General features: G+C 65.8%; 50 protein-coding genes and 3 tRNA genes (2 of these 53 running past the window's edge). 24 read left to right on the plus strand and 29 right to left on the minus strand.

The genetic code is table 11. The features are described 5' to 3' along the window. The 10 genes from pdxJ to rpoE form a co-directional block, all read right to left on the minus strand. Positions 1-483, minus strand: the 5' portion of a protein-coding gene (gene pdxJ / locus VUG52_RS21435; protein ID WP_189656959.1) for a pyridoxine 5'-phosphate synthase. It extends 240 nt beyond the left edge of the window; the window shows 483 of its 723 coding nt (coding positions 1-483); the start codon lies at positions 481-483; the stop codon falls past the left edge of the window. A 62-nt stretch (positions 484-545) separates the two neighbouring features. Beyond that, a complete protein-coding gene (gene recO, locus VUG52_RS21440; protein WP_050703988.1) occupies positions 546-1,229 on the minus strand; it encodes a DNA repair protein RecO in 684 nt (227 codons plus the stop codon). 103 nt (positions 1,230-1,332) lie between these two features. After that, complete coding sequence (gene era, locus VUG52_RS21445) at positions 1,333-2,235, minus strand: GTPase Era (RefSeq protein ID WP_028690122.1); 903 nt, start codon at positions 2,233-2,235, stop codon at positions 1,333-1,335. Beyond that, positions 2,228-2,917 carry a ribonuclease III gene (gene rnc / locus VUG52_RS21450; protein ID WP_028690123.1) on the minus strand — a complete coding sequence of 230 codons (690 nt, stop codon included), beginning with the start codon at positions 2,915-2,917 and terminating at the stop codon, positions 2,228-2,230. Before rnc ends, era begins: the two co-directional genes overlap by 8 nt. A 161-nt stretch (positions 2,918-3,078) precedes the next feature. After that, positions 3,079-3,933 (minus strand): signal peptidase I, encoded by an 855-nt coding sequence (lepB, locus tag VUG52_RS21455; RefSeq protein ID WP_028690124.1) that lies wholly within the window; start codon positions 3,931-3,933, stop codon positions 3,079-3,081. 5 nt (positions 3,934-3,938) lie between these two features. Then, the gene (gene lepA / locus VUG52_RS21460; protein ID WP_050703987.1) at positions 3,939-5,738 is read right to left on the minus strand and encodes a translation elongation factor 4; all 1,800 of its coding nucleotides are present in this window, start codon (positions 5,736-5,738) and stop codon (positions 3,939-3,941) included. Between the two features lie 270 nt (positions 5,739-6,008). After that, positions 6,009-7,415 (minus strand): DegQ family serine endoprotease, encoded by a 1,407-nt coding sequence (locus VUG52_RS21465; RefSeq protein WP_371263124.1) that lies wholly within the window; start codon positions 7,413-7,415, stop codon positions 6,009-6,011. A gap of 200 nt (positions 7,416-7,615) precedes the next feature. Continuing rightward, positions 7,616-8,581: a MucB/RseB C-terminal domain-containing protein gene (locus VUG52_RS21470; protein ID WP_050703986.1), complete on the minus strand. Its 966-nt coding sequence runs from the start codon at positions 8,579-8,581 to the stop codon at positions 7,616-7,618. 13 nt (positions 8,582-8,594) lie between these two features. Continuing rightward, a complete protein-coding gene (locus tag VUG52_RS21475; RefSeq protein WP_050703985.1) occupies positions 8,595-9,185 on the minus strand; it encodes a sigma-E factor negative regulatory protein in 591 nt (196 codons plus the stop codon). A gap of 31 nt (positions 9,186-9,216) precedes the next feature. Continuing rightward, positions 9,217-9,798 carry an RNA polymerase sigma factor RpoE gene (rpoE, locus tag VUG52_RS21480; protein WP_010220971.1) on the minus strand — a complete coding sequence of 194 codons (582 nt, stop codon included), beginning with the start codon at positions 9,796-9,798 and terminating at the stop codon, positions 9,217-9,219. Positions 9,799-10,234: 436 nt separating this feature from the next. Here rpoE and nadB point away from each other — a divergent pair, with 436 nt between their 5' ends. Next, positions 10,235-11,836, plus strand: coding sequence for an L-aspartate oxidase (gene nadB, locus VUG52_RS21485; protein WP_050703984.1), 1,602 nt, complete (start codon positions 10,235-10,237; stop codon positions 11,834-11,836). A 149-nt stretch (positions 11,837-11,985) separates the two neighbouring features. Here the strand turns inward: nadB and VUG52_RS21490 are convergent, their stop codons facing one another. Then, entirely contained in the window at positions 11,986-12,948 is a 963-nt protein-coding gene (locus VUG52_RS21490; protein ID WP_050703983.1) for an NAD(P)H-quinone oxidoreductase, read from the minus strand. Between the two features lie 144 nt (positions 12,949-13,092). On the opposite strand from VUG52_RS21490, the gene VUG52_RS21495 reads away from it, so the two are divergent. Together VUG52_RS21495 and VUG52_RS21500 are read left to right on the plus strand one after the other, a co-directional pair. Further along, on the plus strand, positions 13,093-15,174 hold the full coding sequence (locus VUG52_RS21495) for a carboxy terminal-processing peptidase (RefSeq protein ID WP_052896222.1): 2,082 nt from the start codon (positions 13,093-13,095) through the stop codon (positions 15,172-15,174). Positions 15,175-15,282: 108 nt separating this feature from the next. After that, positions 15,283-17,040, plus strand: a complete 1,758-nt coding sequence (locus VUG52_RS21500; RefSeq protein ID WP_050703981.1) for a bifunctional diguanylate cyclase/phosphodiesterase — start codon at positions 15,283-15,285, stop codon at positions 17,038-17,040. A gap of 70 nt (positions 17,041-17,110) precedes the next feature. Here the strand turns inward: VUG52_RS21500 and VUG52_RS21505 are convergent, their stop codons facing one another. The 6 genes from VUG52_RS21505 to VUG52_RS21530 form a co-directional block, all read right to left on the minus strand. After that, positions 17,111-17,479 carry a hypothetical protein gene (locus VUG52_RS21505; RefSeq protein WP_050703980.1) on the minus strand — a complete coding sequence of 123 codons (369 nt, stop codon included), beginning with the start codon at positions 17,477-17,479 and terminating at the stop codon, positions 17,111-17,113. After that, positions 17,476-17,820: a helix-turn-helix domain-containing protein gene (locus VUG52_RS21510; RefSeq protein ID WP_331832059.1), complete on the minus strand. Its 345-nt coding sequence runs from the start codon at positions 17,818-17,820 to the stop codon at positions 17,476-17,478. The genes VUG52_RS21505 and VUG52_RS21510 overlap by 4 nt, the downstream gene beginning before the upstream one ends. A 90-nt stretch (positions 17,821-17,910) precedes the next feature. Continuing rightward, positions 17,911-18,351, minus strand: coding sequence for a YkvA family protein (locus VUG52_RS21515; RefSeq protein WP_050703978.1), 441 nt, complete (start codon positions 18,349-18,351; stop codon positions 17,911-17,913). A 279-nt stretch (positions 18,352-18,630) separates the two neighbouring features. After that, a complete protein-coding gene (locus tag VUG52_RS21520) occupies positions 18,631-19,353 on the minus strand; it encodes an FKBP-type peptidyl-prolyl cis-trans isomerase (protein WP_050703977.1) in 723 nt (240 codons plus the stop codon). Positions 19,354-19,545: 192 nt separating this feature from the next. After that, complete coding sequence (gene map / locus VUG52_RS21525) at positions 19,546-20,325, minus strand: type I methionyl aminopeptidase (protein ID WP_050703976.1); 780 nt, start codon at positions 20,323-20,325, stop codon at positions 19,546-19,548. Continuing rightward, positions 20,322-20,525, minus strand: coding sequence for a ParD-like family protein (locus VUG52_RS21530; protein WP_050703975.1), 204 nt, complete (start codon positions 20,523-20,525; stop codon positions 20,322-20,324). Before VUG52_RS21530 ends, map begins: the two co-directional genes overlap by 4 nt. A gap of 305 nt (positions 20,526-20,830) precedes the next feature. Here VUG52_RS21530 and VUG52_RS21535 point away from each other — a divergent pair, with 305 nt between their 5' ends. The 3 genes from VUG52_RS21535 (at position 20,831) to nirD (ending at position 28,005) form a co-directional block, all read left to right on the plus strand. Then, a complete protein-coding gene (locus VUG52_RS21535) occupies positions 20,831-24,811 on the plus strand; it encodes a bifunctional nitrate reductase/sulfite reductase flavoprotein subunit alpha (protein ID WP_331832060.1) in 3,981 nt (1,326 codons plus the stop codon). Between the two features lie 273 nt (positions 24,812-25,084). Beyond that, positions 25,085-27,637, plus strand: coding sequence for a nitrite reductase large subunit NirB (nirB, locus tag VUG52_RS21540; protein WP_050703973.1), 2,553 nt, complete (start codon positions 25,085-25,087; stop codon positions 27,635-27,637). Continuing rightward, positions 27,637-28,005: a nitrite reductase small subunit NirD gene (gene nirD / locus VUG52_RS21545; protein WP_050703972.1), complete on the plus strand. Its 369-nt coding sequence runs from the start codon at positions 27,637-27,639 to the stop codon at positions 28,003-28,005. The genes nirB and nirD overlap by 1 nt, the downstream gene beginning before the upstream one ends. Here the strand turns inward: nirD and VUG52_RS21550 are convergent. After that, positions 27,998-28,477, minus strand: coding sequence for a hypothetical protein (locus tag VUG52_RS21550; protein WP_050703971.1), 480 nt, complete (start codon positions 28,475-28,477; stop codon positions 27,998-28,000). The genes nirD and VUG52_RS21550 overlap by 8 nt on opposite strands. A 24-nt stretch (positions 28,478-28,501) precedes the next feature. Beyond that, the gene (locus VUG52_RS21555) at positions 28,502-28,927 is read right to left on the minus strand and encodes a DcrB-related protein (RefSeq protein ID WP_050703970.1); all 426 of its coding nucleotides are present in this window, start codon (positions 28,925-28,927) and stop codon (positions 28,502-28,504) included. Positions 28,928-29,058: 131 nt separating this feature from the next. Here VUG52_RS21555 and pcaQ point away from each other — a divergent pair, with 131 nt between their 5' ends. From pcaQ to VUG52_RS21570, 3 genes are all read left to right on the plus strand, one after another. Beyond that, a complete protein-coding gene (pcaQ, locus tag VUG52_RS21560; RefSeq protein ID WP_331832063.1) occupies positions 29,059-29,991 on the plus strand; it encodes a pca operon transcription factor PcaQ in 933 nt (310 codons plus the stop codon). Positions 29,992-30,054: 63 nt separating this feature from the next. Further along, complete coding sequence (locus tag VUG52_RS21565; RefSeq protein ID WP_331832064.1) at positions 30,055-30,747, plus strand: DUF1266 domain-containing protein; 693 nt, start codon at positions 30,055-30,057, stop codon at positions 30,745-30,747. Next, on the plus strand, positions 30,744-33,389 hold the full coding sequence (locus VUG52_RS21570) for a molecular chaperone DnaJ (RefSeq protein WP_331832065.1): 2,646 nt from the start codon (positions 30,744-30,746) through the stop codon (positions 33,387-33,389). The genes VUG52_RS21565 and VUG52_RS21570 overlap by 4 nt, the downstream gene beginning before the upstream one ends. On the opposite strand, the gene VUG52_RS21575 is transcribed toward VUG52_RS21570, so the two are convergent. The 3 genes from VUG52_RS21575 to VUG52_RS21585 all read right to left on the minus strand — a co-directional run bounded on the left by VUG52_RS21575 (position 33,383) and on the right by VUG52_RS21585 (position 35,412). Continuing rightward, positions 33,383-35,089, minus strand: coding sequence for a molecular chaperone HscC (locus VUG52_RS21575; RefSeq protein ID WP_331832066.1), 1,707 nt, complete (start codon positions 35,087-35,089; stop codon positions 33,383-33,385). The genes VUG52_RS21570 and VUG52_RS21575 overlap by 7 nt on opposite strands. Positions 35,090-35,246: 157 nt before the next feature. Further along, positions 35,247-35,323 (minus strand) — tRNA-Asp (locus tag VUG52_RS21580). 13 nt (positions 35,324-35,336) lie between these two features. After that, positions 35,337-35,412 (minus strand) — tRNA-Val (locus VUG52_RS21585). Between the two features lie 216 nt (positions 35,413-35,628). On the opposite strand from VUG52_RS21585, the gene rdgC reads away from it, so the two are divergent. Continuing rightward, positions 35,629-36,549: a recombination-associated protein RdgC gene (gene rdgC, locus VUG52_RS21590; RefSeq protein ID WP_028690157.1), complete on the plus strand. Its 921-nt coding sequence runs from the start codon at positions 35,629-35,631 to the stop codon at positions 36,547-36,549. Positions 36,550-36,552: 3 nt separating this feature from the next. On the opposite strand, the gene VUG52_RS21595 is transcribed toward rdgC, so the two are convergent. Together VUG52_RS21595 and VUG52_RS21600 are read right to left on the minus strand one after the other, a co-directional pair. Further along, a complete protein-coding gene (locus VUG52_RS21595) occupies positions 36,553-37,005 on the minus strand; it encodes a protein YgfX (protein WP_050703965.1) in 453 nt (150 codons plus the stop codon). Beyond that, positions 36,989-37,243 (minus strand): FAD assembly factor SdhE, encoded by a 255-nt coding sequence (locus VUG52_RS21600; RefSeq protein ID WP_028690159.1) that lies wholly within the window; start codon positions 37,241-37,243, stop codon positions 36,989-36,991. Before VUG52_RS21600 ends, VUG52_RS21595 begins: the two co-directional genes overlap by 17 nt. Before the next feature lie 133 nt (positions 37,244-37,376). On the opposite strand from VUG52_RS21600, the gene ygfZ reads away from it, so the two are divergent. Continuing rightward, positions 37,377-38,318: a CAF17-like 4Fe-4S cluster assembly/insertion protein YgfZ gene (ygfZ, locus tag VUG52_RS21605; protein ID WP_050703964.1), complete on the plus strand. Its 942-nt coding sequence runs from the start codon at positions 37,377-37,379 to the stop codon at positions 38,316-38,318. Positions 38,319-38,373: 55 nt separating this feature from the next. After that, entirely contained in the window at positions 38,374-39,180 is an 807-nt protein-coding gene (locus VUG52_RS21610) for an HDOD domain-containing protein (protein ID WP_050703963.1), read from the plus strand. 65 nt (positions 39,181-39,245) lie between these two features. Here VUG52_RS21610 and VUG52_RS21615 read toward each other — a convergent pair whose 3' ends face one another. Next, positions 39,246-40,625, minus strand: a complete 1,380-nt coding sequence (locus tag VUG52_RS21615) for a sensor histidine kinase (RefSeq protein ID WP_050703962.1) — start codon at positions 40,623-40,625, stop codon at positions 39,246-39,248. After that, on the minus strand, positions 40,618-41,289 hold the full coding sequence (locus tag VUG52_RS21620) for a response regulator (RefSeq protein WP_028690163.1): 672 nt from the start codon (positions 41,287-41,289) through the stop codon (positions 40,618-40,620). The genes VUG52_RS21615 and VUG52_RS21620 overlap by 8 nt, the downstream gene beginning before the upstream one ends. Positions 41,290-41,488: 199 nt before the next feature. Here VUG52_RS21620 and VUG52_RS21625 point away from each other — a divergent pair, with 199 nt between their 5' ends. The 5 genes from VUG52_RS21625 to VUG52_RS21645 all read left to right on the plus strand — a co-directional run bounded on the left by VUG52_RS21625 (position 41,489) and on the right by VUG52_RS21645 (position 46,964). Then, positions 41,489-42,778 carry an OprD family porin gene (locus VUG52_RS21625; RefSeq protein WP_050703961.1) on the plus strand — a complete coding sequence of 430 codons (1,290 nt, stop codon included), beginning with the start codon at positions 41,489-41,491 and terminating at the stop codon, positions 42,776-42,778. A 31-nt stretch (positions 42,779-42,809) separates the two neighbouring features. Beyond that, positions 42,810-43,790, plus strand: coding sequence for a Bug family tripartite tricarboxylate transporter substrate binding protein (locus VUG52_RS21630; RefSeq protein ID WP_028690165.1), 981 nt, complete (start codon positions 42,810-42,812; stop codon positions 43,788-43,790). Between the two features lie 176 nt (positions 43,791-43,966). Further along, on the plus strand, positions 43,967-44,425 hold the full coding sequence (locus VUG52_RS21635) for a tripartite tricarboxylate transporter TctB family protein (protein ID WP_050703960.1): 459 nt from the start codon (positions 43,967-43,969) through the stop codon (positions 44,423-44,425). A gap of 3 nt (positions 44,426-44,428) precedes the next feature. Then, positions 44,429-45,943: a tripartite tricarboxylate transporter permease gene (locus VUG52_RS21640; protein ID WP_050703959.1), complete on the plus strand. Its 1,515-nt coding sequence runs from the start codon at positions 44,429-44,431 to the stop codon at positions 45,941-45,943. Continuing rightward, positions 45,936-46,964, plus strand: coding sequence for an AbrB family transcriptional regulator (locus VUG52_RS21645; RefSeq protein WP_050703958.1), 1,029 nt, complete (start codon positions 45,936-45,938; stop codon positions 46,962-46,964). The genes VUG52_RS21640 and VUG52_RS21645 overlap by 8 nt, the downstream gene beginning before the upstream one ends. Before the next feature lie 123 nt (positions 46,965-47,087). Here VUG52_RS21645 and ung read toward each other — a convergent pair whose 3' ends face one another. Beyond that, on the minus strand, positions 47,088-47,780 hold the full coding sequence (gene ung, locus VUG52_RS21650; protein WP_050703957.1) for a uracil-DNA glycosylase: 693 nt from the start codon (positions 47,778-47,780) through the stop codon (positions 47,088-47,090). 128 nt (positions 47,781-47,908) lie between these two features. Between ung and VUG52_RS21655 the strand changes: the two genes are divergently transcribed. Then, positions 47,909-49,015, plus strand: a complete 1,107-nt coding sequence (locus VUG52_RS21655) for an enoyl-CoA hydratase/isomerase family protein (protein WP_050703956.1) — start codon at positions 47,909-47,911, stop codon at positions 49,013-49,015. 13 nt (positions 49,016-49,028) lie between these two features. Here VUG52_RS21655 and VUG52_RS21660 read toward each other — a convergent pair whose 3' ends face one another. After that, positions 49,029-49,466: a hypothetical protein gene (locus tag VUG52_RS21660; RefSeq protein WP_050703955.1), complete on the minus strand. Its 438-nt coding sequence runs from the start codon at positions 49,464-49,466 to the stop codon at positions 49,029-49,031. A gap of 212 nt (positions 49,467-49,678) precedes the next feature. Here VUG52_RS21660 and VUG52_RS21665 point away from each other — a divergent pair, with 212 nt between their 5' ends. The 6 genes from VUG52_RS21665 (at position 49,679) to VUG52_RS21690 (ending at position 55,452) form a co-directional block, all read left to right on the plus strand. Further along, positions 49,679-51,169 carry a sensor domain-containing diguanylate cyclase gene (locus tag VUG52_RS21665; RefSeq protein WP_050703954.1) on the plus strand — a complete coding sequence of 497 codons (1,491 nt, stop codon included), beginning with the start codon at positions 49,679-49,681 and terminating at the stop codon, positions 51,167-51,169. Beyond that, entirely contained in the window at positions 51,162-51,383 is a 222-nt protein-coding gene (locus VUG52_RS21670; protein WP_050703953.1) for a cysteine-rich CWC family protein, read from the plus strand. The genes VUG52_RS21665 and VUG52_RS21670 overlap by 8 nt, the downstream gene beginning before the upstream one ends. Before the next feature lie 34 nt (positions 51,384-51,417). Next, the gene (locus tag VUG52_RS21675; RefSeq protein WP_050703952.1) at positions 51,418-52,110 is read left to right on the plus strand and encodes a pseudouridine synthase; all 693 of its coding nucleotides are present in this window, start codon (positions 51,418-51,420) and stop codon (positions 52,108-52,110) included. Positions 52,111-52,489: 379 nt separating this feature from the next. Further along, the gene (locus tag VUG52_RS21680) at positions 52,490-53,374 is read left to right on the plus strand and encodes an alpha/beta fold hydrolase (protein WP_050703951.1); all 885 of its coding nucleotides are present in this window, start codon (positions 52,490-52,492) and stop codon (positions 53,372-53,374) included. 115 nt (positions 53,375-53,489) lie between these two features. Next, positions 53,490-53,563, plus strand: a tRNA-Gly gene (locus VUG52_RS21685). A 188-nt stretch (positions 53,564-53,751) separates the two neighbouring features. Continuing rightward, positions 53,752-55,452: a SulP family inorganic anion transporter gene (locus tag VUG52_RS21690; RefSeq protein WP_050703950.1), complete on the plus strand. Its 1,701-nt coding sequence runs from the start codon at positions 53,752-53,754 to the stop codon at positions 55,450-55,452. Positions 55,453-55,567: 115 nt separating this feature from the next. Here VUG52_RS21690 and VUG52_RS21695 read toward each other — a convergent pair whose 3' ends face one another. After that, positions 55,568-56,644, minus strand: the 3' portion of a protein-coding gene (locus VUG52_RS21695; RefSeq protein WP_262974226.1) for an alpha/beta hydrolase. 519 nt of this gene lie beyond the right edge of the window; 1,077 of the gene's 1,596 nt are visible here — the last part of the coding sequence; its start codon lies off the right edge, out of view; the stop codon is at positions 55,568-55,570.

Consider the following 56,644-nt stretch of genomic DNA (forward strand, 5'->3'; position numbering starts at 1 on the left):
CGTCTCGGCGTCAGCGTAGCGCCCCGTGTGCAGTTCGATGGCCGGTGCGCCGACGCGACGTGAGGCCTCGATCTGCCGCTCGTCGGCATCGATGAACAGCGATACTTCAGCGCCGGTGCGCGACAGGCGCTCGACCGCCGCCTTGATCCGTGCCTCCTGGCCGGCCACATCGAGGCCGCCTTCGGTGGTCAGTTCCTGGCGGGTTTCCGGTACCAGGCAGATATGCGCCGGGCGGATCTTCTCGGCGAAGGCCATCATCTCTTCGGTGACGCCCATCTCGAAGTTCATGCGGGTCTGCAGCACATCCTTGAGCAGCAGCACGTCGCGCTCCTGGATATGCCGGCGGTCTTCGCGCAGGTGCACGGTGATGCCGTCGGCACCCGCTTCCTCGGCGTCCAGGGCGGCCTTGACCGGATCCGGATAGCGGGTGCCCCGGGCCTGGCGCAGGGTCGCCACGTGGTCGATGTTGACGCCGAGAAGCATGCGGTTGCTGTGAGTCACGAAGGGGCTCTCCTGAAGATTGAGCCCCACAGCATACGTCGTGCTCAGCGCTTGCGAAACAGTTCCCGGCTGACCAGCGGCCTGGGCCCCAGGTGAACCGCCAGGGCCTGGCGCATCAGGCGCTTGGCGGCGAGCAAGGCGCCGGGCGCGTCCCAGTCGGCCTGGGCCAGGGCCAGCAACTCGCTGCCCTTGAACAGCCCAGGCTGGAACAGCTCGACCCGCTCCAGGCCAGCGTCCACCTGCAGGCGATACAGCCCCTCGGCGACAACGACGCTGTCGTTGACGTCATGGTCCAAAGCGAAGGCATAACCCAGTTCGTCCAGCAGGCGCCATTCGAAGGAGCGCAGCAGCGGCTCCAGCGGACGTCCGGCGGCCAGGGCCTGCAAGGTCAGGGTGTAGTGCTCGAACAACGCCGGGTGCGGCGCCTCGGCGGGCAGCAGGCGCATCAACAGCTCGTTGAGGTAGAGCCCGCTGAACAGCGCGTCACCGTGCAGCCAGGCCGCGATGCCAATGCTGTCCAGGCGACCGACGTTCTTCAGTTCGCCGCGCCCGCGCAGTTCGACTTCCAGCGGCACGAACGGCCGCACCAGGCTGCCACCCTTGCCCCGCGCCCGGCGCAGCACCGCCCGCACCCGCCCCTGGGGGGTGAGGAAGTCCACCAGCGCACTGGTTTCCTTGTAGGCGCGACTGTGCAGCACGTAGGCGGGTTGGGGGGTGGGTTGGTCCATTCGGCTCTCTCGATACCAGAAATGCTTGTGGGAGCGGGCTTGCCCCGCGATCGCCATCGCGGGTCAAGCCCGCTCCCACAGGAGCAAAAGCAGGGTTTGAGGCTTACAGGTCGCCGTAACCCAGCGAACGCAAGGCGCGCTCGTCGTCGGACCAGCCACCCTTGACCTTCACCCAGAGGTTGAGCATGACCTTGGAGTCGAACAGCACTTCCATGTCCTTGCGCGCCTCGGAACCGATGCGTTTGATACGCTCGCCCTTGTCGCCAATGATGATCTTCTTCTGCCCGTCACGCTCGACCAGGATCAGCGCATGGATGTGCAGCACATGACCCTGCTGCTTGAATTCCTCGATTTCCACGGTGATCTGGTACGGAAGCTCCGCACCGAGCTGGCGCATGATCTTCTCGCGCACCAGTTCGGCGGCGAGGAAGCGGCTGCTGCGGTCGGTGATCTGGTCTTCCGGGAAGAAGTGCTCGTTTTCCGGCAGGTGCTTGGCGATCTGGGCTTCCAGCGCTTCGAGGTTGTGCCCCTGCTGCGCGGAGATCGGCATCACTTCGGCGTTCGGCAGTTGCTCCTGCAGCCATTGCAGATGCGGGATCAGCTCGGCCTTCTCTTCCATGCGGTCGGTCTTGTTGACCGCAATGATCAGAGGGCCGGTGACGTACTGCACCCTCTCCAGCACAAGCTGGTCCTCGTCGGTCCACTTGGTACGGTCGACCACGAAGATCACCACGTCGACGTCCTTGAGGGCCGCCGAGGCGTTGCGGTTCATGTAGCGGTTCAGCGCCTTGTCGTTGGCCTTGTGCATGCCAGGGGTGTCGACATAGATCGCCTGCACGTCACCCTCGGTCTTGATGCCGAGCATGTTGTGACGGGTGGTCTGCGGCTTGCGCGAGGTGATTGCCAGCTTCTGCCCGAGGATATGGTTGAGCAGCGTGGACTTGCCCACGTTCGGGCGACCGACAATGGCCACGTAGCCGCAGCGGGTCGAAGTGTTCTCAGTCATTGCCATTCTCCACGCCCAGGGCGATCAATGCGGCGGCGGCGGCGACCTGCTCGGCGATACGCCGGCTCACGCCCTGGCCGCGGCTTTTCTTGTTCAGCAGGACCACTTCGCATTCGACGAAGAAGGTCCGGCAGTGCGGTTCGCCCTGGATGTCCACCACTTCGTAACGTGGCAGCTCGCAGGCACGCGACTGCAGGAACTCCTGCAGGCGGGTCTTGGGGTCCTTGTTGGTGTCGACCAGGGTCAGCCCGTCGAATTCATCGGTCAGCCAGGCCAGGATACGCTCGCGGGCGGTCTGCATGTCGGCGTCCTGGTAGATGGCTCCGATCAGGGCCTCGAGGGCGTCGGCGAGGATCGACTCGCGACGAAAGCCCCCGCTCTTGAGTTCGCCCGAGCCCAGGCGCAGGTACTCGCCCAGGTCGAAGCCACGGGCCAGGCGGGCCAGGGTCTCGCCCTTGACCAGGCGGGCACGCAGGCGCGACAGCTGGCCTTCGCGGGCCTGCGGGAAGCGCTCGAACAGCGCCTCGCCGACCACGAAGTTGAGGATGGCATCGCCGAGGAACTCCAGGCGCTCGTTATTGCGCCCGGCGTAGCTGCGATGGGTCAGGGCCAGCAGCATCTGGTCCTGGTTCTTGAAGGTGTAGCCGAGCTTGCGCTCCAGGCGGGCCAGGGAAGCGCTCATGGGGCCACCCGTGCAATGTTCAACGCGTTGTTCAAATCAACATCCTGAAAGACGGTTTGACTGCGGTCTGTCGCCGGAAACGGCGAAAGCTCTCGCTCCCTGAGAACACAGCCTATGTCAGAAATGCAATCGGCGCTGTCCGTGGACAGCGCCGTCGTTACTCAATGGATCAGCCCGACCCGCGACAGGTTCGGGAAGTGGCTGAGCTTTGGCTCGGGCCAGCTCATCCAGACCGCGAACGCCTTGCCGACGATATTGTGGTCCGGAACCATGCCGTGCAGCTCCTTGGGAATGTTCGGGTCATCCCAGAAGCGGCTGTCGTTGGAGTTGTCGCGGTTGTCGCCCATCATGAAGTAATGACCGGCCGGCACGGTCCATTGCTGGTCCGGCGGCATGCGGTAGCGGGTCATTTCCTTGCGGATCAGGTGCTCGGCTTCACCGAGTTTTTCCTTGTACAGCTCGGCGCTGCCCAGGGTACCCGGCTCGCTACCGACCAGTTGCTCGGCGATCGACTGGCCGTTGACGAACAGTCGCTTGTCGCTGGTGTAGCGCACCACGTCGCCCGGCAGGCCGACCACACGCTTGATGTAGTTGACGTTGGGGTCGCTTGGGTAGCGGAACACCATCACATCCCCGCGTTGCGGATCGCCCACCTCGATGACCTTCTTGTCGATCACCGGCAGGCGAATGCCGTAGGAGAACTTGTTCACCAGGATGAAGTCGCCCACTTCCAGCGTCGGCTTCATCGACCCCGACGGGATCTGGAACGGCTCGACCAGGAACGAACGCAGCACCAGCACGATGAACAGCACCGGGAAGAACGACTTGCCGTATTCAACCAGCAAGGGCTCCTTGTTCAGGCGTTCGACCACGGCCATTTCGGGCTGGCTGACGCTGCCCTGGTAGTTGGCGATCGCCGCCCGCCGGCGCGGGGCCAGGAACAGCAGGTCGATCAGACCCAGCAGACCGCAGACGGCGACGGCGATGACGAGCAACAGCGGGAAATTTAGCGACATAGGACCTAGCTATCCAACCTGAGCACGGCAAGGAAGGCTTCCTGTGGAATCTCCACGTTACCCACCTGCTTCATGCGTTTCTTACCGGCCTTCTGCTTCTCCAGCAGCTTTTTCTTACGGCTGACGTCACCGCCGTAGCACTTGGCCAGTACGTTCTTTCTGAGCGCCTTGACGGTTGTCCGCGCGATGATCTGGCCGCCAATGGCTGCCTGGATCGCCACATCGAACATCTGCCGAGGGATCAGTTCCTTCATCTTTTCGGTCAACGCACGGCCTTTGTAGGCGGCGTTGTCGCGGTGCACGATCAGGGCCAGGGCATCGACCTTGTCGCCGTTGATCAGCACGTCCAGCTTGACCAGGTTGGCCGACTGGTAGCGGTCGAAATGGTAGTCCAGCGAGGCGTAGCCGCGGCTGGTGGACTTCAGGCGGTCGAAGAAGTCCAGCACCACTTCGTTCATCGGCAGGTCGTAGCGCACCTGCACCTGGCTGCCGAGGAACTGCATGTCGCGCTGCACGCCACGCTTCTCGATGCACAGGGTGATGACGTTGCCCAGGTGCTCCTGGGGTACCAGGATGGTCGCGGTGACGATTGGCTCGCGGAAGTCGTTGACCGCCGAGACGTCCGGCAGCTTCGACGGGTTGTCGACGGTGATGGTCTCGCCGGTCTTGAGTTCGAGCTCGTAGATCACGCTTGGCGCGGTGGTGATCAGGTCCAGGTCGTATTCGCGCTCCAGGCGCTCCTGGATGATCTCCATGTGCAGCATGCCGAGGAAGCCGCAACGGAAGCCGAAGCCCAGGGCGTCGGAGCTTTCCGGCATGTACTGCAGCGACGAGTCGTTCAGCGTGAGCTTCTGCAGGGCGTCGCGGAAATCCTCGAAGTCGTCGGAGCTGACCGGGAACAGGCCGGCGTAGACCTGCGGCTGGATCTTCTTGAAGCCTGGCAGCACTTCGACTTCAGGGGTGCTGGACAGGGTCAGGGTGTCACCGACCGGCGCGCCGTGAATGTCCTTGATGCTGGCGATGATGAAGCCCACTTCACCGGCTTTCAGGTCGGCGGTCTGGGTGTGCTTGGGCGTGAACACGCCGACGCTGTCGACCAGGTGCACCTTGCCGGTGGACTTGACCAGGATCTTGTCGCCTTTCTTGACGCGGCCCTGGCGCACGCGCACCAGCGAGACCACGCCCAGGTAGTTGTCGAACCAGGAGTCGATGATCAGTGCCTGCAGCGGCGCATCGATCTCGCCTTCCGGCGCGGGGATGGTCTGCACCAGGCGCTCGAGTACCTCGTCGACGCCCATGCCGCTCTTGGCGCTGCAGGCCACGGCGTCGGTGGCGTCGATGCCGATGATCTTCTCGATCTCGTCCTTGACGCGGTCCGGGTCGGCCTGGGGCAGGTCCATCTTGTTCAGCACGGGCATGACTTCCAGGCCCTGCTCGATGGCGGTGTAGCAGTTGGCCACGGACTGGGCCTCGACACCTTGACCGGCATCGACCACCAGCAGCGCACCCTCGCACGCCGCCAGCGAGCGCGAGACTTCATAGGTGAAGTCGACGTGGCCGGGGGTATCGATGAAGTTCAGCTGGTAGGTCTTACCATCCTGAGCCTTGTAGTGCAGCGTGACGCTGTGGGCTTTGATGGTGATACCGCGCTCGCGCTCGAGATCCATGGAGTCGAGAACCTGAGCTTCCATTTCGCGCGCAGTCAGGCCACCGCACATCTGGATGAAACGGTCGGCCAGCGTCGACTTGCCATGGTCGATGTGGGCGATGATGGAGAAATTGCGGATATGACTCAAATCACTCACGGGTCAACACTCGAAAAGGCTGCGAGCCGGACGCCCGCCGAAAAATAGCCGGGAATTGTACCTCAAGCCGGAGGGATATGGGAGAACCCTTGTCACCTGCCTATCGGTTAGCGTGGGAGCGGGCTTGCCCCGCGATGGCGTCCGATCAGCTGAAAATGTTGCCTGATCGAGCCACATCGCGGGGCAAGCCCGCTCCCACGCAGGACCATCAAGCCTGCTGCTCATGAAAAAAGGCAGCCGAAGCTGCCCTTTCCCTACCGTTCAACCCGCTTACTCAGCCAGCTTGAAGGTGATGAAGCTCGCACGCCCTTGACGCAGCACGCGCATGGACACCGAACGGTTCTTCGGCAGCTCCTTGGCGATCTCGGTGAACTGCTTGGCCGAGGCGATGGCCTGGTTGTTCAGGTGGCTGATGACATCACCCGGACGCAGGCCGATCATGGCCGCCGGACCATCCTGGACTTCCTTGATGACCACACCGCCCTTGAGTTCCAGCGACTTCTTCTGCTCGGCGGTCAGGTCGGACACGGACACACCGAGGCGGTTGCTGCTGCGCTCGGCGCTGCCATCGGCACCCGCGCCCAGGCCGATGTCGGCGTCATCCTCGGGCAATGCGCCGATGGTGACATCCAGGTTCTGGCGCTTGCCGTTGCGGATGATCTCCAGCTTGGCCTTCTCGCCGTCCTTGAGGCTACCAACCAGGTGCGGCAGGTCGGCGGACATGACGATCGGCTGGCCATTCATGCTCAGGATCACGTCACCCACCTGCAGGCCGCCCTTGGCTGCCGGGCCGTTTTCCAGGACCTGGGCCACCAGGGCGCCGGCCGGCTTGTCCAGGCCGAAGGATTCGGCCAGGTCCTTGTTGACCTCCTGGATCACCACGCCCAGCCAGCCGCGGCTGACCTTGCCGTCTTTCTTCAGCTGGTTCGACACATCGATCGCCACATCGATCGGGATGGCGAACGACAGGCCCATGAAGCCGCCGGAACGGGTGAAGATCTGCGAGTTGATCCCCACCACCTCACCTTTCATGTTGAACAGCGGGCCACCGGAGTTACCCGGGTTGATGGCCACGTCGGTCTGGATGAACGGCACATAGGTGTCGTTGGGCAGCGTACGGCCCTTGGCGCTGACGATACCTTTGGTCACCGAATGGTCGAAGCCGAACGGCGAGCCGATGGCCAGCACCCACTCACCAACCTTGAGCTTCTCCGAGTCGCCCAGCTTGACGGTCGGCAGGTTCTTGCCTTCGACCTTGAGCAGGGCCACATCGGTGCGCGGGTCGGTGCCTACCAGCTTGGCCTGCAGTTCGCTGCGGTCGGACAGACGGACGATGATCTCGTCGGCGTCGGCCACCACGTGGTTGTTGGTCAGCACATAGCCATCGCTGGAGATGATGAAGCCCGAACCCAGCGACTGCGCCTCGCGCTGGCGGTCGCCACGGGGCGAACGCGGCTGCTGCGGCATATTGCGCTCGAAGAACTCGCGGAACATCGGCGGCAGGCCTTCGAGGTCCGGCATCTGCCCGGCGGCGACGCGGCGATCCGGCAGTTTCTGCTTGGTACTGATGTTGACCACCGCTGGCGAGGCCTGCTCGACCAGGGTGGTGAAGTCCGGCAGGGACTCCTCGGCCTGGGCGCTGAGCACCTGGCCGAGCATGAGCACGGCGGCGAACATCGATAGGTAGGTTTTCAAGCGTGGTATTGACATACGGCTCCCGTCACAACGAGCGTAGTTAGCAGTAAGGTTCCCGCAGACGCAGGAAAGGCCAGACTCCGAGAAGCCTGACCTATAGAAAATTTGCGGCAGGATTGCAAATGACAATGCCTTAATTTCATGTCAGCTCTGTGTAACAAGAGCTGTCAGAGGGCGCGCCGTCATTGACGCGCCTGGGCATCCTGGGCCCGCATCGACAGGGCGACACGCTCGGCGGTGCCCAGCGGGATCTCGCCGACCACGGTGACCATTACCTTGCCCTTGGGTGTGTTCAGGCGCCGCGACACCGCGACGGTGGGGCCGAGCTGGGCACGGGTATCGACACCGGCCTCGTTGCCGATCGGCTCGAGGAACACCGAGAAACGGGCCAGGCCGTCGTCATACATGAGGCTACTGACGTTGCTCTTGCGCTCAGGGTCGCGGCGAACCGAACTATTGACCAGCTCGAACCCCGGCGGCAGCCAGTCCGAACGCCATCCGGCGACGGTTTCGGCTGTGCCGGCCACTGAACGTTCGACTGGCTTGCAGCTGGCACCGGCAGCCAGTTCGGCGTCGGTTGGCACAGCGTCGGTGTCCAGGCGGGTCATCTGGAAGCGCTCGAGCAACTGGCCCTTGTCGTTGAGCATCAACGAACGCAGGGGCAAGCCGGTGCGGCGGTCCAGGTGCAATTCGAAGGCATAGCGATGCTGGTCACGCGGGGTGAGCGCGACAATCACCGCGTCGCGCCCGGCGACGCGTGACTTGCCTGCCACGCTCAGGTCGTACCAGCCCATGAGCTTCAGGGGATCAAGCACCCGCGGAGCGCTGTCCGGCGGTGTGCCCACGCTGCTGACCAGGTTGCCGCTGACGCACTGCACCTTGCCATCGACCCGCACGATTTCCTGGGCCGAGCCGTCGAGCTGCAGCAGCCGCTCGCTGACCTTGCCGTCCTGGACGCGATGCCAGATATCGTGGGATGAGAAGCTGCCGTTGCGTTCGTAGACGAAGGATCCCTGGTAACTCTGCTGCTGCTCGGCCCGTGCCAGCTTGTTCAGCCACTCGCTCGCCTCGGGCGATGAGTTTGCGGCCAGGGCCTGCACCGTCAGGCTGCTGCCAAGCAGCAGCGACAGGAGAGGTAGCGCGCGCATGATCCTCCTTAACTTAGCGGTTTTCCAGGCTGGCGGCGCGGGCGTAAGGCAGCGCGGTCTCGTTGCCCTTCAGCGCGGACTCCTGGGCGTGCTGGCGCAGGTAGCCCGGCAGGCGTTGATCCCAGCCGGCCTGGTTCTGCAGCACACCGTTGGCCATCGGCCCGGTCGGTTGCTCGTTGCCTTCACTATAGCCTGCCAATACGGCTGGGCCTTGCGCCTGTGGCATGCTCAGGCCCTGCTGGGCAGGCTGCTGGGCGGCCAGTTCGGCACCGGTGATCTCGTCCTGGTTGTAGAAACGCACGCCGGCCAGCACGGCAACGGTCACCGAAGCGGCCACGGCCAGGCGGCCGAGGCTGCGCCACGGGCCCTGCTTGACCTTGGCCGGCACGGCCTCGTCAGCCAGCGCTGCGGAAACCGCCGAGGCGATGTCCAGCTTGGGCAGCAGAAGCTCCTTGTGCATGGCTGCGCGGGCGACCTGGTAACGCGACCAGGTGGCACGGGTTTCGGCATCGTCGACGGCATTCAGCACGCGACGCAGTTCCAATTCGTCCGCTTCGTTATCCATCACCGCGGACAGCGATTCCTGCAAAGCTTCACGACTCATGGCGGTTCCTCTCTTGGCTGTCGCCGCTGTCTCAGGTTTCCTGCAACAAGGGTTGCAGGGCTTTGTCTATGGCCTCCCGAGCGCGGAAGATTCGAGAGCGCACGGTACCCACCGGACATTGCATGACGCTGGCAATGTCCTCGTAACTCAGTCCATCGAACTCGCGCAGCGTCAATGCTGTACGCAGGTCTTCCGGCAGTTGCTGGATGGTGCGATGGACAGTGCCTTCGATTTCATCCCGCAACAACGCGCGCTCTGGGGACTCGAGATCCTTGAGACCATGATCGCCGTCGTAAAACTCCGCATCCTCGGAGCTCACATCGCTGTCTGGTGGCCGTCTGCCGCGGGACACCAGATAGTTCTTCGCCGTGTTGATGGCGATGCGGTACAGCCAGGTATAAAAAGCACTGTCACCGCGAAAATTCCCAAGCGCCCGGTATGCCTTGATGAAGGCTTCCTGCGCCACGTCCTGCGCCTCATGGGTGTCGTGTACGAAACGCACGATCAACCCGAGAATCTTGTGCTGATACTTCAGCACCAACAGATCGAAAGCTCGCCTGTCGCCACGCTGCACGCGCTCGACAAGCTGCTGATCCTCTTCCTGGGTTAGCATGAACACTCCTCAGTGATCTCGAAGGAGCGCTGCAACAGCCATCGTTCAGGCTTGCAACCATAGACTCGGGCTTTGCGCAAAAGTTCTCCCCTCCAAGCAAGTTTCCTGCGGCCCTTGGTCGGCTCGCACGAAAGACGCAGCGCGGTCACGGCCGGCTGCGTCGATAATCTGGTTTCGTTACGCAGGTGTCAGCCCAAGATAGAGCTGCCTCCTTGCGTCGCCGCGGCAATCTGTGGCGTACGGGCAGCCTTCATAGGATTTCCAAGAGTATCGGAAAGTTCCTAAAAAGATCGCCACCACCCCATATGCGCCATTGGAAATCAGGCGCCCGGGGCTGCTATAAAGGCATCCCGGCCAGGTTTCACGATAGTTTCACAGTGCCATCTGCGCTCGACTATTGTGCCGTGCCCCTTCCAAAGATTACTAGTGTCCCGACATGAGCCAACAATTCCAACATGATGTCCTGGTGATCGGCAGCGGTGCCGCCGGTCTCAGCCTGGCACTTAACCTTCCGCGCCACCTGCGCATCGCCGTGCTGAGCAAGGGCGACCTGGCCAACGGCTCGACCTTCTGGGCCCAGGGCGGCGTCGCCGCGGTACTCGACGACACCGACACCGTGCAGTCCCATGTCGAGGACACCCTCAACGCCGGTGGCGGGCTGTGCCACGAGGACGCCGTGCGCTTCACCGTCGAGCACAGCCGCGAGGCCATCCAGTGGCTGATCGAGCAAGGCGTGCCATTCACCCGTGATGAACACTACAGCGTCGACGACGGCGGCTTCGAATTCCACCTGACCCGCGAGGGCGGCCACAGCCACCGGCGCATCATCCATGCCGCCGACGCCACCGGCGCCGCGATCTTCACCACCTTGCTGGAACAGGCCCGGCAACGTTCGAACATCGAGCTGCTCGAACAGCGCGTGGCCGTCGACCTGATCACCGAGCGCCGCCTTGGCCTGGACGGCGACCGCTGCCTGGGCGCCTACGTACTGAACCGCAACTCCGGTGAGGTGGACACCTTCGGCGCACGCTTCACCGTGCTGGCCACCGGCGGCGCGGCCAAGGTCTACCTGTATACCAGCAACCCCGACGGCGCCTGCGGCGACGGCATCGCCATGGCCTGGCGCGCCGGCTGCCGGGTGGCGAACCTGGAGTTCAACCAGTTCCATCCGACCTGCCTGTACCACCCGCAGGCCAAGAGCTTCCTGATCACCGAGGCCCTGCGCGGCGAGGGCGCCCTGCTGCGCCTGCCCAACGGCGAGCGCTTCATGCCGCGCTTCGATCCGCGCGAGGAACTGGCGCCACGGGACATCGTCGCCCGCGCCATCGACCACGAGATGAAGCGCCTGGGCGTGGACTGCGTCTACCTGGACATCAGCCACAAACCGGCCGACTTCATCACCAGCCACTTCCCGACGGTCTACGAACGCTGCCTGACCTTCGGCATCGACATCACCCGCCAGCCGATCCCGGTGGTGCCCGCGGCCCACTACACCTGCGGTGGGGTGATGATCGACGAGCACGGCCACACCGACGTGCCCGGCCTGTACGCCATCGGCGAGACCAGTTTCACCGGCCTGCACGGTGCCAACCGCATGGCCAGCAATTCACTGCTCGAATGCTTCGTCTATGGCCGCGCCGCCGCCGCCGACATCGAGGCGCGCCTGGACCAGGTGGCCATGCCCCGCGCCCTGCCCTGCTGGGACGCAAGCCAGGTGACCGACTCGGACGAGGACGTGATCATCGCCCACAACTGGGACGAGCTGCGGCGGTTCATGTGGGACTATGTAGGCATCGTGCGCACCAGCAAGCGCCTGCAACGCGCCGAGCACCGGGTACGCATGCTGCTGGACGAGATCGACGAGTTCTACAGCAACTACAAGGTCAGCCGCGACCTGATCGAGCTGCGCAACCTGGCGCAGGTGGCCGAGCTGATGATCCGCTCGGCGATGCAACGCAAGGAAAGCCGGGGCCTGCACTACACCCTGGACTACCCGGGGATGCTGCCCGAGGCCCGGGACACCATTCTGGTGCCGTAGGCAGTCTGCGCGATCCCTGTAGGAGCAGCCTTGTGCCGCGAAAGGGCTGCGACGCAGCCCCAGGATATCAGCGATAACGCATCAATCGATGGGGGTGCTTCGCACCCCTTTCGCGGCACAAGGCCGCTCCTACAGGGCCATGCGCCAGATCACACGAGTGTCGGATCGATCACCAGCACCAGCTTGCCGGACACCTGGTTGCTCGCCAGTTCCGCATAGGCCGCCTCGGCGAACGCCACCGGGTAGGTGTCGACCAGCTGTGGCGACAGGCGCCCCTCGGCGAACAGGGGCCACACCTGCTGGCGCAGCTCGCGCAACAACTCTGCCTTGAACGCGTCATCGCGATTGCGCAAGGTCGAACCGGTAATTTCCAGGCGCTTGCCCAGCACCAGCGCAAGGTCCAGTTCGACCTTGCGCCCGCCCATCAGACCGATGATCACCCAGCGCCCGTCACGAGCCAACAGCTTGAGGTTGAGCGGGCCATAGCTGGCGCCCACCGGGTCGAGGATCACGTCGAACGGCCCGAGCTGCTCCAGGTCGTCGAGGTTGCCATTGCGCACCACGCCGCCCGCGGCCCCGAGGGCCTGACAATAGGCCAGGCGCTCCGGCGAACCGACACTGACCCACACCGGGTTGCCGAACGCCTTGCACAGCTGGATCGCCGCGGAACCCACGCCACTGGCACCGGCATGCACCAGCACCTTCTCACCGGCTTTCAATGCGCCCAATTGGAAGATGTTCAGCCAGGCCGTGGCATACACCTCGGGCACCGCCGCCGCCTCGTGCAGGCTCAGGCCTTCAGGCACCGGCAACACATGCCGGGCGTCGACCACGACTTCCTCGGCCATGCCGCCACCGGCCAGCAGCGCGCAGACCCGGTCGCCCACGCGCCAGTCGGCGCCGGCTCCGACCTCCTCGATGATCCCTGAGCACTCCAGGCCCATATAGGGGCTGGCGCCGGGCGGCGGCGGGTACAGTCCGGCCCGCTGCAGCAGGTCGGCACGATTCAGCCCGGCGGCGGCCACGCGAATGCGCACCTGCCCGGCATCGCAGGCCGGGCGCTCGGCCTCGACCCACGCCACATGTCCGTCAACGCCTTGCAATGCCTTCACAGTGCCTCCATAGTTGAATCATATGACCGAGCCTGGGAACGCCAAGTCCCAGGCTTTTTGCAGTATGCGTCCGGCTCCGATGGAACCGGCGAACGGATAAGACGGCCTACTATGCGTGATCAATTGCCTCCACGTCGAATCAGCATGAAGCATTTCCTCCCCAGCACCGCCCTCGCCCTCATGATCGGCCTGGGCAGCCTCACGCTCGGTGGCAATGCGGCCGCCGCCAACAAGTGGGACAGCCTGCAGCCGGACCGCGACGAGGTCGTGGCCAGCCTCAACATCGTCGAATTGCTCAAGCGCCACCACTACAGCAAGCCGCCGCTGGACGACGCCCGTTCGGTCATCATCTACGACAGCTACATCAAGCTGCTCGACCCCTCGCGCAGCTACTTCACCGCGGCCGACATCGCCGAATTCGACAAATGGAAGACCCAGTTCGACGACTTCCTCAAGAGCGGCAACCTCGAGCCCGGCTTCACCATCTACAAACGCTACCTGGACCGCGTGAAGCAGCGTCTGGACTATGCCCTGGGCGAACTGAACAAGGGCGTCGACAAGATCGACTTCAGCGTCAAGGAAGACCTGCTGGTCGACCGCAAGGACGCGCCGTGGATGAAGAACCAGGCCGAACTCGACGACCTGTGGCGCAAGCGCGTGAAAGACGAGGTGCTGCGCCAGAAGATCTCCGGCAAGGAACTCAAGCAGGTCCAGGAAACCCTGATCAAGCGCTACAAGAACCAGCTGGCGCGCCTGGACCAGACCCGCGCGGAAGACATCTTCCAGGCCTACATCAACACCTTCGCCCAGTCCTACGACCCGCACACCAACTACCTGTCGCCGGACAACGCCGAGAACTTCGACATCAACATGAGCCTGTCGCTTGAGGGCATCGGCGCGGTGCTGCAGAGCGACAACGACCAGGTCAAGATCGTGCGCCTGGTGCCGGCAGGCCCTGCCGCCAAGACCAAGCAGGTGGCCCCGGCCGACAAGATCATCGGCGTGGCCCAGGGCAACAAGGAAATGGTCGACGTGGTCGGCTGGCGCCTGGACGAAGTGGTCAAGCTGATCCGCGGCCCGAAAGGCTCGGTGGTGCGCCTGGAGGTGATTCCGGCCAGCAACGCGCCGAACGACCAGACCAGCAAGATCGTCTCGATCACCCGCGAAGCGGTCAAGCTCGAAGAGCAGGCGGCGAAGAAGTCGGTGCTCAAGCTCAAGCAGGACGGGCGTGACTACAAGCTGGGCATCATCGAGATCCCGGCCTTCTACCTGGACTTCAAGGCCTATCGCGCTGGCGACCCGGACTACAAGAGCACCACCCGCGACGTCAAGAAGCTGCTCACCGAGCTGCAGAAGGAAAAAGTCGACGGCGTGGTCATCGACCTGCGCAACAACGGTGGCGGCTCGCTGCAGGAAGCCACCGAGCTGACCAGCCTGTTCATCGAGAAGGGCCCGACCGTACTGGTGCGCAACGCCGACGGCCGTGTCGACGTGCTCGAGGACGAGAACCCGGGCGCCTTCTACAAAGGCCCGTTGGCGCTGCTGGTGAACCGCCTGTCGGCCTCGGCCTCGGAGATCTTCGCCGGTGCCATGCAGGACTACCACCGCGCGCTGATCATCGGCGGCCAGACCTTCGGCAAGGGTACCGTGCAGACCATCCAGCCGCTCAACCACGGCGAGCTCAAGCTGACCCTGGCCAAGTTCTACCGGGTTTCCGGGCAGAGCACCCAGCACCAGGGCGTGCTGCCGGACATCGCCTATCCGTCGATCATCGACACCAAGGAAATCGGCGAAAGCGCCCTGCCGGAGGCCATGCCGTGGGACACCATCCGCCCGGTGGTCAAACCGGCTTCCGATCCGTTCAAGCCGTTCCTGGCCCAGCTCAAGGCGCAGCATGAGGCGCGCAGCGACAAGGATGCCGAGTTCGTCTATATCCGCGACCGCCTGGCGCTGACCCAGAAGCTGATGAACGAGAAGACCGTCAGCCTCAACGAGCAGCAACGTCGCGCCCGCCACGATGAGATCGAGGCCAAACAGCTGGCGCTGGAGAACATCCGCCGCAAGGCCAAGGGCGAAGAGCCGCTCAAGGAGCTGAAAAAGGAAGACGAGGACGCCCTGCCCGCCGAGCCGGACGACACCAAGCCCGAGGACGATGCCTACCTGTCCGAGACCGGTCGCATCCTGCTCGACTATCTGGGCCTCAGCACGTCGGTGGCCAAGCACTGAAATGATGGCGAAATAATGTGACCTGTCATCAAACAGTCACCGGACTGTCGTGAAATGGAAGGGCCGGACGTGCAAGCGTCCGGCCTTTTTCACTTCAGGAAGCAGTCCATGACCGTCACCGAACAGCTCAGCGCATTGAGCGCCATCCTGGCTCAACGCAGCGTCCACTGTCTGTTCCAACCCATCGTCTGCCTCTCTGAAAGGCGCATCCTCGGCTACGAGGCCCTGAGCCGCGGCCCGTCCAACAGCCCGCTGCACTCGCCGCTGAACCTGTTCGCCATCGCCCGCCAGGCCGGCCGCCTCGCCGAACTGGAGGTGCTGTGCCGGGAAACCGCCTGCCGCCGTTTCAGCGAGCTTAACCTGCCGGGCCAGTTGTTCCTCAACGTCTCGCCCGAGTCCCTGGTCGAACCCGACTACCCGTCCGGGCGCACCCTGAAAATGCTCGAACAGCTCGGCCTGGCGCCCAGCCGGGTAGTCATCGAACTGACCGAGCAGACGCCCACCGAAGACTTCCAGCTGCTGTACAACGCCCTGCACCACTACCGCGACATGGGCTTTTCCATTGCCCTGGACGACCTGGGCGCCGGCTACTCGAGCCTGCGCCTGTGGTCGGAGCTGCGCCCGGACTATGTGAAGATCGACCGTCATTTCATCGATGGCATCCACCAGGACCCGCTCAAGCGCGAGTTCGTTGGCTCCATCCTGCAGATCGCCCGCGCCTCCCGCGCCCAGGTGATCGCCGAGGGCATCGAACTGGCCGAGGAACTGGCGGTACTGGGCGACATGGGGGTGACCCTGGTCCAGGGCTACCTGCTCGGCCGCCCCCAGGAGTTTCCGGTCGTGGACAGCCTCGGCCTGCCGCCGCCAATGACAGGCTCGGGCGTTGCGCTGTGCGAGGACAGCCGCGACCTCAGCGCCCTGCTTATCCAGCAACCCTCGGTCACCCTCGACACCGCCACGCAGCAGGTGCTCGACGCTTTCCGTCGACAGGCCAACCTCAATTCCCTCGCCGTGCTGGACGCGCAAGGCCGCCCCTGTGGCATCGTCCACCGCCACTTGCTCGCCGACGCCCTGCTCAAGCCCTTCGGCACCGACCTGTTCGCGCGCAAGCCGATCAGCCGCCTGATGAGCCAGGACTTTCTCGCCGTCGAGCGCGGCCAGTCGCTGCAGCAGGTCAGCCGCCTGCTTACCAGCCGTGCGCGCCAGCGTATCGAGGAGGACTTCATCATCACCCAGAATGGGCGTTACCTGGGGCTGGGGCGGGTGATCGACGTGCTCAAGCTGATCACCGAGCAGAAGATCCAGCAGGCACGGCATGCCAATCCGCTCACCTTGCTGCCGGGCAACGTGCCGATCCAGCAGTGCCTGGCGCGCCTGCTGTTGCAGCGGCGCAAGGCAGCTGTGTGCTACGTGGACATCGACAGTTTCAAGCCCTTCAACGATATCTATGGCTACGCCCGAGGCGATGAAGTGCTGTTGTGCCTGGCCCAGTGCCTGAACGACTGCGTCGATCCGAGCCGGGATTTCGTCGGCCATATCGGCGGCGACGACTTCATGCTGGTGCTGGGCTCGACGGACTGGCGCGAGCGCCTGCAATTGCTGCTGGAGGCCTTTGGCCGGCAATGTCGACGCTTCTACCGCAGCGAACACCTGGAGGCCGGGTGCTTCATCGCCCACAACCGCCAGGGACAGCGAGAGACGTTCGCCTTGCTGTCACTGTCGATCGGCGTGGTCTGGCTGGAGCCGGGCAGCAGCGACGGGCTGGATGCCGGTCAACTGGCCGAGCTCGCCTCCCAGGCCAAGCGCCAGGCCAAGGATGGCGGTGGTTCAGGCCTGAGCCTGATCGATACCACCGTGTTGCCATGATCGCCCGTCGACTCGCCGGGAAATGCGTGGGAGCGGCGGTGCGCCGATGCGACTTGCCCCGCGATGCCTGTCAGGCTTCTTCCGGGTAGCGATACTCGAACACCCGCACCACTTCCGAGGCATGCCAGGATGCCGCCTCCATGCCATCCACCGGTCCGGAAAACCGCCCCAGGCGCTCGACACACTCGAAGAACCCGGTGCGCGGCAGGCGGCTGGCCCCCTGGCTGATCACCAGCGAACTGCGCAGCGGCTGCTCGGCGCGGGCGTCGAGGGTCGCCAGGTACTCGAGGGCCGCCGTCAGGGTCTGCATGGCCGGGCTGGGCAATTGCAGACGCTCGAGCAGCGCACGGTACGTGAGCAGGTGGCGTTGACGGCGGGCCAGGTCGAGCTCGGTCAGCAGGCTCTGCCACTGCTGACGGCTGATCCTGACCTGGCTCATGACGGCTCGCTCCAGCCGGCCACGCCCAGGTGCCAGGCCAGGCTGCGCAGGATCGCAGCGTCCGGGCATCGCTCCCCGGACTCGATCATCGCCAGGTAGGCCGGGCTGATGCCGACACTGCGTGCCAGTTGCTCCGGGGCCAGGCCCTTGGCCTTACGCAAGGACGCCAGCTGGTCCAGGGAGGACAGGCTGGCGCTCGGTTGAGTGCTCTCGTTGTGACTGACTGAGTCGGGAGCTACGGCCGGCGCCTGGCCTGCGGCCGCCAGCAACTTCTGATAGTGCTCCCAGGGAACCACTGCGTACTCGGGCTGACCGTCCCGGCTGATGACCTGAATACCCATACAACCCCCTTGACGTTGGATTACGGCATGTAATCCGTAGGCATAACCCTTATGCCAATTATATTACCAACCTCGGGGGTCTGTGCGGAATCAGCTGCCAGGACGCTCAAGGCGCAGGGCCTCGGGAGTATCAGGCAGACGCTCGACCACCCGCAGCCGTTCCGGCGACTGGGCATCGCGCCAGGCCTTGAAACGGCCCAGCTCATCAGCCACGGTCTTGAGCACCCAGCCCAGCACGGCGATGTCATCGAGCAGGCCGACACCCAGCAACCAGTCGGGGATGGCGTCCAGGGGGCTGACGAAATACAGCAGCCCGGCAACGATGGTCACCAGCGCCCTGGGGCTGACGGCGCGGTACTCGCCACGCCACCAGGCCAGGCACAGCGCCTGCATCAGGCGCAGGTCCTCGCGTAATTGGCCCAGCTTCGGCCCCTTGCGGGCCACCGCGAACAGCAGGGCCGGCAGCCGGCCACGACTGAGCAGGCGCTCGGCCAAGGGCAGGAAGCGGGCGAAATTCCAGGGTGCGCTCATGGGACCTCCAGAGGAGCAGGGGTTATCCACATTTATTGTGGATAACCTTGTGAACAGGGCGACATTGGCGCCGCGTGGTGCCCGCCGGGCAAGGGCCAGGTACGAATCGGGCGTTTTTTACACAACCGTTTCAACCGCGCAAACGTTTTGCGACACCGGCACCCGTGTCTGCGCGGCTACAGCTTGCGACAGTGAATGACGCCGACGGTTCGCGTCAAGCCGAGCTGAAAACGACGACGCCCCGTCGAAACGGGGCGTCTTCTTGCAACGGGCCGGGTATTACTTGGCCGGTGCCTGGTCGGCCTTGGCCGGATCCTTGATGGCAATCAGTTCCAGGTCGAAGACCAGGACCGAGTTGGCCGGGATCAGCGGGCTCGGGCTCTGGGCGCCATAGGCCAGCTCAGCCGGGATGTACAGCTTGTACTTCTCGCCGACGTGCATCAGTTGCAGGCCTTCGACCCAGCCCGGGATCACGCCGCTGACCGGCAGGTCGATCGGGCTGCCGCGCTCGACGGAGCTGTCGAAGACCTTGCCGTCGGTCAGCTTGCCTTCGTAGTGGACGGTGACCACGTCGGTCGGCTTGGGTTGCGGGCCGTCGGCCTTCTTGACCACTTCATACTGCAGGCCCGAAGCGGTGGTGATCACGCCAGGCTTCTTGGCGTTTTCCTCGAGGAACTTCTTGCCGGCGGCGGCAGCTTCCTCGCTGGCCTTGGCCAGGCGTTCCTCGGCGCGCTTCTGCAAGGCGGTGAAGGCTTCGACCAGCTCTTCGTCCTTGATGCGCTGCTCTTTCTTGCCTACCGCGTCCTCGATGCCCTGGGCGACGGCTTTCGAGTCCAGGTCGTCCATGCCTTCCTGGGCCAGGCTCTTGCCCATGTTCAGGCCGATACCGTAGGAGGCCTTCTGTGCCGGAGTCTTCAGCTCGACGCTGCTGGTCTGGGCGTCGCAGCCCGCGAGGACCAGGCCTACCAGGGCAACCGCGGCCGCCAAACGATGCTGTTTCATGTAATTTCCTTGTTCATGCGCCATGAGGGCAATCAGGGTAAAGCCGCGAGCTTAGCAGGCGGCCGCGACCAATGGCTACCGGCATAAGAGCGGGTTGCGCGCAGGAAGTTCCTGGGTGAAAGGTTGTTCATCCTCGGCGCTTGAAGCCAATGGCCAGTATTGACGGTTCAAGGGCGTGTTGCCGGAAGAATTTCACACAGGCCGCTGCTCTTCCTCTCGCAGCGTCAGCACCTCGAACCCGCTTTCGGTCACCGCCACCGTGTGCTCCCACTGCGCCGACAGGCTGTGGTCGCGGGTGATCACCGTCCAGCCATCGCGCAACCCGCGCGTGCCACGCCCCCCCTGGTTGATCATCGGCTCGATGGTGAACACCATCCCCGCTTGCAGCGCCATGCCCAGGCCGCGCTGGCCGTAGTGCAGCACCTCCGGTGCCTCGTGCATCTGCCGGCCAATGCCGTGCCCGCAGTACTCACGCACCACGCTGTAGCCGGCGGCCTCGGCATGGGCCTGGATGGCATGGCCGATATCGCCGAGCGTCGCGCCGGGACGCACCTGCTCGATGCCCTTCCACAAGGCGGCATAGGTGGTGTCGACCAGACGCCTGGCCTCGTCGCCGATCTTGCCGATGCAGTACATCTTCGACGAGTCGGCAATGTAGCCGCCCTGCTCCAGGGTGATGTCGACGTTGACGATCGAGCCTTCCTTGAGCACCTCGTCGACCTTGGGCATGCCATGGCAGACCACATGGTCCACCGAGGTGTTCAGCGAATAGGGGAAACCGTACTGGCCCTTGCTCGCCGGGCGGGCCTTGAGGGTTTCGACGATGAAGGCCTCGGCGCGGTCGTTGATCTGCATCGTGGTCACCCCGGGGCGAATGAAACCGTCGAGGTCGGCGAACACCCGGGCCAGCAGCTGACCGGCGTTGCGCATCAGCTCGAGCTCGGCGGCGTCCTTGAGGATGACCTTGCTCATTGCAGCAACTCCTTGAGGTTGGCCTGTTCCTGGCGCAGCAACTGGCGCAGCAGTTCCTGGTAGGTCGCTTGCGGGTGCAGTTCGGCCAGCATGCCGATGCGGATCCAATGCTCGGCCTGGGCGTTGATCGAACGCGACAGCGCGGCGCTGGCCACGCGCAGGTCTTCGTGGAGGTCGTCGGAGATCTTGACGATGCCCATGTGTTGCTACCTATATATGAAACGTATTCGAATCATATATCCGTCCGTTTGCATGTGTCATCCGTTGGTGCGTGGCTCCCCGTATCGGTGCACACCCGTCACAGATCAAGCCCATGCCACCTCGCTGAGCGTGGGCGCGGGCTTGCCCCGCGATGACATGGCCCGGGATTTGCTCCCCATACGCCATCGAGACCATCAACGCCGATGGTCCCCTCCCATCACGACGAAGGCGCCGTGTTGCCCCGCTTGCCGTTTGCAGGCCGGGCAGCCGGCGCCTTTGTCGTTTCATCAGCAGGAGATTGCCGATGAGCGACAGCCAAGTGCGCAGTGTGTGCCCGTATTGCGGGGTCGGCTGCGGCATCGTCATGCACGTGAGCGATGGCAAGGTGGTCAAGGTCAGTGGCGACAAGCAGCACCCGAGCAACTTCGGCCGCCTGTGCACCAAGGGCCAGAGCGCCCATGTGCCGCTGCAGGCCGGGCGCATGGCCCACGCCTTCGTGCGCGACCAGCGCAACCAGCAGCCGGCGCGCCGCAGCCTGGACACGGCCATCAGCGAAACCGCCGCGCGGTTGCGCGCGATCATCGACACCCATGGCGCGGATGCCGTGGCCTTGTACGTGTCCGGGCAGATGTCGCTGGAAGCCCAGTACCTGGCCAACAAACTGGCCAAGGGCTTCATCCGTACCCGCCATATCGAGTCCAACTCGCGGCTGTGCATGGCCAGTGCCGGCAGCGGCTACAAGCAGTCGCTGGGGGCGGACGGACCGCCGGGCAGCTATCAGGACTTCGAGCGCGCCGAGGTGTTCCTGGTGATCGGCGCGAACATGGCCGACTGCCACCCGATCCTGTTCCTGCGTCTGCTCGACCGGCTCAAGGCCGGGGCCAGGCTGATCGTCGTCGATCCCCGGCGCAGCGCCACCGCCGACAAGGCCGACCTGTTCCTGCAACTGCGCCCGGGCACTGATCTGGCGCTGCTCAATGGTCTTTTATACCTGCTGCATGCCAACGGCCACACCGACGCGGACTTCATCGCTCGCCACACCGAGGGCTGGGAGGACCTGCCGGCTTTTCTCGAGGACTACAGCCCGCAACGGGTCGCGGCCATCACCGGGTTGGACGAGGCCGACATCCGCGAAGCCGCCCGCCTGATCGGCGAGGCCGGTGAATGGATGAGCTGCTGGACCATGGGCCTGAACCAGAGCATCCACGGCACCTGGCACACAAATGCCCTGTGCAACCTGCACCTGGCCACCGGCGCCATCTGCCGCCCCGGCAGCGGGCCGTTCTCGCTGACCGGCCAGCCCAACGCCATGGGCGGTCGCGAGATGGGCTACATGGGGCCGGGTCTGCCGGGCCAGCGTTCGGCGCAGGTGGCGGCGGACCGCGCCTTCGTCGAGCGGCAATGGCAGCTCACGCCCGGCACGTTGCGCAGCGAGGGCGGCGAAGGCACCGTGGCGCTGTTCGAACAGCTCAAGAGCGGCGAGGTGAAGGCCTGCTGGATCATCTGCAGCAACCCGGTGGCCAGCGTCGCCAATCGCCAGCAAGTGATCGACGGCCTGAACCAGGCGCAACTGGTGATCAGCCAGGACGCCTTCCTCGACGCCGAGACCAACCGCTACGCCGACATTCTCCTGCCGGCGGCGCTGTGGGCCGAGGGTGAAGGTGTGATGATCAACAGCGAGCGCAACCTGACCCTGATGCCCCGCGCCGTCGAGCCGCCCGGCGAGAGCCTTGAGGACTGGCGCCTGATCGCGCGCATCGCCTGTGCCCTGGGCTACGCGCATGCCTTCGACTACCCCGATGCCGAGGCGGTGTTCGATGAGATCCGCCGCTTCCATAACCCGGACACCGGCTACGACCTGCGCGGCATCGACTATGCCGGGCTGCGCGCCAGCCCCCGGCAGTGGCCCTGCGCGCCGGGGCGCGAAGATGACCGCAGCCCGCTGCGTTATCGCAACGACGAACACGGCCAGCCAGCGGCGCTGGCCTTTCCGACCGCCAGCGGCAAGGCGCGTTTTCATGCGCGGCCCTGGCTGGCGCCCGCCGAGCTGCCGGACGACGCCTACCCCTTCGTCCTCAACACCGGCCGCGTGCAACACCACTGGCATACCCTGACCAAGACCGGCAAGGTCCCGAGTCTGAACCGCCTCGAACCCGGCCCCTTCGTCGAGATCCATTCCGACGATGCCCGCCGCCTGGGCATCCGCGACAAGGACCAGGTAGCGATCCGCTCACGCCGAGGCCAGGCGCTGCTGCCGGCCCGCCTCAGCGACCGGGTGTTGCCCGGCGGCTGCTTCGCGCCGTTCCACTGGAATGACCTGTACGGCGAGCAGTTGGCGATCAACGCGGTGACCTGCGACGCCGTCGACCCCACCTCGCTGCAACCGGCCTTCAAGTACTGCGCCGTGACCCTCGAACGGGTCGCGGGCGAACGCATCGAGGTCCTCGACCTGGACGTCACCATTCCTGCGGAGCCCGTCCCCATGCCGACCGCCACCCTCGCCCGACTGCTGGGCCTGGAGACACAACCTGCTCCGGTGCTCGCCGAAGAGGAGCGCCATTACCTGCAAGGTTTCCTGCTTGGCCTGCAGCAGACTCGCGCCGAGGGTGTGCCAAGCCTCCCGGCCACCGCACCCTTGGCGCCGGCCCGGCGCCTGTTCGTCGATGGCCTGCTGGCGGGGTTGTTTGCCCAGCCCCAAGCGCAGGCAGCAGTACCTTGCCATCGCGTGTTGTGGGCCTCGCAGACCGGCAACGGCGAGGCGCTGGCCGAACGCTGCGCCCAACGCCTGCGCGAGGCGGGGCTTAAGGTGGAGCTCAGCAGCATGGAAAGCGTCAGTCCGACACAACTGCGCGGCTGCGCCAGCGTACTGCTGATTGCCAGCACCTTCGGCGACGGCGACGCCCCGGACAGTGGCGCCGCGTTCTGGCAGGCCCTGCAGGGCGCGAGCGACGCCGACTGCGCCAAGCTGCCCTATGCGGTGCTGGCCCTGGGCGACTCCAGCTACGATCAGTTCTGCGGCTTCGGCCGCAAGCTCGACCAGCGCCTGGCGGAACTGGGCGGCCAGCGCCTGCTGGAGCGGGTCGACTGCGAGCCGGATTTCGATGCCGCATTCAGTGCGTGGCTCGAGGCCCTGCTGGCGGCCCTTGGCACAAACACCCCCGCGACATCGGCACCAGCAACCGCCGAATCTCAGGGCAGACACCAGCCATGGCCTGCGCGCCTGGTGCAGAACCGCCTGCTCAATGGCCCCGGCTCGACCAAGGAGACCCGCCAACTGGTATTCGATCTCGCGGGTAGCGGCCTGGACTACCAGCCCGGTGATGCGCTGGGCGTGTGGCCGCGCAACTGCCCGGCGCTGGTCGAGGAACTGCTTGGCCTGATGCAGCTCGATGGCCAGGCCGTGGTCGAGCTTGAAGGCCAGAAACCGATGCCCCTGAGCCTGGCGCTGGAGCGGCAGCTGGACATTACCCGTGTCACGCCACGACAGCTCGAAGCGTTCAGCGAAAACACGCCATTTCTGCAACAGCTGTTGCAGCCAGAATGCAAGACCGCGCTCAAGGACTGGCTGTGGGGCCGGCAACTGGTCGATGTGCTGCGCGAGTTTCCCCGGCAATGGCCACTGGCCCGCTGGCTGGAACTGCTCAAGCCCCTTCAGCCACGGCTGTACTCGATCAGCTCAAGCCCCAAGACGCATCCGGGGCAGGTGCACCTGACGGTGTCCACGGTGCGCTACGGCGAACGCAAGGGGGTCTGCTCGGCCTTTCTCGCTGATCGTGCGGCGGACGTCGAAGTGGCCATCTTTGCCCAACCATCCAAACACTTCCGCCTGCCCGACGACGACGGCACGCCCATCGTCATGATCGGCCCCGGCACCGGCATCGCGCCCTTCCGGGCGTTCCTCGAAGAGCGCCAGGCACGCGCTGCAAGTGGCCGTAACTGGCTGTTCTTTGGCGAGCAGCACGAGGCACACGACTTCTACTATCGCGAGCAGTTGCTGGCCTGGGAAGCGCAGGGCCATGTACGCCTGAGCACCGCGTTCTCCCGCGACCAGCCGGAGAAGATCTATGTGCAGCAACGCCTGCTGGAACAGGGCGCCGAACTGTGGCGCTGGCTGCAGGACGGCGCGCATGTGTATGTCTGTGGCGATGCCCAGCGCATGGCCCGGGATGTGGATGCGGCCTTGCACCAGGTGGTGGCGCAGCACGGCGGCCTGGACGAGAGCGCGGCAGCGGCCTATGTCGAAGGCTTGGGACGGGACAAGCGCTACCGGCGGGATGTGTATTGATGCACCACGGTGGTGAGGGCTGCACCCTGCTTGTGCGACCGCACCACCTGGGCAGCTCATACCTAAAGGCAGCCTGACACGCTGCAACCCTCATGGGAGCTGGTTTGACCAGCGATGCGCGGGAGCCTGGCACACTCCCTGCTTCACATAATGCACAACAGCCCCAACGACCAACGGCGGTCGACAGGGGCCTCACACTGATGAGTACAGGCAAAGGCGCCTGGAGCTTCGACTCCAGGCGCCTTTTTCGTTTTCCGTGATCGAGGATCGGCTATGCAGGCAACAGCGAACGGGGCACAACGAGCACGACTGGTGATCGTCGGCAATGGCATGGTCGGCCATCACTGCGTCGAGCAACTGATCGAACGCGGCGCCACGGCACACTTCGAGCTGCATGTGTTCGGCGAGGAGCGCCAGCGTGCCTACGACCGGGTACACCTGTCGGAGTATTTCACCGGTAGCTGCGCCGAGACCCTGGCCCTGTGCGCCCCGGATTACTACAGCCGCCACGGCGTGCACCTGCACCTGGGCGAGACGGTGCTGGACATCGATCGCGAGCGCCGGGAGCTGGTCACCGCCGAGGGCCGCCTGGGCTACGACCAGTTGATCCTGGCTACCGGTTCCTATCCGTTCGTGCCGCCAATCGAAGGTTCCAGCGGCAATGCGCGCCTGGTCTACCGCACCCTCGAGGACCTCGACGCGATCCGCGCCGCCGCCGCAGATGCCCGCCGTGGCGTGGTGGTCGGCGGCGGCCTGCTCGGCCTCGAGGCAGCCAACGCCCTGAAGTCCCTGGGCCTGGAGGCGCATGTGGTGGAGTTCGCCCCACGCCTGATGCCGGTACAGCTGGACAGCGAAGGCGGCGCGGCGCTCAAGGCGCGGATCGAGGCCCTCGGCGTGGGCGTGCACCTTTCCCGCTCGACCCAGTCGATCAGCGCTGGCGAACAGTATCGCTACCGGATGAACTTCGACGGTGGCGAACACCTGGAGACCGACCTGATCGTGTTTTCCGCCGGCATCCGCCCACAGGACGCCCTGGGCCGGACCTGTGGCCTGGAGATCGCCGCGCGCGGAGGCGTGATGATCGACAGCCAGTGCAGGACCAGCGATCCGCAGATCTTCGCCATCGGCGAGTGCGCGTCGTGGAACGGCAGCGTGTTCGGCCTGGTCGCCCCCGGCTACGCCATGGCGCGCAACCTGGCCGCGCGGCTGCTGGGCGAGGCGGCGGACGACTTCACCGGCGCCGACATGTCGACCAAGCTCAAGCTGCTGGGCGTGGATGTCGGCTCGATTGGCGACGCCCACGGCGCCACGCCCGGCTCACGCAGCTACCGCTTCATCGACGAAGCCAACAGCGCCTACCGCCGGCTGGTGGTGGATGCCAGCGGCAAGCACGTGCTCGGCGCGGTGCTGGTGGGCGACAACAGCTACTACGACACCTTGCTGCAGTATGCCCAGAACGGCATCGCCCTGCCGGCCGACCCGGCCGCGCTGATCCTGCCCCAAGGTGGTGGCGCGCCGGCCCTGGGCGCCGATGCGCTGCCCGACAGCGCGACCATCTGCTCCTGCCATAACGTCAGCAAGGGCGCGGTGTGTGCCGCCATCGACAGTGGCTGCGGCGACCTCGCCGCCGTCAAGGGCTGCACCAAGGCCGCCAGCGGCTGTGGTGGTTGCGCGGCGCTGCTCAAGCAGGTCTTCGAGCACGAACTGACCGCCCGTGGCGTGACGGTCGACAAGAGCCTGTGCGAGCACTTTGCCTACACCCGCCAGGAACTCTACGGGCTGGTGCGGGTGGAAGGCATCCGCACCTTCGGCGAGCTGCTCGAACGCCATGGCAAAGGCCACGTGGGCTGCGACATCTGCAAGCCGGCGGTAGGCAACATCCTCGCCTCGTGCTGGAACCAGCCGATCATGGACCCGGCGCTGGTGCCGCTGCAGGACACCAACGACACCTTCATGGCCAACATGCAGAAGAACGGCACCTACTCGGTGGTGCCGCGCATTCCCGGTGGCGAAATCACCCCGCAGAAACTGATCGTCATCGGGCAGGTGGCGCAGAAATACGACCTCTACACCAAGATCACCGGCGGCCAGCGCATCGACCTGTTCGGCGCCCAGCTGCATGAACTGCCACTGATCTGGGGTGAACTGATCGCCGCCGGCTTCGAGACCGGACACGCCTACGGCAAATCGACGCGCACGGTGAAATCCTGCGTCGGCAGCACCTGGTGCCGCTATGGCGTGCAGGACAGCGTGGCCATGGCGCTGCGCCTGGAGGAGCGCTACAAGGGCCTGCGCTCACCGCACAAGCTCAAGTTCGCGGTGTCCGGCTGCACCCGCGAATGCGCCGAAGCGCAAAGCAAGGACATCGGCGTGATCGCCACCGACAAGGGTTGGAACCTGTACGTGTGCGGCAATGGCGGCATGCGCCCGCGCCACGCCGAACTGTTCGCCACCGACCTCGACGACGAAACCCTGGTACGGCTGATCGACCGCGTGCTGATGTTCTACATCCGTACCGCCGACAAGCTGCAGCGCACCTCAGTGTGGCGCGAGGGCCTCGAAGGCGGGCTCGACTACCTCAAGCAGGTGGTGATCGACGACAGCCTGGGCCTGGCCGCCGAACTCGAGGCACAGATGCAGCAGGTAGTCGACCGCTACGAATGCGAATGGGCCAACGCCCTGGGCGATCCGGAAAAGCTCAAGCGCTTCCGCACCTTCGTCAACGACCAGCGCGCCGATCCGGATGTGCACTTCGTGCGCGAGCGTGGCCAGCGCCGGCCGGCGGCGCCACTGCAGCTGATTCCCACCCATGAGGAGGCGATGTGATGAGCCCGTCCAACACGGCAGTAGCAAGTGAAACCCGCTGGCAGGCGGTGTGCCAGGCCAGCGACCTGGTCGCCGACTCCGGGGTGGTGGTGTGGCACGAGGGCGAGCAGGTGGCGTTGTTCTACCTGCCGGGACAAGGGCAGGAGCTGTACGCCGTCGGTAACCGTGACCCGCGTTCGGGCGCGAACATCATCGGGCGTGGGCTGGTGGCCAGCCTGGGAGCAACCGTGGTGGTAGCGGCGCCGCTGTACAAGCAGCATTTCTGCCTGCAAAACGGCAACTGCCTGGAAGATCCGACACAGCGCCTACCGGTGTGGCCGGTGCGTATCCATGGTGTGACGGTCGAACTGGGACAAGGGCTCAGATGACAATCAGCTTGCCGGGGGCATGCCCCACCGGCCAGTGCCCGGCCAGGTACAGGTCGACCACCCGACGCCAGTGATCGCCCAGACCGAAGAACTGCTCGGTGGCGTACTGACGGAACGCATAGGCCGCGCCGCCGCGAGCGGCCTCGCTGAAGTCGTGCGGGCGGCAGGTGAACGGCGCCTTGTCGAGCGTGCGGGTGGCGGCCATCACTGCCCTGTTCAGCGCCATGCGCTGCTCGCTCAGCGCTTTGGGCGTCTCTTGCCGCGGGTAGTACGGGTCGTCTTCGCCCGGCGAGGTGGGGAGCCACTGAGTGGCATCGTACAAGCCCTGAAACGCCTGGTCCGAGGGGGTCACGAACACCGCCTCGACCGAGGCGATGAGAATCACCTGCGGATCGTGGATGTCGGGCTTGCCCAGATTATCGAAGAATCGAGTCTGCCCGATCCGCTCGAGCGTTTGTTCCAGGTCGATCATGTTACAGCCTCAAATCAGCCCGGGTCAGTTCAGCCGCAAGCCTGCCTTGATGGCTTCCCAATGGGCGAGGTCGACCGCCGCCAGCGGTGTTTCCTTGCTATAGCTGATTGCCACGAAACGGGCGTGTCCGCTTGGCGCATAAGCCAACTGACGCTGGTACGAGACCACTTCGCCGCGCTTGAATTGCAGGCTGACTTCCAAGCCGTGGATGCCATTATCGAGGCCTGCGCTGACCGGCTGCGGTTCGCTGACGACCGCCCCCAGGCGCTCACGCAACTGCGCCAGTTGCTGCTGGTAAAGCGCCTCCAGCGTCTGCCCGGCCGCCAGCGGACTGCGAGCGATCACCAGGGTGGTGCCACGCTGACGGAAGGTCAGCATGTTCATGGTGGTGTCTTCGGGTGTTTCATCGCCCAGTTCGAGGACCAGATCCTGGGTCAGGTAGGCGGTCATAACGCAGCTCCATGCATCGAAGTGGCACACGCTAAAGCTTCAGGGCTTCGCCTGCAAGGGAGGAACCGCCGCCCGGTGACGAACATCACCCAGACGTTGCAGGTCTGGCCCGCACGGATACACTGCCGGGCATGAACCTCGATACCCGCATCAAGTTCCGCCACCTGCTGTGCTTCCTGGAGATTGCCCGGCAGGGCAGCCTGGCCAGGGCCGCCGACGTGCTTGCGATCAGCCAGCCGGCGATCTCCAAGACCCTCAAGGAGCTGGAGGACCTGCTCGAGGCACGCCTGTTCGAACGTGGCCACAACGGCGTGACCCTGACCCCGGCCGGCACGCGCTTCATGCGCTACGCCGGCCCCAGCGTGCAGGCGTTACGCGACGGGGTCGGCAGTGTGCGCGGCGAGGCGCGGGCGCCGTCGCAGGTGCGCATCGGCGTGCTGTCGACCGTTGAAGGGCTGCTGATGCCCGAGGTGCTGTGCCGCCTGCACCAGCGTCACGAAGCGTTGCTGATCAGCGTGGTGACCGGGGCCAGTGCCCAGTTGCTCGGCCAGTTGCACCTGGGGGAACTGGAGCTGGTGGTTGGGCGGATGACCGACAGCCCGCAGATCCAGGGGCTGTCGTTCGAGCACCTGTACAGCGAGTCGATGACCCTGGTGGTGCGGCCCGGGCATCCATTGCTGGCGCAGCGGCCCGTCGAGCGCAGGCAGGTCGGTGATTATCCGCTGGTACTGCCGCCACCGGGGACGACCATTCGCCAGCATGCCGACAGCCTGTTCGTGCAATGCGCCATTGCACTGCCGGCGCAGCGCCTGGAAACCCTGTCGCTGGCCCTGAGCAGGCGCTATGTGCTGGGCAGCGAGGCGGTCTGGGTAGCGCCACGGGACGCCGTGCTGATCGACCTCGGGCGTGGCGAGCTGGCCGAGCTCGACCTGGGCGTGCTTGAGCCGGGCGGATCGGTGGGCATCTGCCGCAACGCGGCCTTGCCCCAGAGCCTGCCGGCGCAATGGGTGTGCGAAGTGCTCCGCGAGGTGGCCGAGGCCTATCGACTCGGCACCTACCCCTGATAGCCCAGCCGAGTTCTTCCTATACAATCCCGGCCAGTTCCCAGCGCCTCCAGGACCCTTTTCATGGACGAAACCGCGCAGCACTGGCTGCATGCCCTCTCCGCCCCCATGGCCGCCCTCAACGGCGCCAGCTACACCGCCCCCGACTATTTCGAGGACGAGGACCAGACCGACCTCGAGCGCTGGTGGGGCATCAGCAACCGCGCCCAGTTGCTGGACATGCTGAGCATGGCCGACAACGGCCACGCCACCGAGATGAGCGAGGCCTACTGGCAGTACCAGCGCTGCCTGCCCAGCCAGTGGCAGGCCCTGCTCGACACCCTGCCCCCGCGCGAGCGCATCCGCCACGAATACGCCGCCCGCACCTTCCCCGACTGCGGCCCGGGCGGCACCCGTGCCTGGGACCTGGGGCGCATGGGTTTCCTGCTGCGTGCCGGGGTCAAGAAGGGCCTGATCGATCGCGACGAGAGCCTCTACCTGCATTACCGCCTGGCCCTGCGCGCCCGCCATTACTACAACCGCTGGGACGGCTACCTGGCCGGCTACCTGTTCGGCAAGGCACTGTGGAATGCCAGCGACAGCAGCGACGAAACCCTGGCCGCCAACCTCGAGCGCCAGGGCAGCGAGCACTGGAACCGCTGCATCGTGCTCAACCTGCGCCTCGGCGCCCATGACCTGCTGGCCGGACTGCCCTGGGACATGCCCCTGCCCGACCCCGCACGGCCCACCACGCTGGAAGAGGACTGCTGGTCATGAGTTGCTGGATTCGCCTGGGAATCGAACCGACCCAGGACCTGGACGCCATCCGCCTGGCCTATCGCGGCCGCCTGCCCTCGCACCACCCGGAAACCGACCCCGAAGGGTTCCAGGCATTGCGGGCAGCCTACGAGGAAGCGTTGCGCCTGGCCCGCGATCAGGCGCCCCGGGAGGCCGAGCCCGTCGCCGGGGAAGACGCCCCCCATCCGGCACTCAAGCAGTTCCACACCCTGCTCGAGGAGCCGTCCCTGCGCTTCGACCCGCAAGCCTGGCAGCGCTATATCGCCGAACTGGACGAGTTGCCGCTGGACGAACTGGACGATCTCGGCTGGCAACTGCTGCACACCCTGCGCGACTGCGGACCGCTGTCCCACCACTGCGCGAGCCTGCTGGCCCGGCGCCTGGGCTGGGCCCAACAGCTGCTGCGCCTGGACGACCGCCACGAAGTGGAGGCTTTCCTCGACCGCCTGGAAGAGCCCGACCCCTTCGACACCGCCTGCATGCGCGACTGGCCGGCCAGCGCACAGATGGAAAGCCTGTGGTATTTCCGCAGCCTCGAGTACTGCTACCAGCAGCGCCCACTGTTCGAATACGAGCAGTTCGCCGGCGTGCATACCTGCCTGGCCATGCCGGATGACCCCGCCCTGGTACAACGCCTGCTGGTGCAGTTCAGCCAGGCCGGCATCCCCAGCCGGACCTTCCACGACCTGCTCCAGGCGCGCCAGCAACAGGCCCCGGACGATGCCGACCTGCTCTACCTGCTGGCTCGCCAGGCCGATGCCCTGGGCGCCGAGCAACAGGCCCTGGACTGCTGGCTGCGGCTGTATCGCGAACACCAGCACCCACAGGCCGAACGCTGGCTGATCGACCTCTGCGCCCGTCACCAGCCCCAGCGCCTGCCGTTGCTGATCCAGGCCTTCGACCGCCTGCACACCCCGGCCGGCTGGCCCGCCGAGCTGGACGACCCCGCGCAGAACTGGGGCAGCCCCGGGCAGTCCCCGCAGACCCTGGCGCGCTGGTCCGAAGCCTCGCGCCTGGAACTGCAAGGCATCGCCGCGACCTTCGTCGACTGGCGGCTGGACGGCGACGACGAACTGCCGCTGCTCGCCTGGCTGCTGCAGGACCCGCAGGACCACGACCTGCACCGCCTGTACTGGCAGGCCTGGGCGCTGCAACGCGGGGAAGCCGGCCTGCTGCGCCAGGTGCTCGCCCAACCGCTCGCCGAAGATGCCCTCGACGCGCTGATCCTCGAAGGCTTCCAGCGCCAGGCCAGCCAACAGTTGCACTGGCTTGAACAGGCCCCGGTGGTCAAGGTGCTGGTGGACTTCTGCGCCAGCGACGACCCGGTGGCGGTGCTGCCCGAGGCCTTGACCGAGGACGCCATTCGCCCGGTCTGCCGCGAATGGCTGCGGCGCATGCGGGTCTACCCGGCCCACGCCCTGCACGCCCTGAATGCGCAATTCGACATGCGCCGCCTGTTCACCACGCCGTTCGCCCTGCAACTGCAGGACACGCTCGCCGAGACCGGCGTACTGCTGCCGGCCATGCCCGAGGGTGACGCGCTGTGGAACTGGCACCGCCAGCACTTGTTCATGCTTGCCCTGCTGGAACAGCCCTCGCGCTGGCTGACACTGATCGATCCCGTGCTGCCCGGGCAATTGCACTACCCGGTCGAACACCCGTTCGCCGCGGCACACGCCCTGCTCTGCCAGCAATTGGCCAGCCCTGACGGTAGTATTGGGCTGCTCGGCAGCCTGGACATCCACGACCCTGTGCAGGCGATGATCTCGGCTCGCCTGCTGACCCTGCAGCAGGCGCTCAACAGCACCCGCCTGCCAAGCGCCCAGCAACTGCTGGCCTGCCTGGAGAACGACGACGGCACCCTGCGCAGCGACTATCTGTTGGGCTACCTGCTGTTCTGCGCGGTGCTGTACCACGACCGATCACTGGACGAACAACAACGCACACGGTTGCGCCAACGCATTGAAGCCGCACAGTTTGAGGATGCCTGGTTCGACGCATGGCGCCAGGCGTTGCTGGACGGCCGACCCCGGCGACCGCCGATCGGCGTGCTTGGTACTCAAGGCATCGACAGCCGTGCGTTCACCGACGTGCAGGATGCGCTGCGCAGCCTGCTCGACGAGTGCACGCCACCCAGGACCCGGTTGCTGCGCGCCCTGCAGAAGGTCAAGGATGATCCCGAGCAGGATCCCGGCCTGCGCTGCGCGATCATGGCCGTACTGTCCTGGAGCGAACGCATGCTGCTCAATGAGATCAAGGAGCCAGCGGCGCCGATATGGGCCTTCTGGAAGCTCAAGAGTCGCCTGAACCGCACCGGCCTGGCGGCGCATGTCGCGCTCATCGCCTTGTTCGCCAGCCTGATGCTCCATGTACCTGGCGTGATGGTGGCGATCAGCGTATTGGCAATCAGCGGCTTCCTGCGTCGCCTGCGCGACCTCGGCCACGGTGTGCCGACCCTGATGGTGGTGATGCTGCTGACCCGGGTGCTGCCCTTCTCGTCACTGGTGCTGCTGGGCCTGCCCGGGGACAAGCTGCCGAACCGCTACGGCCCGGTACCCGGCAAGGGCCCGGCACTGGAAGGTGGCCTGCAGGCCACCTTGCGCCGGCTCAACGGTCAGTAGCGCAGTTCGTCCAGCGCCTGGCTCAACGCCTGGCGCTCACGGCTGATCTCACCGGCCTGCTGCCCGGCGAGCACGGCGTTGAAGGCGTCCAGCCAGTTGCCGATCAGCTCGCGCTCGTCGCCCAGGCTCTGCATCCAGGCCCGTTCCAGACGGGCAAGCAAGGTCCGGTTGGGCAACGTGTCACGCGGGTGGATCTTCAGCCGCGCCAGGCGCTCCTCGCTGGCCTGGCGCGCCTCGGCATCCAGCCCGGTGGGGCTGCGGTCGATGCTGTGGCTGTGCCTCTGGCCGCTTTCGAGGAAGGTCACGTCCACTTCCAGCAGACCGTTGATGTCGTAGCTGAAACGCACGTCCAGTGACTGGATCTCGCCGGTCGACTGCAAGGGGATCTCGAAACTGTCCACCAGGATGTTGTCACGCACCCACGGCCGCTCGCCCTGGTATACGGCGATGCGCACGAACTTCTGCTCCGGGTGACTGCTGTAGAAGCGCTGCACCTTCGAGGTGGGGATCACCGTGTTGCGCTCGATGATCGGCGAGAACGCCCCGGTGACGTCCTCGCCCCGGGACGAGGCCACACCGAGGGTGTAGGGGCAGACATCGGTCAGGATCAATTCGTCGATGGCCGCGTCGCGGGCCTTGCAGGCGGCCTGGCTGGCGGCGCCGAGGGCGACGATGGTGTCCGGGTCCAGGTGCCGGTACGGCAGGCGGCCGAACAGCTTGGCCACCAGTTGCTGCACCTGCGGCATGCGCGTGGCGCCGCCGACCAGCACCAGGCTGTCCAGCTCGCGCGGGCTCAACCGGGCATCGCGCAGAGCCTGTTCGATGGGCGCTCGCACCCGGGTCAGCAAGGGCGCCCAGATCGCCTGCAGCTTGAGGTCGTCGAGCCGCCACTCGCGGGACTGCACGCCATCGTGCCAGTCCAGCACGCGGCTGCCCTCGCCCGCCTCGCGCTTGAGCTGTTCGATGGCATCATGCAGGCTGGCCAGGGCCTGGGGTGCAAGTTCCTCGGCCTTGAGGTTCCAGTCGCGCAGGCAGGCCTGCAACAACGCGTCGGTAAAATCCTCGCCGCCCAGATAATTGTCGCCGGTGGAAGCATGCACCTCGATCAGCGGCAAGGCGTACTCCAGCACGGTGACATCGAAGGTGCCGCCGCCCAGGTCGAATACCAGGGTGCGCTCGAACTTCTGCTCATGCAGGCCATAGGCCATGGCCGCGGCGGTCGGCTCGTTGATCAGCCGCTGGACCTTCAGCCCGGCCAATTCAGCCGCGAACACCGTGCGCTTGCGCTGCTCGTCGCTGAAATAGGCCGGCACCGATATCACCGCCTCGCTGACCGGGCAGCCCAGGTACGCCTCGGCATCCTGCTTCAATGCGCCCAGCACCAGTGCCGACAATTCCTCAGGCGTGAATCGATGCTCCCCCAGCGCATAGCGCTTGTCGCTACCCATGAAGCGCTTGAACGCCGCCGCGGTGCGCTCGGGGTGCGTGGTCAATCGCGCCCGGGCGGCCTGTCCGACCAGGATCGAGCCGTCGTCATCGACACTGACCACCGAAGGGGTGAGCACTTCACCCACGGCATTGGGGATCAGCCGAGCTTCACCGTCCTGCCAGACGGCAATCAGGCTGTTGGTGGTGCCGAGGTCGATACCGAGCAGTGGCGTGGAATAGGTGGGGGCGTTGGAGAGGCTGGCATCCTGCATGATCGGTCTCTGGCTTGCGATAGGAACCGACGCGGGGCCTGCTGGCCACATGCGGCGGACAGGGGCATTCTGGCGCAATGCCAGAAACAAAAAAAGCGACCCTAAGGTCGCTTTCTCTGTTGCTTCCGGGTGTTCAGTGGGCCCTGGAAGCTAAATATGGCGCGGCGGACGGGACTCGAACCCGCGACCCCCGGCGTGACAGGCCGGTATTCTAACCGACTGAACTACCGCCGCGCTATACATCGAGTGGTGGGTGATGACGGGATCGAACCGCCGACCCTCTGCTTGTAAGGCAGATGCTCTCCCGGCTGAGCTAATCACCCTTCGTCTCGGTGTGGCGCGCATTCTACGGAGGACCTCCTACCCTGGCAAGCACTTTCTTCAAAATTTTTGAAAAAAATTTCCAGGCCTTTCAAAGACCTAGCCGCGCCGCGATTTTCTTCCTCTATATAAGACTGCTGGCCCTATGACAGGGTTGGCCTGGAACCGCACCTCGGAGAATAATGCCCGCCTTATGTATTAAGGAGAGATTCCCCCTCATGTGGTTCAAGAACCTGCTGTCCTATCGCCTGACCCAGGAAGTACCGTTCGAGGCCGAGGCCCTGGAGGCCGCCCTGGCCAGCAAGCCGGCCCGCCCCTGTGCCAGCCAGGAACTGACCACCTACGGTTTCGTCGCGCCGTTCGGCAAGGGCGAGGACGCGCCCCTGGTCCACGTCAGTGGCGAGTTCATGCTGATTGCTGCCCGTAAGGAAGAACGCATCCTGCCCAGCAGCGTGGTCAACGACGCGGTCAAGGAGAAGGTCGAGGAGATCGAGACCGAGCAGATGCGCAAGGTCTATAAAAAGGAACGCGACCAGATCAAGGACGAGATCATCCAGGCCTTCCTGCCGCGCGCCTTCATCCGTCGCTCGATGATCTTCGCCGCCATCGCCCCACGCCTGGGTATGATCCTGGTCAACTCGGCCAGCGCCAAGCGCGCCGAAGACCTGCTGTCGACCCTGCGTGAAGTGATCGGCTCGCTGCCGGTGCGCCCAGCTACCGTGAAGATCGCGCCGAGCGCGACCATGACCGACTGGGTCAAGTCGCAGCAGGCCGCCGAGGGCTTCTTCGTCCTCGACGAGTGCGAACTGCGCGACACCGCGGAGGACGGCGGCATCGTGCGCTGCAAACGCCAGGACCTGACCAGCGAGGAAATCCAGCTGCACCTGAGCACCGGCAAGCTGGTCACCCAGTTGGCCCTGGCCTGGCAGGACAAGCTGTCGTTCGTGCTCGACGACAAGATGGTGATCAAGCGCCTGAAATTCGAGGAGCTGCTGCAGGAGCAGGCCGAACAGGATGGCGGCGACGAGGCCCAGCAACAGTTCGACGCCAGCTTCCAGCTGATGATGATGACCTTCACCGAGTTCCTGCCGGTGCTGTTCGAAGCCCTGGGCGGCGAAGAGATCCCGCAGGGGGTCTGAGGGTCAGGCCGGCGCGGCCCAGCGGCGCCGGCTGAACTTCAGGCGCACCCGCAATCGCCGGTGCGCCTCACGATCCAGTGCGTCCCTGGGGATGCACTGGCTCTGGCTGAACCTGCGCTCCTTGGGCACGAACCGCAGAACCACCAGGGTCGGCAGGGCGACGCTATCCCGGCACAGACGCGCCGGCTGCCAGCCCCGGGCGCGGCTATATATACGCCAACCACGCAGGTCACGGCGCAGGCCGGTGATGGCCTCGGGATGTATCAGCAGGATTCGCCGGGGAATGGCCCAGCAGGCATGGGCAAGACAGGCGACGGCCAGCAGGCCGCACAGCCATCCGGGCAGCGCTATCAGCGCGAGGGTAAGCAGTGCCAGCGCCAGGCTGGCGAGGTAGGCCGTCAGCAGCAGGCGCGAGCCTTGCCAACGGCACTCGAAGCATTCACTTGGGCTGGACACGATCCAGGATGATGCGGACCATGCGCTGCAGCTCCGGGTCCTCAGACTCGCTGCGCTCCATGAACCAGCCGAACATGTCCTGATCCTCGCAGGTCAGCAGGCGACGATACAGCTCGCGGTCCGCTTCGCTCAGGCTCGGGTAGACCTCCTGGGTGAAAGGTACCAGCAGCACGTCCAGTTCCAGCATGCCGCGGCGGCTGTGCCAGAAAAGCCGGTTGAGTTCAGTTTGTTCGACCATGGGGCCCTCCTCGAGTGGTCGCGCAGTATACCGCGCAGCGAACGAAGCGGCACGAGGCGTTGGTCTAGTCACCTACCTATTTTGTTACCGGCGTTCTATGATGGCCGCCAGTCTTTAGCTACCGCGATGACCCATGGCCGATTCCGCTTTCTTCTGTACCCTCTCCCATGAGGGCATCCTCGCCGTCCGCGGCTCCGACGCCGGCAAGTTCCTGCAAGGTCAGCTGACCTGCAACATCGGTTACCTCAGTGACCAGCACGCGAGCCTTGGTGCCCGTTGCATGGTCAAGGGCCGCATGCAGTCGAGCTTCCGTATCCTGCCCGAGGGCAATGGCTACCTGCTGGCCATGGCCAGCGAGCTGCTCGAGGCGCAACTGGCCGACCTGAAGAAGTACGCGGTGTTCTCCAAGGCCACGCTGAGCGACGACAGCGCCGCCTGGACGCGCTTCGGCCTGCAGCAGGGCGACGCCACCCTGCAGGCGCTGAGCCTGTCCGTGGCGGACGAGGCCGGCGCGACCGCCCGTCATGATGGCCTGATCGCCGTCCGCGCCTCGGCCGGCCGGGTCGAACTGTGGGTACCCGCCGATCAGGCTGGCGCCGTTCGTGAAAAACTCGCCGCCACACTGCCCGAGGGCACGCTCAACGACTGGCTGCTGGGCCAGGTCCGCGCCGGCATCGGCCAGGTCATGGGCCCGACCCGCGAGCTGTTCATCCCGCAGATGATCAACCTGCAGGCCGTCGATGGCGTGAGCTTCAAGAAAGGCTGCTACACCGGCCAGGAAATCGTCGCCCGCATGCAGTACCTGGGCAAGCTCAAGCGCCGCCAATATCGCCTGGCGCTGGCCGAGACAGCGGTACCCCAGCCGGGCGCCGAGATCTTCTCGCCGACCCACGGCTCGTCGGTCGGCGAAGTGGTGATCGGGGCCAGCACCGGCAGCGCCGTCGAACTGCTGGCCGTGCTCAGCGCCGAGGCGGTGGCGGACGACAACCTGCACCTGGGCAGCCTGGAAGGCCCGCGCCTGACGCTGCTCGACCTGCCTTACGAACTGGACCGCGACCGGGAAATCCAGCGCTGACCAGCCCGCCCCGGCGGCATGCCGGGGCTGCACCACCTTTGCCGTAGAGAAGTCCATGAACAAGCTGGCCGAGAAGGTCCAAGCGCAACTGCTCGCCGCCATCGACCGGGACGACCTGGTCCTGCCGACGCTGCCGGAAGTCGCCCTGAGCATCCGCGAAGCCGCCGAAGACAGCGAGATCAGCGTTTCCGCCCTGAGCAAGGTGATCGGCCGCGACGCCGCGCTGTCGGCCCGCCTGATCAAGGTGGTCAACAGCCCGCTGATGCGCGCCGCCGTCGAAGTCACCGACCTGCACACCGCCATCACCCGCCTGGGCATCAACTACAGCTGCAACCTGGCCATCGGCCTGGTGATCGAGCAGATCTTCCATGCCCGCGCACCGGCGGTGGAACACAAGCTGCGGGATATCTGGGCCAACAGCCTGGAAGTCGCGGGCATCAGCTATGAACTGTGCCGACGCTACACCCAGCTCAAGCCCGACCAGGCCACCCTCGGCGGCCTGGTGCACCAGATCGGCGCCTTGCCGGTACTGATCTATGCCGAGGAGCACAATGAGCTGCTGTCCGATCCGATCTGCCTGCATTTCGTGATCGAGCAGATCCAGCCGGTGCTGGGCGACAAGATCCTCAGCGCCTGGGAATTCCCCGAGCAGTTGGTCAACGTACCCAGCCAGGTGCAGGACCTGGACCGGCGCACCGACCAGATCGACTACATCGACATCGTGCAGATCGCCCGCTGCATCAGCCAGCGCGAGCGCAGCCGGCCCCTGGCCGCCCTGCCCGCCTACCGCCACCTGGGGCTGCCCTATGGCACCGAGTTGGATATCGCCGAGCTGCTGGATGCGCGGAGCATGCTGCGCTGATCGAGCCCCGTCTGCGCCGCCCCCTTCGCGGGTAAGCCCGCGAATAGGGCTGTAGGGACAACCCATCAATCCGCGATAAAACTCACCCGCACCTTCAGCCCGCCCCGCTCGCCGTCGTGCAGACTGATCTGCGCCAGGTGCGCCCGGCAGATCTCGCCGACGATGGCCAGCCCCAGCCCGCTGCCCTGGGCGCTGCGCCGGTAGAAGCGCTCGAACACCCGCTCACGCTCCTCCTCGGGAATCCCCGGCCCGTCGTCCTCGACTTCGAGCACGGCCGGCGCCAGTACCCTCAGGACCACATCGCCACCGGGCGGGGTGTGGGCCAGAGCGTTGTCCACCAGGTTGCTGAGCAGCTCGTTGAGCAGGGTCGGCTCGCCCTTGAGCCACACCGGCGCCTCGGCCTCCAGCGCCAGGGCAACGCCGCGGGCATGGGCCAGGGGCGCCATGGCCATGCCCAGTTCACGGGCCAGCTGGCTCAGGTCCAGGCGCTGGGCGCCGCCCTCGGCGATGGCGCGGGCGCCGTTTTCCACCCGCGCCAACGACAGCAGCTGGTTGGCCAGGTGAGTCAGCCGGTCGGTGCCCTGGGCCGCTGCCTCCAGGGTCTTGCGCCATTCATCCGGCTCCCGTGAGCGCAACCCCAGCTCCACCCGCGCCTTGAGCGCCGCCAGCGGTGTGCGCAGCTCGTGGGCGGCGTCGGCGATGAACTGCGCCTGGCGTTCGAACTGGCCCCGCAAGCGCTCGGTGAAGTGATTGAGGCCGCGCACCAGCGGCCCCAGCTCGCGTTGCACCTGGACCACCGGCAGGGCGCGCAGATCGTCCGGCTGGCGCTCCTCCACCGCCGTGCGCAAGCGCTCCAGCGGGCGCAGCGCGGCACTCACCGCGAACCACACCATCACCAGCGCGCCGAAGGCCAGCATGCCCAGGCGCAGCAGGGTATCGGTCATCAGCCCGCGGGCCATGCGCACCCGCGCCTCCTCGGTCTCGGCCACGCGGATCTCGGCCATGCCGTTCATGTTCGGTTCGCTCACCGCCTTGAGCAGGCTGACCACGCGCACGTCCTGGCCCAGGTAGGTGGCGTTGTAGAAACGCGCCAGCGCCGGATAGTCGTCGGTGCGCGGGGTGCCCGCAGGCGGAGGCGGCAGGTTCTCGTAGCCGGAAATCAGCTTCTGGTGGATGTCCAGCACCTGGTAGTAGATGCGCCCGGCGCTGTCGTAGGCGAAGGTGTCCAGTGCCACGTAGGGCACGTCGGCGCTGAGGGTGCCATCGCGCTGCGACAGGCCGGCGGCGATGGTCCGTGCCGAGGCCAGCAGGGTCCGGTCATAGGCGGTGTCGGCGGCTTCGCGACCGTTCCAGTAGGCGCTCAGGCCGCTGGCCAGCATCAGCACCACCAGCAGCAGCGCCAGGTTGCCCAGCAAGCGCCCGCGCAGGCTGCCGTTGTCACGCATCGCGGTGCTCGAGCAGATAGCCCAGGCCACGGAAGGTGACGATGGCCACCGGGTGGCCGTCGAGCTTCTTGCGCAGGCGGTGGATGTAGATCTCGATGGCGTCGGGGCTGGCCTCCTCGTCGAGGCCGAACACCTGGGCCGCCAGTTGCTCCTTGCTCATCACCCGGCCGGGACGGGCGATCAGTGCCTCGAGCACGCTCTGCTCACGCTGGGTCAGGGTCAGCGGTTCGCTGCCCAGGCTGAAGCGCCGGGTATCCAGGTCGTAGACCAGCGGGCCGCAGCGCTGCTGGCGCTCGCCGCCGAGCACGCTGCGACGCAGCAGGGCCTTGACCCGCGCCTCCAGCTCGGTCAGCTCGAAGGGCTTGGCCAGGTAGTCGTCGGCCCCCAGGTTCAGGCCATGCACGCGGTCCTTCACATCGCTGCGGGCGGTGAGCATCAGCACCGGCAGGGTCTTGCCGCGCCCGCGCAGGCGCGCCAGCACCTCGAAGCCGTCCAGGCGCGGCAGGCCGACATCCAGCACCGCCACGGCGTAGTCCTCGCTGGCCAGGGCCAGGTCGGCGGCCACGCCGTCATGCAGCACGTCCACGGTCAGGCCCTGGCTCTTGAGGGCCTGGGCCACGCTTTCGGCCAGTTGCAGATGGTCTTCGACCAGCAGCACACGCATTGGATTCTCCCTGTTCGGCTGGGCTTTTTGCGCGGAGTGTAACGCCGTGGCGGGTGCTGTGAAGCCCTCGCCGGAAACCTTTCACGCTGAAAGGTTAGCGAAAGGTTGGTTGCCTAGCATCGCACCACGGTCGCCCCGCGCGCCGCAAAAAGCACCAGCAAGGTGCAACACATAAGAACAATAATTGGAGTCACCGACGATGCTGTCCATGCAGCCGCAGGCGTTCGCGCCTACCCGTTCGTTCGCCGCCCGACCTTCCGCCCTCGCCAGCGCCTTCGCCCTTGCCGGTGTCGCGCCCATGAGCCAGGCCGCCTTCTTCGAAGACAGCACGGCCACCTTCGAAACCCGCAACATGTACTTCAACCGCGACTTCCGCGACGGCACCAGCGCGCAGCAATCCAAGCGCGACGAATGGGCCCAGGGGTTCATGCTCAATTTCGAGTCCGGCTACACCGAGGGCACCGTGGGCTTCGGCCTGGACGCGCTGGGCATGGTCGGGGTCAAGCTCGACTCCAGCAAGGACCGCACGGGCACCGGCCTGCTGCCTACCCACGACGACGGCAAGGCCGCCGACGAGTACTCCAAGCTGGGCCTCACCGGCAAGGTCAAGGTCTCGCAGACCGAGCTGAAGATCGGCACGCTGATCCCCGAATTGCCCACCTTGCAGCCCAACGACGGGCGCATCCTGCCGCAGACCTTCGAAGGCGGCCTGGTCACCTCGAAGGAGATCAAGGGCCTGACCTTCACCGGCGGGCGCCTGGAAAAGGCCAAGGACCGCGACGACAGCAACTGGGAAGACCTGGCCCTGAACAACAAGAACGGCCGCTTCGGCGGCACCTTCAGCGCCGACAACTTCGACATGGGCGGCCTGGACTACCAGTTCACCGACCGCATCACCGGCAGCTACCACTTCGCCCAGCTCGACGACATCTACCGCCAGCACTTCATCGGCCTGCTCGCCACCCAGCCCTGGGGCCCGGGCACCTTCGGCGCCGACCTGCGCCTGGCGGTCAGCGACGACGCCGGCGCGGCCAAGGCCGGCAAGATCGACAACACCACCGTCAACGGCATGCTCAGCTACACCCTGGGCGGGCACAAGGTCAGCGGCGCCTGGCAGCAGTTGTCCGGCGACAGCGCCTTCCCCTACGTCGATGGCGCCGACCCGTACCTGGTCAACTTCGTCCAGATCAACGACTTCGCAGGCGCCGACGAACGCTCCTGGCAGGCGCGCTACGACTACAACTTCGCCGCCCTCGGTATCCCCGGCCTGACCTTCATGACCCGCTACATCAGCGGCGACAACGTCAGCCGCGCCGCCGGTGGCGAGGGCAAGGAGTGGGAACGCAACACCGAACTGAAGTACGTGGTACAAAGCGGCCCGTTGAAGAACGTCGCCGTGCGCCTGCGCAACGCCACCTTCCGCTCCAACTTCAGCCGCGACGCGGACGAGGTGCGGCTGCTGGTGAGCTACAGCGTGGCTCTGTGGTAACCCATAACAACAACGCTCACGGAGATAGACGATGACCTTTTCACTGCGCCGCCTCGTCCTGGCCACCGGTTGCCTGCTGCTGGCCGGCAACGCCCTGGCCGCCGAACCGAAACGCCCCGAATGCATCGCCCCGGCCTCGCCCGGCGGCGGTTTCGACCTGACCTGCAAGCTGGTGCAGAGCGCCCTGGTCAACGAGAAGATCCTCAGCAAGCCCATGCGCGTGACCTACATGCCCGGCGGTGTCGGCGCGGTGGCCTACAACGCCGTGGTCGCCCAGCGCCCGGCCGACGCCGGCACGCTGGTGGCCTGGTCCAGCGGCTCGCTGCTGAACCTGGCCCAGGGCAAGTTCGGCCGCTTCGACGAGAACGCGGTGAAGTGGCTCGCGGCGGTCGGCACCAGCTATGGCGCCATCGCGGTGAAGAGCGATTCGCCCTACAAGACCCTCGACGACCTGGTCGCGGCGCTGAAAAAGGACCCGAGCAAGGTGGTGATCGGCTCCGGCGGCACCGTCGGCAGCCAGGACTGGATGCAGACCGCGCTGATCGCCAAGGCCGCCGGGATCAACCCGCGCGACCTGCGCTACGTGGCCCTCGAGGGCGGCGGCGAGATCGCCACCGCGCTGCTGGGCGGGCACATCCAGGTCGGTTCCACCGATATTTCCGACTCCATGCCGCACATCCAGAGCGGCAACATGCGCATCCTCGCGGTGTTCTCCGACAAGCGCCTGGACGAGCCGGAAATGAAGGACATCCCCACCGCCAAGGAACAGGGCTACGACATCGTCTGGCCGGTGGTGCGCGGCTTCTACCTGGGGCCGAAGGTCAGCGACGAGGACTATGCCTGGTGGAAGGCTTCGTTCGACAAGCTGCTGGCCTCCGAGGACTTCGCCAAGCTGCGTGACCAGCGCGAGCTGTTCCCGTTCGCCATGACCGGCGAGGAGCTGGACGGCTATGTGAAGAAGCAGGTGGCGGACTACAAGGCGCTGGCCCGTGAGTTCGGGCTGATCCAGTAAGCCACTCACACAGCTCCCTCTGTAGGAGCGGCCTTGTGCCGCGAAAGGGCCGCGAAGCGGCCCCGGATTCTGAGCGTCAAGGCATGAATCGCTGGGGCTGCTGCGCAGCCCTTTCGCGGCACAAGGCCGCTCCTACAAGGGGTCGCGCCGTGTCGAACATTACCGAGGATTCTTCCATGATCCTGCAACGCCTCTTCGCCCTGGCCCTGCTGGCGCTGTGCGCCGTGCTGGCCGTGATGGCCTGGCCCTACCAGGCCGCCTTCTCCTATGAACCGGTGGGCCCGCGCGCCTACCCGCTGCTGATGCTCGGCCTGATGAGCCTGGGCCTCTTGTACCTGGCGATCCGCCCCACGCCCATCGTGCGCAAGGACGACGAACCGGAACTGGACCGCGAAAGCCTGATCAAGATCGTCGCCTGCGTCGGCCTGCTGATCGTCTTCGCCAGCACCTTCGAAGCCCTGGGCTTCATCCTCAGCGCCATCCTGGTCGGCGTACCCATGGCCCGCCTGTACGGTGGCCGCTGGCTGCACAGCGCCCTGGTGGTGGTGGGCATGAGCCTGTTCCTCTACTGGCTGTTCGACCGCGTGATGGACGTGCCCCTGCCCCTCGGCCTGCTCGACGTACTGGAGAACTGACACATGGATACCTTGAGCTACCTGGGCCAGGGCTTCGGCGTCGCCCTGAGCCCATACAACCTGGTCACCGCCCTGACCGGCACCCTGATCGGCACCGTGGTCGGCCTGCTGCCGGGCCTGGGCCCGATCAACGGCGTGGCCCTGCTGATCCCCATCGCCTTCGCCCTCGGCCTGCCGCCGGAGTCGGCGCTGATCCTGCTGGCCGCGGTGTACCTGGGCTGCGAATACGGCGGGCGGATCAGTTCGATCCTGCTGAACATCCCCGGCGAAGCCTCCACCGTGATGACCACCCTCGACGGCTACCCCATGGCTCGCCAGGGCCTGGCCGGCGTGGCCCTGTCGCTGTCGGCCTGGAGTTCGTTCATCGGCGCCTTCATCGCCACCTGCGGCATGGTGCTGTTCGCCCCGCTGCTGGCGAAATGGGCGATTGCCTTCGGGCCGGCGGAGTACTTCGTGCTGATGGTGTTCGCCATCGTCGCCCTCGGTGGCATGGCCGGCGACAAGCCACTGAAGACCTTCATCGCGGCGCTGATCGGCCTGTTCCTTTCGGCGGTGGGCATCGACGCCAACAGCGGCGTGTACCGCTTCACCGGTGACAGCGTGCACCTGGCCGACGGCATCCAGTTCGTGGTGCTGGTGCTGGGCCTGTTCTCCATCAGCGAGATCCTCCTGCTGCTGGAAAAAACCCACCATGGTCACGTGGCGGTCAAGGCCACCGGGCGCATGCTGTTCAACCTCAAGGAAGCGGCGTCGGTGTTCTTCGTCAACATCCGTTGCGGCCTGCTGGGCTTCTTCATGGGCGTGTTGCCGGGTGCCGGCGCGACCCTGGCCAGTGCCGTGGCCTACATGACCGAAAAACGCATCGCCGGCGACAAAGGCAAGTTCGGCAAGGGCGACGCTCGTGGCCTGGCCGCGCCGGAAACCGCCATCGGCGCCTCCTGCTGCGGCGCCCTGGTGCCGATGCTGACCCTCGGCGTGCCAGGCTCCGGCACCACTGCGGTGATGATCGGCGCGCTGACCCTGTACAACATCACCCCCGGCCCGCTGCTGTTCGAACAACAGCCGGACATCGTCTGGGGCCTGATCGCCTCGCTGTTCATCGCCAACCTGATGCTGATCATCCTCAACGTGCCGATGATCCGTGTCTTCACCCGCATCCTCGCCGTGCCGAACTGGGCGCTGGTGCCGGTGATCGCGATCATCACCGCGATCGGCGTGTACGCGGTGCATGCCACCACCTTCGACCTGTTCCTGATGGTCGGCATCGGCATCATGGGCTACATCCTGCGCAAGCTGGACTTCCCGCTGTCGCCGATCCTGCTGGGTTTCATCCTCGGCGGGCTGATGGAGCAGAACCTGCGCCGCGCGCTGTCGATCTCCAACGGTGAACTGGGCATCCTCTGGTCGAGCCCGATCAGCATGGGCGTGTGGGTGCTGGTGGTGTGCATGCTGAGCCTGCCGCTGCTGCGCATCTGGCGCAAACGTGCCCTGCAGCGCCGGGCCATGGCCGATGCCTGATCGGTCGTTGCCTCTGTTCTGGGCCACCGGGCTGGTCGGTCTTGCGGGCGGTTTCGCCGCCAGCAAGGTCGGCTGGCCCTTGCCGTGGATGGTCGGCTCGTTGCTGGCGATCATCCTGGTGCGCTGCCTGACCCCCTGGCAGCTCAGCGAAATCCCCAACGGCCGCAAATGCGGGCAATGGATCATCGGCATCGGCATCGGCCTGCACTTCACCCCGGCGGTGATCGAGCAGGTGGCCAGCCACTTCGCGCTGATCTTCTTCGGCGCGTTGTTCACCACCCTCTCCAGTGTGATCAGCGTGTGGCTGCTGCGGCGCACCGGTGAAGACCGCGCCACGGCGTTCTTCGCCAGCATGCCGGGCGGTTCGGGCGAGATGGTCAATCTTGGTGCGCGCAACGGCGCGGTGCTCAGCCAGGTGGCCGCGGCGCAGAGCCTGCGGGTGCTGGCGGTGGTGCTGTGCGTGCCGGCGCTGTTCAAGTTCCTGCTCGGCGATGGCGTGCCGCTGAACCATGCCGGCAGCATGAGCTGGGGCTGGCTGGCGTTGATCGCGCCGCTGGGAGTGCTGGTGGCGCTGCTCTGGCAGCGCCTGCGCCAGCCCAATCCCTGGTTGTTCGGGCCGTTGCTGGTGGCAGCCAGCGTGAGCCTGGCGGGCAACCTGCAGATCGGCCTGCCCAACGGCGCCAGCCAGATCGGCCAGTGGCTGATCGGTAGCGGCCTGGCCTGTCACTTCAACCGCGCGTTCTTCCGCCGGGCGCCGTCGTTCCTTGGCCGGACCTTGCTCGCCACGGCGCTGTGCATGCTGATCGCCGCAGGCGCGGCCTGGGCGTTGAGCCTGCTGACGCACCTGGACCTGCGCTCGCTGACGCTGGGGATGATGCCCGGGGGCATCGCCGAGATGAGCCTGACGGCGGAGACCCTGCAACTGTCCGTGCCGCTGGTGACGGCGCTGCAGGTGATGCGCTTGTTGTTCGTGCTGTTCCTGGCCGAGCCGTTGTTCCGGCGCTGGAACGCCAGCCCATAGAGATGTGCTGGCTTCTTCGCGGGTAAACCCGCTCCCACAGAGAATGCGCTGCCTTTCAGGGCCTGCGCTGTACCTGTGGGAGCGGGTTTACCCGCGAAAAGGCCCGCGCAATCCTTCAGCCAATCACAACGGCGGCAACGCCCAATCGATCGGCGCCATCCCGCGTTGCTCCAGGAAGCTGTTGGTGCGGCTGAAATGCCCACAACCAAAGAACCCACGGTAAGCCGACAGCGGTGACGGATGCACAGACTTGAGCACCAGGTGCTTGCTGGCATCGATCAGCTTCTGCTTGCTCTGTGCATGGGCACCCCAGAGCAGGAACACCACGTTCGGGCACTGTTCGCTGACCACCTGGATGATCCGGTCGGTGAAGAACTCCCAGCCTTTCTTCGCGTGGGACGCGGCATTGGCGCGCTCCACGGTCATGGTGGTGTTGAGCAGCAGCACGCCCTGCTCGGCCCAGCTCTGCAGGTAGCCATGGGCGGGGATCGGCAGGTTGAGGTCGCGCTGCAGCTCCTTGTAGATATTGACCAGCGACGGCGGCGTGGGGATACCCGGCTGCACCGAGAAGCACAGGCCATGGGCCTGGCCCGGACCGTGGTACGGGTCCTGGCCGAGGATGACCACCTTGACCTGCTCCAGCGGCGTGGAATTCAGGGCGTTGAAGATCAGCGGCCCAGGTGGGTAGATCTCCTTGCCGGCGGCGTACTCCGCACGCAGGAACTCGCGCAGCTGCTGCATGTAGGGCTGGTCGAACTCGGCGCGCAGCGCGGCCTTCCAGCTGGGTTCGAGTTTGATGCGATCGTCGTCGGTCATGGGGGCATCCAAAAGCAAAGTGCCGCGACACTAGGAAAGCCGGGCCGGCTTGTCAATCGATCCGACCGACGACCGGCAGCTTCGCCGCGGCAGGCCATACTGAGGGGATGACCTGCGCGAGGTAGTCCATGTCCATTCAATGCGAGGTACTGACCGGCGCCGACGGCGCCCGTATCGGCATCGCCACCCTGGACGCGCCCAAGGCGCTCAACGCCCTGACGCTGCCCATGATCGAAGTGCTCGACGAACGGCTGCACGCTTGGGCCAGCGACCCCGGGATCGTCTGCGTGCTGCTGCGCGGCAATGGGCCGAAGGCCTTCTGTGCCGGCGGCGATGTCCGCGCCCTGGTCGAGGCCTGCCGCGAACATCCCGGCAGTGTGCCGCCGCTGGCCGCTACCTTCTTCGCCAGCGAGTACCGCCTCGACCATCGCCTGCACACCTACCCCAAACCCCTGCTGTGCTGGGGCCACGGCCATGTACTGGGCGGCGGCATGGGCCTGCTGCAGGGCGCTGCGGTACGCATAGTCACCCCCAGCAGCCGCCTGGCGATGCCGGAAATCAGCATCGGCCTGTATCCGGATGTCGGCGCCAGCTGGTTCCTCGCCCGCCTGCCGGGCAAGCTCGGCCTGTTCCTGGGGCTGACCGGGGCCCCGCTCAACGCCCGCGACGCGCTGGACCTGGACCTGGCCGATCGCTTCCTGGGCGAACACCAGCAGGAGGCGCTGATCGAAGAACTGCTGCAATTGAACTGGCAGGAGCAGACCGCCCTGCAGCTCAACAGCCTGCTCAAGGCCGAGCAGCACCGCGCCTGCGCCGAACTGCCGCAAGGCCAGTGGCTGGCGCGCCGTGCGGTGATCGACGAAGCGCTCGACGTGGCCGACCCGGTGGCGGCCTGGCGGGCCCTGGCCGGCCTGGCCACGCACGCCGATCCCTTGCTGGCGGCGGCCGGCCAGCGCCTGCACGAGGGTTGCCCGCTGACGGCGCACCTGGTGTGGGAGCAGATCCGTCGGGCGCGGCACCTGTCGCTGGCGCAGGTATTCCAGATGGAATACACCCTGAGCCTGAACTGCTGCCGTCACCCGGAGTTCAGCGAAGGGGTGCGCGCCCGTCTGCTGGACAAGGACAACACTCCCCGCTGGCACTGGCCGGATGTGGCGCAGGTGCCAGCGGCGGTGGTGGAGGCGCACTTCAGCAAGGTCTGGGAGGGGCGGCATCCGTTGGCGGAACTGGGATGACGTCAGTGCCCTGTCAACGCGACCAGCTCCGCTCGCCACCCCGGCCCCCATCGGGTCGACGGTCGCGGTTGCCCTGCCCGTTGGAATGCCAGCGATCGCCCCGGCGATCGTCATTGCGGTAGTCGTGGCGGTCGCGGTCCCGACCGTAGTCGTAGCGCTGGCGGTTGCCATAGTCGTAACGCGGATTCCCGTGCCAGCGCGGTTGCATGCCGGGCGCTGGATAAGGTCGGTACTGCGGCACCGGCGCCGGCCTGTAGTAACGCGGCGCTGGCTGGTAGTAGTAGCGGGTCTGCGGTACCACGTAATAGCGGTCCTGACGGTAGTAGCCTGGGTAAACGTAGCGATCGCTGGTGTAGTAGTCGCTGCGGTAGTAGCCGCCGCTCTCGTAGTATGGGGCGCAGGCGGAGGTCAGCAGTCCGAGCAGGACGACGAGCAGGATTCGTGGGTACATGGCGGCCTCCTGGACCGCAGGGGTGCCCGGCACAGCGGCGCTGGCGGGCGTCGACGACAAGCTGTTGGTCGACACAGGATAAGACCGTCGCAACAAGGTTCAGTGCCATTTGCGCAACAAATTGAAACAGGTCCTATACCCCTGAAAAACATGCAGTCATTTTTCAGTCATCTCACTAGAATGTGGCCACCGGCACACCTCACGGGACGATCATGCCCTCGCCTTCCGCCCTGTTCTCGCAACGCTCGCTGATCTTCGCCCTGCTGCTGTTGCTGGCCGGCGGCTTCCTCGCCACCTCGCTGCTCGGCTACTACGCCTCGCGCGGGGCGATCCGCGACGGCATCATCAATACCGAGCTGCCGCTGACCTCCGACAGCGTCTACTCGGAGATCCAGAAAGACCTGATCCGCCCGGTGCTGATCGCCTCGATGATGGCCCAGGACACCTTCCTGCGCGACTGGGTGCTGGCCGGCGAGCAGGACACCGGGCGCATCACCCGCTACCTGGGCGCGGTGATGGGCAGCCAGGCCACCTGCACCAGCTTCTTCGTCTCCGACCGCAGCCTCACCTACTACCAGGCCAAGGGCGTGCTCAAGCAGGTGCGGGCCGACGCCTGGCGCGACGCCTGGTACTTTCGCCTGCGCCAGTCGAGCAAGCCCTACGAGATCAACGTCGACCTGGACATGGCCAACCAGGACAAGCTCACCGTGTTCATCAACCACCGGGTGCTCGATTACCAGCAGCGTTTCATCGGCGCCGCCGGCGTGGGTTTGAGCGTGGAGTCGGTGGTCCGCCTGATCGACGACTACCAACGGCGCTACCAGCGCTCGGTGCTGTTCGCCGACGCCCGGGGCAAGGTCCTGCTGACCGGCTCCGACGGCGGCCCTCATGGCCTGCGCGCCGGACAGCAACTGGCCGATAGCAGCCAGTGGCAGGACCTGCTGGCACGCATGCCGACACCGGCCAGCGGCAGCCACGAGTACACCGACAACGACGGCCACAGCCACTTCCTCAACGTGCGCCTGCTGCCGGAACTGGAGTGGTACCTGCTGGTGGACAAGCGCGAAACCGGCGCCCTGGACCGCATCCGCCAGTCGCTGTACCTGAACCTGGCGATCTGCGCCATGATCACCCTGGTGGTCCTGTCGCTGCTCAACGCCATGATCAAGCGGCACCAGGACAACGCCGAAGCGCTGGCCACCCTCGACAGCCTCACCGGTCTGCCCAATCGCCGCAGCTTCGACCTGCTGGCCGGCCAGGCACTCATCGAAGCCCAGCGCGACAGCGCGCCGCTGGTCGCCCTGCTGATCGACCTCGACCACTTCAAGACCCTCAACGACACCCATGGCCACCTGGCCGGCGACGAAGTGCTACGCCAGTTCGCCAATGTGCTGCAGAGCAGCCTGCGCCAGTCCGATATACTGTGCCGCTGGGGTGGCGAGGAGTTCGTCGTGCTGCTGCGCGAAGCCGAAGGCCGCCAGGCCATCGAGGTGGCGGAAAAGATCCGCCGACGCACCGAGCAACTGACCTTCAGCCATGCCGACCAGCCACTGCGCCTGACCGTGAGCATCGGCCTGTCCGCCCTGCAGCGCGACGACAGCCTGCATAACCTGCTGACCCGCGCCGACCACGCGCTCTATCGTGCCAAACAAGGCGGACGCAACCGCGTCTGCAGCGAAATGCCCGGACCCGACCATGCCTGATCCTCAATGCTGCCCCGCCTGTGGCGCCCTCAACCAGTGCGGCCTGGCCGACCCGCGCAATGCCGCGCAAGGTTGCTGGTGCTTCGACGTGGCCATCGACCCGGCGCTGATCGAGGCCCTGCCTGCCGAACTGCGCGACAAGGCCTGCCTGTGCCCGCGCTGCGCGCAGGTGGACGAGCAGCTCAAGGCAGCACCAGCGCGCACGATCCGCTAGACTGCGCGCCGATTTCCCGCAAGCGACCCGTCCCATGCGCCTCGACCGATTCCTCGGCAACCTGCCCTGCTACAACCGCCAGCAAGTGCGCCTGCTGCTGGCGCAGCGGCGCGTGAGCGTGGACGGCCTGCCGACCGGCGACCCGCTGCTGGAGGTGCGCGAGTTCAACCGCGTCGAGGTCGACGGGCAGGTGCTCCAGGCCGGGCGTCCAGCGCGCTACCTGATGCTGCACAAGCCCGCCGGGTGCGTCAGCGCCACCCAGGACCCGCAGCACCGCACCGTGCTCGACCTTCTGCCGGCAGCGCTGCGCGATGACCTGCACATCGCCGGGCGCCTGGACTACAACACCACCGGGCTGATGATCCTGACCAACGATGGCCAGTGGTCTCGGCGCCTGACCCAGCCACGGACCAAGCAGCCCAAGACCTATCTGGTGCACACCGAGGACGAAATCGGTGCACATTACATCGATCGGTTCCGCGAAGGGTTCTACTTCGCCTTCGAAGACCTCACCACCCTGCCCGCGCAGCTGGACATCCTCGGCCCGCGCAGCGCGCGCCTGGCCATCGTCGAGGGCCGCTATCACCAGGTGAAGCGGATGTTCGGGCACTTCCAGAACAAGGTGGTGGGGCTGCACCGGGAAAGCATGGGGTCAATCACACTGGACCCGATATTGCATCCGGGAGAGTTCAGGGCGCTGACCGCCGAGGAAATCGCCTCGGTCTGAGCGGACCCGCCATTCGGCGGTTTCCCACGAAAGATTGCCCCAACGGCACTTGCGCGATCCCGCCCTCCCTGCTTGACTGCTAACTCGTCGGTCTGCATGTGACTCATCGGTCACAACCGCAGTCCAAGACGCCCTTTACCGGCCACCCGGGGTCTCGATGCCCTGGGGCACGGTAATCGCCCGCACAACAATACCGTCGTCTACAAGCGTCAAGGATCGACACAAGGGCCCACCGGTTTCAGTTCCAGGCGAATGCCTACCTGTCATAAAGCACGTGCACCCTAATGGCCTGTCCGGTCGATTCGGCGCCTAGCCCGCCTGCCGATCGCACACGCCACCAGGTGACGCGAATACCCTTTTTGCGCCAGGAGTCGATGACATGAGGCCAGAAATCGCTGTACTTGATATCCAAGGGCAGTACCGGGTTTACACGGAGTTCCATCGCGCGGAAGGCGCCGAGAAGACGATCATCCTGATCAATGGCTCATTGGCCACCACGGCGTCCTTTGCACAGACAGTGCGCAACCTGCACCCACAGTTCAACGTGGTGCTGTACGACCAGCCGTACGCCGGCAAGTCCAAACCCCACAACCGCCATGAACGGCTGCTGACCAAGGAAGCCGAGGCACACATCCTGCTCGAGCTGATCGAACACTTCCGTGCCGACCACGTGATGTCGTTCTCCTGGGGCGGCGCCTGCACCCTGCTGGCGCTGGCGCACCAGCCGCGGCTGGTGAAGAAGGCCATCGTCAGCTCGTTCTCGCCGGTGATCAACGAACCGATGCGCGACTACCTGGAGCGCGGTTGCCGGTACCTGGCCGCCTGCGACCGCTACCAGGTGGGCAACCTGGTCAACGACACCATCGGCAAGCACCTGCCGTCGCTGTTCAAGCGCTTCAACTACCGGCACGTCAGCAGCCTGGACAGCCACGAGTACGCGCAGATGCACTTCCACATCAACCAGGTGCTCGAACATGACCTGGAGCGGGCGCTGAAGGCCGCGCGCAACATCGACATCCCGGTGCTGTTCATCAACGGCGAACGCGACGAGTACACCACCGTCGAGGATGCCCGCCAGTTCAGCCGTCATGTCGGGCGCAGCCACTTCAGCGTGATCCAGGGCGCCGGCCACTTCCTGGACATGGAGCACAAGGCCGCCTGCGAGGACACCCGCAGCGCAATGCTCGGTTTCCTCAAGCCGGCGCTGCGCGAAACCCGCAACCGCTACACACAGGAAGCGGGGCAGCATGCACTGGCCATCTGAGCGCATCGGCGTCCTGTAGCCCTCGACCACCGCAGGCTACGGGCCGCCGACAGGCTTTTTTACAGCCTTGGGCTTCTCATTCGGGGAGGGTTCTGGTAAAAAGTCGTGCTTCGAAGCGGGTATAGTTTATTGGTAAAACTATAGCTTCCCAAGCTATTGAGGAGGGTTCGATTCCCTCTACCCGCTCCAACTCGCATTCCCTGCACGACGTTCCAACAACGTCGTCACTGTCTAAAGGAGCCTCGGCTCCTTTTTTCGTTTCCAGCGTTCCTTTCTTGATCTGGCCCATGGCCAGCGCCGCGCCGATTGGCTTGAATGCCCAGTGATTCGCGGCGCATAACCGCTACGCTTTCTGAAACATTTCCAAAGGACTGCGCATGTTTCTCTCCCGCTGGCTACCGGGCCTGGCCAACCTGCTGCACTACCGCCGCGAGTGGTTCCACGCTGACCTGCAGGCCGGCCTGTCGGTGGCCGCGATCCAGATCCCCATCGCCATCGCCTATGCGCAGATCGTCGGCCTGCCACCGCAGTACGGTCTGTACGCCTGCGTGCTGCCGATGATGGTCTATGCCCTGATCGGCAGCTCACGCCAGTTGATGGTCGGCCCGGACGCCGCCACCTGCGCCATGATCGGCGGAGCCGTGGCGCCACTGGCCATGGGCGACCCGCACCGCATCGCCGAACTGTCGGTGATCGTCACCGTGCTGGTGGGCGTGATGCTGATCGCCGCCGGGGTGGCCCGGGCCGGCTTCATCGCCAGCTTCTTCTCGCGGCCGATCCTCATCGGCTACCTCAACGGCATTGGCCTGAGCCTGCTCGCCGGGCAGTTGTCGAAGGTAGTGGGCTTCAAGATCGAAGGCGACGGGTTCATCCTCAGTCTGATCAACTTCCTCCAGCGCCTGGGCGAAATCCACTGGCTGACCCTGGCCATCGGCCTGGCCGGGTTGGGCCTGCTGATCTGGCTGCCGCGACGCTACCCGCGACTGCCGGCGGCACTGGTGACCGTGGTGGTGTTCACCGCCCTGGCCGGGCTGTTCGGTCTTGACCATTACGGGGTAGCGATCCTCGGCCCGGTGCCGGCGGGCATCCCGGAGCTGGCCTGGCCGCAGAGCAGCCTGGCGGAAACCAAGAGCCTGCTGCGCGATGCCCTGGGTATCGCCACCATCAGCTTCTGCAGCGCCATGCTCACCGCCCGCAGCTTCGCCGCCCGCCACGGCTACGCGATCAACGCCAACCACGAGTTCCTCGCCCTGGGCGTGAGCAACCTGGCCGCCGGCATATCCCAGGGCTTTGCCATCAGCGGCGCCGACTCGCGCACCGCGGTCAACGACATGGTCGGCGGCAAGAGCCAGCTGGTGGGCATCATCGCCGCCCTGGTGATCGCCCTGATCCTGCTGTTCTTCACCGCGCCCATGGCCTGGATTCCCCAGGCCGCGCTGGGCGCGGTGCTGCTGATGGCCGGCTGGGGGCTGATCGACGTGAAGTCGCTCAAGACCATCCGCAAGCTCAGCCGCTTCGAGTTCTGGCTGTGCCTGCTGACCACGGTCGGCGTGCTCGGCCTGGGCGTGTTGCCGGGCATCGTGTTCGCCGTGACCCTGGCCATCCTGCGCCTGCTCTACAGCATCTACCAGCCCACCGACGCCGTGCTGGGCTGGGTGCCAGGCATCGAGGGCCAGGTGGACGTGCGCCAGCACAAGGACGCCCGCACCGTGCCAGGCCTTGTGGTGTACCGCTTCGACGACGCGATCCTGTTCTTCAATGCCGACTACTTCAAGATGCGCCTGCTCGAAGCCGTGCAGGGCGTGGAGAAACCACAGGTGGTGCTGTTTGACGCCGAAGCCGTGACCAGCATCGACGTCAGTGGCGTGGCGGCCCTGCGCGAAGTGCGCGACACCCTCGCCGCCCAGGGCATCCACTTCGCCATCGCCCGCGCCCGTGGCACCTTCCTGCGCATGCTGGTGCGTTCCGGGATGGCGCGGGAGATGGAGGACAAGCTGCTGTTCGGCTCGGTACGGGCGGGGATTCGGGCGTATCGGGTGTGGCGTAACAGGGTTCGGCGGGAGGGAGAGGCGGATTGAGGGAAACCCATTTGGGCGAGTAGGTGCCTGGCGATAGCCTTGCACCGCCTACAAGATCGAGCGCCGCGCGGGCGGCGCTCGATCTTGTAGGCGCAGAGGATCCATCGCCAAACGCTTACGGCACACAAGCCCGCGCAACAGCCTGTGTCCCCTGCCCAAGCAAGCTGATCAACCCACAGGGCAGGCTCCCCCGCCACTGCAGGTAGTCATGGCCGGCAGGAAACTCCACCTGTTCCACCCGGTACCCCTTGGCCAGCAGCACATCGCGCAGATGGCGGTTGGTGTCGAGGATCCTCGGTCCCTCGAACAGTCCCGCCTGCAGGTAGAACCGCAACGGCTGACGCGGTGCCTTGACGTACTCGCGGGTCAACCAGCCAGGTTCGTCGCCGGCCATCGGCCACCAGTAGGAACCGGACATGCTCAGCACATTGCCGAACAGCTCCGGATGCCTGAGGCCCATGTAGGCCGACGCCAGGCCGCCGTAACTGGACCCCGCGACCACGGTGCGCGCAGCCGGCGCCGCCAATCCCTGGCGGCTGGCCCAGGGCATCAGTTCTTCGGCCATGAACCGTGCGAACAATGGGTTGGGCGGCAACTCCCGCTCGCGACTTTCGCTGCTGGGGTTGGCGATGATCAGTGCCGCGGTGGGTGGGATCAGGCCGTCGGCCATCAGGTTGTCGAGTATCGTCGGGGTCGGCACCTGGCGGGTGTAGGCATGGGCATCGAACAGCACCAGCAAGGCCTGGTCGGCCTTGCCCAGGCGCCAGCCCGCCGGGCGGTAGAGGTAGATATCGCGCTCGTTGCCCAGCACCTCGCTGGCCAGGCGCTTGCGCTCCAGGCTGCCACGGGCCACCCCGGCACGCTCGGCCACCCATGGCTGGGGCGCCGCATCCGCAAGCTCCAGCCGTGAGCGCGACAACCAGGCATCGCCGCTGGCGTCGGCGAAGGTATTCGGGTTGAGCGGGTCGCGCCGGGTGCTGGCGAGGATCACCCGACGGTCATCGGACACCGGCACATCCGGTGCCATCTGGTAACTCAGGCGGGTGGCCGCGGGCACCTCGAAGCTGTGGAACCAGACATCACTCGCGCCCAGCCGGGACAGCGGTTCGTGATTGCCTGTGGGGGCGCCGAACATCCGCACGTTGTCCCGCGCCCCACGCCAGAGGAAGGTGACCAGGCGCTTGCCGGGTTG

It is taken from the genome of Pseudomonas sp. LH21 (assembly GCF_036549575.1).
Classification (GTDB): domain Bacteria; phylum Pseudomonadota; class Gammaproteobacteria; order Pseudomonadales; family Pseudomonadaceae; genus Aquipseudomonas; species Aquipseudomonas peradeniyensis.

Coding starts and splice junctions, on each gene's coding strand:
- recO (WP_050703988.1), bottom strand. CDS start 1,229: ATGGACCAACCCACCCCCCAACCCGCCTACGTGCTGCACAGTCGCGCC.
- era (WP_028690122.1), bottom strand. CDS start 2,235: ATGACTGAGAACACTTCGACCCGCTGCGGCTACGTGGCCATTGTCGGT.
- rnc (WP_028690123.1), bottom strand. CDS start 2,917: ATGAGCGCTTCCCTGGCCCGCCTGGAGCGCAAGCTCGGCTACACCTTC.
- lepB (WP_028690124.1), bottom strand. CDS start 3,933: ATGTCGCTAAATTTCCCGCTGTTGCTCGTCATCGCCGTCGCCGTCTGC.
- VUG52_RS21465 (WP_371263124.1), bottom strand. CDS start 7,415: ATGTTCGCCGCCGTGCTCATGCTCGGCCAGGTGCTCAGCGCCCAGGCC.
- VUG52_RS21470 (WP_050703986.1), bottom strand. CDS start 8,581: ATGCGCGCGCTACCTCTCCTGTCGCTGCTGCTTGGCAGCAGCCTGACG.
- VUG52_RS21475 (WP_050703985.1), bottom strand. CDS start 9,185: ATGAGTCGTGAAGCTTTGCAGGAATCGCTGTCCGCGGTGATGGATAAC.
- rpoE (WP_010220971.1), bottom strand. CDS start 9,798: ATGCTAACCCAGGAAGAGGATCAGCAGCTTGTCGAGCGCGTGCAGCGT.
- nadB (WP_050703984.1), top strand. CDS start 10,235: ATGAGCCAACAATTCCAACATGATGTCCTGGTGATCGGCAGCGGTGCC.
- VUG52_RS21495 (WP_052896222.1), top strand. CDS start 13,093: ATGAAGCATTTCCTCCCCAGCACCGCCCTCGCCCTCATGATCGGCCTG.
- VUG52_RS21500 (WP_050703981.1), top strand. CDS start 15,283: ATGACCGTCACCGAACAGCTCAGCGCATTGAGCGCCATCCTGGCTCAA.
- VUG52_RS21505 (WP_050703980.1), bottom strand. CDS start 17,479: ATGAGCCAGGTCAGGATCAGCCGTCAGCAGTGGCAGAGCCTGCTGACC.
- VUG52_RS21510 (WP_331832059.1), bottom strand. CDS start 17,820: ATGGGTATTCAGGTCATCAGCCGGGACGGTCAGCCCGAGTACGCAGTG.
- VUG52_RS21515 (WP_050703978.1), bottom strand. CDS start 18,351: ATGAGCGCACCCTGGAATTTCGCCCGCTTCCTGCCCTTGGCCGAGCGC.
- VUG52_RS21520 (WP_050703977.1), bottom strand. CDS start 19,353: ATGAAACAGCATCGTTTGGCGGCCGCGGTTGCCCTGGTAGGCCTGGTC.
- map (WP_050703976.1), bottom strand. CDS start 20,325: ATGAGCAAGGTCATCCTCAAGGACGCCGCCGAGCTCGAGCTGATGCGC.
- VUG52_RS21530 (WP_050703975.1), bottom strand. CDS start 20,525: ATGGGCATCGTCAAGATCTCCGACGACCTCCACGAAGACCTGCGCGTG.
- VUG52_RS21535 (WP_331832060.1), top strand. CDS start 20,831: ATGAGCGACAGCCAAGTGCGCAGTGTGTGCCCGTATTGCGGGGTCGGC.
- nirB (WP_050703973.1), top strand. CDS start 25,085: ATGCAGGCAACAGCGAACGGGGCACAACGAGCACGACTGGTGATCGTC.
- nirD (WP_050703972.1), top strand. CDS start 27,637: ATGAGCCCGTCCAACACGGCAGTAGCAAGTGAAACCCGCTGGCAGGCG.
- VUG52_RS21550 (WP_050703971.1), bottom strand. CDS start 28,477: ATGATCGACCTGGAACAAACGCTCGAGCGGATCGGGCAGACTCGATTC.
- VUG52_RS21555 (WP_050703970.1), bottom strand. CDS start 28,927: ATGACCGCCTACCTGACCCAGGATCTGGTCCTCGAACTGGGCGATGAA.
- pcaQ (WP_331832063.1), top strand. CDS start 29,059: ATGAACCTCGATACCCGCATCAAGTTCCGCCACCTGCTGTGCTTCCTG.
- VUG52_RS21565 (WP_331832064.1), top strand. CDS start 30,055: ATGGACGAAACCGCGCAGCACTGGCTGCATGCCCTCTCCGCCCCCATG.
- VUG52_RS21570 (WP_331832065.1), top strand. CDS start 30,744: ATGAGTTGCTGGATTCGCCTGGGAATCGAACCGACCCAGGACCTGGAC.
- VUG52_RS21575 (WP_331832066.1), bottom strand. CDS start 35,089: ATGCAGGATGCCAGCCTCTCCAACGCCCCCACCTATTCCACGCCACTG.
- rdgC (WP_028690157.1), top strand. CDS start 35,629: ATGTGGTTCAAGAACCTGCTGTCCTATCGCCTGACCCAGGAAGTACCG.
- VUG52_RS21600 (WP_028690159.1), bottom strand. CDS start 37,243: ATGGTCGAACAAACTGAACTCAACCGGCTTTTCTGGCACAGCCGCCGC.
- ygfZ (WP_050703964.1), top strand. CDS start 37,377: ATGGCCGATTCCGCTTTCTTCTGTACCCTCTCCCATGAGGGCATCCTC.
- VUG52_RS21610 (WP_050703963.1), top strand. CDS start 38,374: ATGAACAAGCTGGCCGAGAAGGTCCAAGCGCAACTGCTCGCCGCCATC.
- VUG52_RS21615 (WP_050703962.1), bottom strand. CDS start 40,625: ATGCGTGACAACGGCAGCCTGCGCGGGCGCTTGCTGGGCAACCTGGCG.
- VUG52_RS21620 (WP_028690163.1), bottom strand. CDS start 41,289: ATGCGTGTGCTGCTGGTCGAAGACCATCTGCAACTGGCCGAAAGCGTG.
- VUG52_RS21625 (WP_050703961.1), top strand. CDS start 41,489: ATGCTGTCCATGCAGCCGCAGGCGTTCGCGCCTACCCGTTCGTTCGCC.
- VUG52_RS21630 (WP_028690165.1), top strand. CDS start 42,810: ATGACCTTTTCACTGCGCCGCCTCGTCCTGGCCACCGGTTGCCTGCTG.
- VUG52_RS21635 (WP_050703960.1), top strand. CDS start 43,967: ATGATCCTGCAACGCCTCTTCGCCCTGGCCCTGCTGGCGCTGTGCGCC.
- VUG52_RS21640 (WP_050703959.1), top strand. CDS start 44,429: ATGGATACCTTGAGCTACCTGGGCCAGGGCTTCGGCGTCGCCCTGAGC.
- VUG52_RS21645 (WP_050703958.1), top strand. CDS start 45,936: ATGCCTGATCGGTCGTTGCCTCTGTTCTGGGCCACCGGGCTGGTCGGT.
- ung (WP_050703957.1), bottom strand. CDS start 47,780: ATGACCGACGACGATCGCATCAAACTCGAACCCAGCTGGAAGGCCGCG.
- VUG52_RS21655 (WP_050703956.1), top strand. CDS start 47,909: ATGTCCATTCAATGCGAGGTACTGACCGGCGCCGACGGCGCCCGTATC.
- VUG52_RS21660 (WP_050703955.1), bottom strand. CDS start 49,466: ATGTACCCACGAATCCTGCTCGTCGTCCTGCTCGGACTGCTGACCTCC.
- VUG52_RS21665 (WP_050703954.1), top strand. CDS start 49,679: ATGCCCTCGCCTTCCGCCCTGTTCTCGCAACGCTCGCTGATCTTCGCC.
- VUG52_RS21670 (WP_050703953.1), top strand. CDS start 51,162: ATGCCTGATCCTCAATGCTGCCCCGCCTGTGGCGCCCTCAACCAGTGC.
- VUG52_RS21675 (WP_050703952.1), top strand. CDS start 51,418: ATGCGCCTCGACCGATTCCTCGGCAACCTGCCCTGCTACAACCGCCAG.
- VUG52_RS21680 (WP_050703951.1), top strand. CDS start 52,490: ATGAGGCCAGAAATCGCTGTACTTGATATCCAAGGGCAGTACCGGGTT.
- VUG52_RS21690 (WP_050703950.1), top strand. CDS start 53,752: ATGTTTCTCTCCCGCTGGCTACCGGGCCTGGCCAACCTGCTGCACTAC.